Source organism: Nocardia sp. CY41 (assembly GCF_009829325.1).
Classification (GTDB): domain Bacteria; phylum Actinomycetota; class Actinomycetes; order Mycobacteriales; family Mycobacteriaceae; genus Nocardia.
The window spans coordinates 1-55802 of record NZ_VUOS01000012.1; the positions used below are offsets into that span (position 1 = coordinate 1).

Annotated in this window: 57 protein-coding genes (1 of these 57 running past the window's edge); 22 read left to right on the forward strand and 35 right to left on the reverse strand. The window is 69.1% G+C overall.

Translation table 11 applies throughout. From position 1 onward, the window contains the following. Nucleotides 1–156 precede the first annotated feature (156 nt). Nucleotides 157–1002: a bifunctional hydroxymethylpyrimidine kinase/phosphomethylpyrimidine kinase gene (gene thiD, locus GVY64_RS13655; RefSeq protein ID WP_159841277.1), complete on the reverse strand. Its 846-nt coding sequence runs from the start codon at nucleotides 1000–1002 to the stop codon at nucleotides 157–159. Nucleotides 1003–1091: 89 nt separating this feature from the next. Here thiD and GVY64_RS13660 point away from each other — a divergent pair, with 89 nt between their 5' ends. Next, entirely contained in the window at nucleotides 1092–2228 is a 1137-nt protein-coding gene (locus tag GVY64_RS13660) for a GTP-binding protein (RefSeq protein WP_159841279.1), read from the forward strand. Nucleotides 2229–2294: 66 nt separating this feature from the next. Here the strand turns inward: GVY64_RS13660 and GVY64_RS13665 are convergent, their stop codons facing one another. Beyond that, nucleotides 2295–2918, reverse strand: coding sequence for an NAD(P)-dependent oxidoreductase (locus GVY64_RS13665; RefSeq protein ID WP_159841281.1), 624 nt, complete (start codon nucleotides 2916–2918; stop codon nucleotides 2295–2297). A 106-nt stretch (nucleotides 2919–3024) separates the two neighbouring features. Next, a complete protein-coding gene (locus GVY64_RS13670) occupies nucleotides 3025–4107 on the reverse strand; it encodes an epoxide hydrolase family protein (RefSeq protein WP_159841283.1) in 1083 nt (360 codons plus the stop codon). An 85-nt stretch (nucleotides 4108–4192) separates the two neighbouring features. Here GVY64_RS13670 and GVY64_RS13675 point away from each other — a divergent pair, with 85 nt between their 5' ends. From GVY64_RS13675 to GVY64_RS13685, 3 genes are all read left to right on the forward strand, one after another. Next, nucleotides 4193–4837 (forward strand): TetR/AcrR family transcriptional regulator, encoded by a 645-nt coding sequence (locus GVY64_RS13675; RefSeq protein WP_159841285.1) that lies wholly within the window; start codon nucleotides 4193–4195, stop codon nucleotides 4835–4837. Nucleotides 4838–4910: 73 nt separating this feature from the next. Then, nucleotides 4911–5318, forward strand: a complete 408-nt coding sequence (locus GVY64_RS13680) for a VOC family protein (RefSeq protein WP_159841287.1) — start codon at nucleotides 4911–4913, stop codon at nucleotides 5316–5318. Between the two features lie 221 nt (nucleotides 5319–5539). Continuing rightward, the gene (locus tag GVY64_RS13685; RefSeq protein ID WP_159841289.1) at nucleotides 5540–5773 is read left to right on the forward strand and encodes a hypothetical protein; all 234 of its coding nucleotides are present in this window, start codon (nucleotides 5540–5542) and stop codon (nucleotides 5771–5773) included. Nucleotides 5774–5898: 125 nt separating this feature from the next. On the opposite strand, the gene GVY64_RS13690 is transcribed toward GVY64_RS13685, so the two are convergent. Next, nucleotides 5899–6714 carry an inositol monophosphatase family protein gene (locus GVY64_RS13690; protein WP_159841291.1) on the reverse strand — a complete coding sequence of 272 codons (816 nt, stop codon included), beginning with the start codon at nucleotides 6712–6714 and terminating at the stop codon, nucleotides 5899–5901. After that, complete coding sequence (locus GVY64_RS13695) at nucleotides 6711–7562, reverse strand: DUF5919 domain-containing protein (RefSeq protein WP_159841293.1); 852 nt, start codon at nucleotides 7560–7562, stop codon at nucleotides 6711–6713. The genes GVY64_RS13690 and GVY64_RS13695 overlap by 4 nt, the downstream gene beginning before the upstream one ends. Before the next feature lie 130 nt (nucleotides 7563–7692). Here GVY64_RS13695 and GVY64_RS13700 point away from each other — a divergent pair, with 130 nt between their 5' ends. Further along, on the forward strand, nucleotides 7693–7983 hold the full coding sequence (locus tag GVY64_RS13700; protein ID WP_159841295.1) for a hypothetical protein: 291 nt from the start codon (nucleotides 7693–7695) through the stop codon (nucleotides 7981–7983). A gap of 223 nt (nucleotides 7984–8206) precedes the next feature. Here GVY64_RS13700 and GVY64_RS13705 read toward each other — a convergent pair whose 3' ends face one another. Both GVY64_RS13705 and GVY64_RS13710 read right to left on the reverse strand, forming a co-directional pair. Continuing rightward, on the reverse strand, nucleotides 8207–9001 hold the full coding sequence (locus GVY64_RS13705; RefSeq protein ID WP_159841297.1) for a thioesterase family protein: 795 nt from the start codon (nucleotides 8999–9001) through the stop codon (nucleotides 8207–8209). A 137-nt stretch (nucleotides 9002–9138) separates the two neighbouring features. After that, a complete protein-coding gene (locus GVY64_RS13710; RefSeq protein WP_159841299.1) occupies nucleotides 9139–10383 on the reverse strand; it encodes a KasA/KasB family beta-ketoacyl-ACP synthase in 1245 nt (414 codons plus the stop codon). A gap of 39 nt (nucleotides 10384–10422) precedes the next feature. Here GVY64_RS13710 and GVY64_RS13715 point away from each other — a divergent pair, with 39 nt between their 5' ends. Further along, entirely contained in the window at nucleotides 10423–10980 is a 558-nt protein-coding gene (locus GVY64_RS13715; protein ID WP_159841301.1) for a TetR/AcrR family transcriptional regulator, read from the forward strand. A gap of 67 nt (nucleotides 10981–11047) precedes the next feature. Here GVY64_RS13715 and GVY64_RS13720 read toward each other — a convergent pair whose 3' ends face one another. The 4 genes from GVY64_RS13720 to GVY64_RS13735 form a co-directional block, all read right to left on the reverse strand. Beyond that, entirely contained in the window at nucleotides 11048–11458 is a 411-nt protein-coding gene (locus tag GVY64_RS13720; protein WP_159841303.1) for a hypothetical protein, read from the reverse strand. Between the two features lie 315 nt (nucleotides 11459–11773). Then, entirely contained in the window at nucleotides 11774–13414 is a 1641-nt protein-coding gene (thiC, locus tag GVY64_RS13725; RefSeq protein ID WP_159841305.1) for a phosphomethylpyrimidine synthase ThiC, read from the reverse strand. A gap of 196 nt (nucleotides 13415–13610) precedes the next feature. Then, nucleotides 13611–14996 (reverse strand): lipase family protein, encoded by a 1386-nt coding sequence (locus tag GVY64_RS13730; RefSeq protein WP_159841307.1) that lies wholly within the window; start codon nucleotides 14994–14996, stop codon nucleotides 13611–13613. A 118-nt stretch (nucleotides 14997–15114) separates the two neighbouring features. After that, entirely contained in the window at nucleotides 15115–15561 is a 447-nt protein-coding gene (locus GVY64_RS13735) for a hypothetical protein (RefSeq protein ID WP_159841309.1), read from the reverse strand. Between the two features lie 108 nt (nucleotides 15562–15669). Between GVY64_RS13735 and GVY64_RS13740 the strand changes: the two genes are divergently transcribed. Then, a complete protein-coding gene (locus GVY64_RS13740; RefSeq protein WP_159841311.1) occupies nucleotides 15670–16341 on the forward strand; it encodes a TetR/AcrR family transcriptional regulator in 672 nt (223 codons plus the stop codon). 189 nt (nucleotides 16342–16530) lie between these two features. Here the strand turns inward: GVY64_RS13740 and fahA are convergent, their stop codons facing one another. From fahA to GVY64_RS13765, 6 genes are all read right to left on the reverse strand, one after another. Then, nucleotides 16531–17709, reverse strand: coding sequence for a fumarylacetoacetase (fahA, locus tag GVY64_RS13745; protein WP_236566815.1), 1179 nt, complete (start codon nucleotides 17707–17709; stop codon nucleotides 16531–16533). Then, nucleotides 17706–18902 (reverse strand): homogentisate 1,2-dioxygenase, encoded by a 1197-nt coding sequence (locus tag GVY64_RS37830; protein WP_236566816.1) that lies wholly within the window; start codon nucleotides 18900–18902, stop codon nucleotides 17706–17708. Before GVY64_RS37830 ends, fahA begins: the two co-directional genes overlap by 4 nt. A 65-nt stretch (nucleotides 18903–18967) precedes the next feature. After that, nucleotides 18968–19522, reverse strand: a complete 555-nt coding sequence (locus GVY64_RS13750; RefSeq protein WP_159841746.1) for a TetR/AcrR family transcriptional regulator — start codon at nucleotides 19520–19522, stop codon at nucleotides 18968–18970. A gap of 137 nt (nucleotides 19523–19659) precedes the next feature. Beyond that, the gene (locus GVY64_RS13755) at nucleotides 19660–20490 is read right to left on the reverse strand and encodes an exodeoxyribonuclease III (RefSeq protein WP_159841315.1); all 831 of its coding nucleotides are present in this window, start codon (nucleotides 20488–20490) and stop codon (nucleotides 19660–19662) included. Nucleotides 20491–20524: 34 nt separating this feature from the next. Then, nucleotides 20525–21532 (reverse strand): N-acetylglutamate synthase, CG3035 family, encoded by a 1008-nt coding sequence (locus GVY64_RS13760; RefSeq protein WP_159841317.1) that lies wholly within the window; start codon nucleotides 21530–21532, stop codon nucleotides 20525–20527. Continuing rightward, the gene (locus tag GVY64_RS13765; RefSeq protein WP_159841319.1) at nucleotides 21522–22112 is read right to left on the reverse strand and encodes a peptide deformylase; all 591 of its coding nucleotides are present in this window, start codon (nucleotides 22110–22112) and stop codon (nucleotides 21522–21524) included. The genes GVY64_RS13760 and GVY64_RS13765 overlap by 11 nt, the downstream gene beginning before the upstream one ends. A gap of 171 nt (nucleotides 22113–22283) precedes the next feature. On the opposite strand from GVY64_RS13765, the gene GVY64_RS13770 reads away from it, so the two are divergent. From GVY64_RS13770 to GVY64_RS13790, 5 genes are all read left to right on the forward strand, one after another. Next, nucleotides 22284–22637: a DUF3263 domain-containing protein gene (locus GVY64_RS13770; protein WP_159841321.1), complete on the forward strand. Its 354-nt coding sequence runs from the start codon at nucleotides 22284–22286 to the stop codon at nucleotides 22635–22637. A gap of 48 nt (nucleotides 22638–22685) precedes the next feature. Then, entirely contained in the window at nucleotides 22686–23246 is a 561-nt protein-coding gene (locus GVY64_RS13775) for a LytR C-terminal domain-containing protein (RefSeq protein WP_159841323.1), read from the forward strand. A 161-nt stretch (nucleotides 23247–23407) separates the two neighbouring features. Next, a complete protein-coding gene (gene sodC / locus GVY64_RS13780; RefSeq protein WP_159841325.1) occupies nucleotides 23408–24091 on the forward strand; it encodes a superoxide dismutase[Cu-Zn] in 684 nt (227 codons plus the stop codon). Nucleotides 24092–24103: 12 nt separating this feature from the next. Continuing rightward, nucleotides 24104–25249: a glutamate--cysteine ligase gene (locus GVY64_RS13785; RefSeq protein ID WP_159841327.1), complete on the forward strand. Its 1146-nt coding sequence runs from the start codon at nucleotides 24104–24106 to the stop codon at nucleotides 25247–25249. A 76-nt stretch (nucleotides 25250–25325) separates the two neighbouring features. Further along, a complete protein-coding gene (locus tag GVY64_RS13790) occupies nucleotides 25326–26684 on the forward strand; it encodes a phosphatase PAP2 family protein (protein ID WP_159841329.1) in 1359 nt (452 codons plus the stop codon). A gap of 13 nt (nucleotides 26685–26697) precedes the next feature. Here the strand turns inward: GVY64_RS13790 and mnhG are convergent, their stop codons facing one another. The 13 genes from mnhG to GVY64_RS13855 all read right to left on the reverse strand — a co-directional run bounded on the left by mnhG (nucleotide 26698) and on the right by GVY64_RS13855 (nucleotide 40856). Next, nucleotides 26698–27033, reverse strand: a complete 336-nt coding sequence (mnhG, locus tag GVY64_RS13795) for a monovalent cation/H(+) antiporter subunit G (protein WP_159841331.1) — start codon at nucleotides 27031–27033, stop codon at nucleotides 26698–26700. Beyond that, complete coding sequence (locus GVY64_RS13800) at nucleotides 27030–27290, reverse strand: monovalent cation/H+ antiporter complex subunit F (protein WP_159841333.1); 261 nt, start codon at nucleotides 27288–27290, stop codon at nucleotides 27030–27032. The genes mnhG and GVY64_RS13800 overlap by 4 nt, the downstream gene beginning before the upstream one ends. Then, nucleotides 27287–27862 (reverse strand): Na+/H+ antiporter subunit E, encoded by a 576-nt coding sequence (locus GVY64_RS13805; RefSeq protein WP_159841335.1) that lies wholly within the window; start codon nucleotides 27860–27862, stop codon nucleotides 27287–27289. Before GVY64_RS13805 ends, GVY64_RS13800 begins: the two co-directional genes overlap by 4 nt. Next, the gene (locus GVY64_RS13810) at nucleotides 27859–29451 is read right to left on the reverse strand and encodes a Na+/H+ antiporter subunit D (protein ID WP_159841337.1); all 1593 of its coding nucleotides are present in this window, start codon (nucleotides 29449–29451) and stop codon (nucleotides 27859–27861) included. Before GVY64_RS13810 ends, GVY64_RS13805 begins: the two co-directional genes overlap by 4 nt. Then, nucleotides 29448–29825 carry a Na(+)/H(+) antiporter subunit C gene (locus GVY64_RS13815; RefSeq protein ID WP_159841339.1) on the reverse strand — a complete coding sequence of 126 codons (378 nt, stop codon included), beginning with the start codon at nucleotides 29823–29825 and terminating at the stop codon, nucleotides 29448–29450. The genes GVY64_RS13810 and GVY64_RS13815 overlap by 4 nt, the downstream gene beginning before the upstream one ends. Next, entirely contained in the window at nucleotides 29822–32728 is a 2907-nt protein-coding gene (locus tag GVY64_RS13820) for a Na+/H+ antiporter subunit A (protein ID WP_159841341.1), read from the reverse strand. Before GVY64_RS13820 ends, GVY64_RS13815 begins: the two co-directional genes overlap by 4 nt. A 110-nt stretch (nucleotides 32729–32838) precedes the next feature. After that, nucleotides 32839–34140 (reverse strand): hypothetical protein, encoded by a 1302-nt coding sequence (locus GVY64_RS13825; protein ID WP_159841343.1) that lies wholly within the window; start codon nucleotides 34138–34140, stop codon nucleotides 32839–32841. A 123-nt stretch (nucleotides 34141–34263) separates the two neighbouring features. Continuing rightward, nucleotides 34264–36489 (reverse strand): AAA family ATPase, encoded by a 2226-nt coding sequence (locus GVY64_RS13830; RefSeq protein ID WP_159841345.1) that lies wholly within the window; start codon nucleotides 36487–36489, stop codon nucleotides 34264–34266. Between the two features lie 78 nt (nucleotides 36490–36567). Beyond that, nucleotides 36568–37008, reverse strand: coding sequence for a hypothetical protein (locus GVY64_RS13835; protein ID WP_236566817.1), 441 nt, complete (start codon nucleotides 37006–37008; stop codon nucleotides 36568–36570). A gap of 71 nt (nucleotides 37009–37079) precedes the next feature. Further along, nucleotides 37080–37433: a UBP-type zinc finger domain-containing protein gene (locus GVY64_RS13840; RefSeq protein WP_159841347.1), complete on the reverse strand. Its 354-nt coding sequence runs from the start codon at nucleotides 37431–37433 to the stop codon at nucleotides 37080–37082. Further along, on the reverse strand, nucleotides 37430–38923 hold the full coding sequence (locus tag GVY64_RS13845) for an ATP-binding protein (protein WP_159841349.1): 1494 nt from the start codon (nucleotides 38921–38923) through the stop codon (nucleotides 37430–37432). The genes GVY64_RS13840 and GVY64_RS13845 overlap by 4 nt, the downstream gene beginning before the upstream one ends. 14 nt (nucleotides 38924–38937) lie before the next feature. Next, a complete protein-coding gene (locus tag GVY64_RS13850) occupies nucleotides 38938–40605 on the reverse strand; it encodes an FAD-dependent oxidoreductase (protein WP_159841351.1) in 1668 nt (555 codons plus the stop codon). 53 nt (nucleotides 40606–40658) lie between these two features. Next, a complete protein-coding gene (locus GVY64_RS13855) occupies nucleotides 40659–40856 on the reverse strand; it encodes a hypothetical protein (RefSeq protein ID WP_159841353.1) in 198 nt (65 codons plus the stop codon). Between the two features lie 209 nt (nucleotides 40857–41065). On the opposite strand from GVY64_RS13855, the gene GVY64_RS13860 reads away from it, so the two are divergent. Then, on the forward strand, nucleotides 41066–41521 hold the full coding sequence (locus GVY64_RS13860) for an SRPBCC family protein (protein WP_159841355.1): 456 nt from the start codon (nucleotides 41066–41068) through the stop codon (nucleotides 41519–41521). Nucleotides 41522–41620: 99 nt separating this feature from the next. On the opposite strand, the gene GVY64_RS13865 is transcribed toward GVY64_RS13860, so the two are convergent. Beyond that, on the reverse strand, nucleotides 41621–42649 hold the full coding sequence (locus tag GVY64_RS13865) for a beta-ketoacyl-ACP synthase III (protein WP_159841357.1): 1029 nt from the start codon (nucleotides 42647–42649) through the stop codon (nucleotides 41621–41623). 219 nt (nucleotides 42650–42868) lie between these two features. On the opposite strand from GVY64_RS13865, the gene GVY64_RS13870 reads away from it, so the two are divergent. The 6 genes from GVY64_RS13870 (at nucleotide 42869) to GVY64_RS13895 (ending at nucleotide 47939) form a co-directional block, all read left to right on the forward strand. Beyond that, on the forward strand, nucleotides 42869–43141 hold the full coding sequence (locus GVY64_RS13870; protein ID WP_159841359.1) for a GlsB/YeaQ/YmgE family stress response membrane protein: 273 nt from the start codon (nucleotides 42869–42871) through the stop codon (nucleotides 43139–43141). Between the two features lie 103 nt (nucleotides 43142–43244). After that, a complete protein-coding gene (locus GVY64_RS13875; RefSeq protein WP_159841361.1) occupies nucleotides 43245–43973 on the forward strand; it encodes a phosphatidylserine decarboxylase in 729 nt (242 codons plus the stop codon). Next, nucleotides 43973–44917 (forward strand): CDP-alcohol phosphatidyltransferase family protein, encoded by a 945-nt coding sequence (locus tag GVY64_RS13880; protein ID WP_159841363.1) that lies wholly within the window; start codon nucleotides 43973–43975, stop codon nucleotides 44915–44917. The genes GVY64_RS13875 and GVY64_RS13880 overlap by 1 nt, the downstream gene beginning before the upstream one ends. 145 nt (nucleotides 44918–45062) lie before the next feature. Then, the gene (locus GVY64_RS13885) at nucleotides 45063–45989 is read left to right on the forward strand and encodes an RNA polymerase sigma-70 factor (RefSeq protein ID WP_159841365.1); all 927 of its coding nucleotides are present in this window, start codon (nucleotides 45063–45065) and stop codon (nucleotides 45987–45989) included. Between the two features lie 81 nt (nucleotides 45990–46070). Further along, on the forward strand, nucleotides 46071–47159 hold the full coding sequence (locus GVY64_RS13890) for an NAD(P)/FAD-dependent oxidoreductase (RefSeq protein WP_159841367.1): 1089 nt from the start codon (nucleotides 46071–46073) through the stop codon (nucleotides 47157–47159). Between the two features lie 54 nt (nucleotides 47160–47213). Next, nucleotides 47214–47939: a Clp protease N-terminal domain-containing protein gene (locus GVY64_RS13895; protein WP_159841369.1), complete on the forward strand. Its 726-nt coding sequence runs from the start codon at nucleotides 47214–47216 to the stop codon at nucleotides 47937–47939. 225 nt (nucleotides 47940–48164) lie between these two features. Here the strand turns inward: GVY64_RS13895 and GVY64_RS13900 are convergent, their stop codons facing one another. Both GVY64_RS13900 and GVY64_RS13905 read right to left on the reverse strand, forming a co-directional pair. After that, nucleotides 48165–48839: a suppressor of fused domain protein gene (locus GVY64_RS13900; protein ID WP_159841371.1), complete on the reverse strand. Its 675-nt coding sequence runs from the start codon at nucleotides 48837–48839 to the stop codon at nucleotides 48165–48167. A gap of 58 nt (nucleotides 48840–48897) precedes the next feature. Then, entirely contained in the window at nucleotides 48898–50955 is a 2058-nt protein-coding gene (locus GVY64_RS13905; RefSeq protein ID WP_159841373.1) for an NAD(+) synthase, read from the reverse strand. A gap of 189 nt (nucleotides 50956–51144) precedes the next feature. Between GVY64_RS13905 and GVY64_RS13910 the strand changes: the two genes are divergently transcribed. Beyond that, nucleotides 51145–51438, forward strand: a complete 294-nt coding sequence (locus tag GVY64_RS13910) for a hypothetical protein (RefSeq protein WP_159841375.1) — start codon at nucleotides 51145–51147, stop codon at nucleotides 51436–51438. Nucleotides 51439–51651: 213 nt separating this feature from the next. After that, complete coding sequence (groL, locus tag GVY64_RS13915) at nucleotides 51652–53277, forward strand: chaperonin GroEL (RefSeq protein WP_159841377.1); 1626 nt, start codon at nucleotides 51652–51654, stop codon at nucleotides 53275–53277. A 76-nt stretch (nucleotides 53278–53353) separates the two neighbouring features. Here groL and GVY64_RS13920 read toward each other — a convergent pair whose 3' ends face one another. After that, a complete protein-coding gene (locus GVY64_RS13920; RefSeq protein WP_159841379.1) occupies nucleotides 53354–54352 on the reverse strand; it encodes an SMP-30/gluconolactonase/LRE family protein in 999 nt (332 codons plus the stop codon). A 117-nt stretch (nucleotides 54353–54469) separates the two neighbouring features. Here GVY64_RS13920 and GVY64_RS13925 point away from each other — a divergent pair, with 117 nt between their 5' ends. After that, nucleotides 54470–54922 carry a MarR family winged helix-turn-helix transcriptional regulator gene (locus GVY64_RS13925; protein WP_201298007.1) on the forward strand — a complete coding sequence of 151 codons (453 nt, stop codon included), beginning with the start codon at nucleotides 54470–54472 and terminating at the stop codon, nucleotides 54920–54922. A gap of 43 nt (nucleotides 54923–54965) precedes the next feature. Here the strand turns inward: GVY64_RS13925 and GVY64_RS13930 are convergent, their stop codons facing one another. Further along, a protein-coding gene (locus GVY64_RS13930) for an MFS transporter (protein WP_159841381.1) crosses the window boundary here: on the reverse strand, nucleotides 54966–55802 show its 3' portion. Its footprint extends 336 nt past the window's final position; only the last 837 of its 1173 coding nucleotides appear in the window; the start codon falls outside the window, past its right edge; it ends in the stop codon at nucleotides 54966–54968.

Sequence of the window (55802 nt, forward strand, 5' to 3'; positions counted from 1 at the left end):
ACCGCAATGGGCACCTACGTCACCAAAATCTGCCGCACCGAACTAGGCACCTACCCCGACTACGAACTCGCCCAACGCTATCGCGCATGGCTCGCCGCAGCATGACTTGACACAAATAGGAGCATCAAGAAATGGCGTGTGCCGGGCGGCTGCCGCTCAGCTCCCATGCAAGCGCCACAGCGGCGACACCGGCCCGTGGCCCGCGCCGAGATCGTAGGACGCGGCCAGGCAGCGATAGGTCCACTCCTTGGCGAACTCGACCGCTTCGGGCACCGAATAGCCGTGCGCCAACGCGCAGGCGATCGCGGCGGCCAGCGTGTCGCCGCCGCCGTGGTCGTTGCCGGTGGCGATGCGCGGTGCGGTGAACTCGAGGAACTGCTCGCCGTCGAACAACAGATCCGTGCTGTACTCGGAGGAACGCAGATGCCCGCCCTTGACGATCGCCCACCGAGGCCCCAGCTTGTGCAGCGCCTCGGCGGCGCGCCGCGCCGAATCGTCGTCCTCGACGTCGATCCCCGTGAGCAACCGGACCTCGTCCAGGTTCGGCGTCACCACCGTCGCGAGCGGAATCAGCGTCGAGCGCAGCGCGTCGAGCGCCTCGGCGTGCAGCAGCGGATCGCCGTGCATCGAGGCCGCGACCGGATCGACGACCAGCGGGACATCGCCGTCGCGGCCGATGCCGACCTCCCGGCACACCGCCGCCACCGCCTCGATGATCGCGGTGGAGGCCAGCATGCCGGTCTTCGCGGCGCCGACGCCGATGTCCCCGGCGACCGAGCGCACCTGATCGGCCACGACCTGCGGCGGAATCTCGTGAAATCCGCTGACGCCCACCGTGTTCTGCACGGTCACCGCCGCGACGGCCACCAGGGCGTGCACGCCGCACAGGGTCATGGTGCGGGTATCGGCTTGGATTCCGGCGCCTCCGCCGGAATCGGTACCGGCAATGGTGAGCGCCCGGACGGGGGTCTGCCCCTCGGCGGGCAATGGCAGCAATTTCACGACACAAACCCTACGGCGATCCGGTTCGCGCGATTCGGGCAACGGGCACCCGCCTGCATTAAGCAAATGAAAATCGTTATCATTAATGCATGGACTCCGATCTGCTTCCCGTCACCGTGCTGTCCGGCTTCCTCGGTGCGGGCAAGACGACGCTGCTCAACCACATCCTCGCCAACCGGGAGGGCCGCCGGGTGGCGGTCATCGTCAACGACATGAGCGAGGTCAACATCGACGCCGCGCTGGTCGCGGGACAGGGCCACCTGGATCGCACCCAGGAGAAGCTGGTCGAGCTGACCAACGGCTGCATCTGCTGCACGCTGCGCGAGGATCTGATCGAAGCCGTGGCGCGGCTGGCGCGCGAGGGGCGGTTCGATCAGCTGGTGATCGAATCGACCGGCATCTCCGAGCCGATGCCGGTGGCCGCGACGTTCGACTGGGAGTTCGAGGACGGCTTCCGGCTCGGCGATGTCGCCCGGCTGGACACCATGGTGACCGTGGTCGACGCCTCTACCTTCCTGGCCGAGGTGGCGCGGGGGCAGGCGCTGGCCGAGCGGAACCTGCAAGCGGGCGAGGGCGACGCGCGCACCATCGCCGACTTGCTGGTGGATCAGGTCGAGTTCGCCGACGTCGTGCTGGTCAACAAGACCGACTTGGTCGGCGCGGCCGCGGTAGGGGCGGTGGAGGCGACGGTGCGCAGGCTCAATCCACGCGCGCACGTGCTGCGCACCAGCAACGGTGTGGTCGACCTGCGCGAGGTGCTCGACACCGGCCGCTACAACCCGCTGGTCGCCGCCGAGGCCGAGGGCTGGGCGGAGGAACTCGCGGGCGGGCACACGCCGGAGACCGAGGAGTACGGCATTCGCAGTCTCACCTACACCGCCGATCGGCCGTTCCATCCGCTGCGTCTGTCCGCCGCGCTGGAACAGTTGCGGGGGCTGCTGCGCAGCAAGGGGTTCTGCTGGATCGCGAGTCGTTCGACGCTGGCCGCGGTGTGGTCGCAAGCGGGGCCGAACCTGGTTTTCGAACCGGCTGCCTGGTGGTCGTCGCTCGAGGTGCCGCCCGGGCAGGAGATCGTGTTCATCGGAGTAAAGCTGGATTGCGACAATGTGCGCGCGTTGCTGGACGGCGCGCTGCTTACCGACACGGAGTTCGCCGAGGGGCCGGGCGCGTGGGCGGCGTATTCCGATCCCTTCCCGGCCTGGGGCGAACTGCACGAGCACGCCTGAGACCACGACCGCCCACGCTCCGGGACTCCGGCGCGTGGGCCGCTTACGTGCCGCCGCATGACGCGCTCAGTTCGAGATGCCGGGCGCCTGGCGAAGGTAAGTGGTGTCGGTCAGTTGCTCGACCATGAAATCGGCGATGTCGGCGCGGGCGATCTTCAGGGTGAGGCCGCGCTCGCTCGCCGGGAACCCGCGCCGGTAACTGCCGGTGGCCGGTCCGTCGGTGAAGGCGCTCGGCCGCACGATCGTCCAGTCCAGATCGCAGGCCTGGACGTACTTCTCCTGCTGGACGTGGTCGGCGTAGGCCGGCCGCAGCAGCAGCCCGAACATCACGTACTTCCACAGGAAGTTCAGGTTGCCCCGGCTGTCGCCCACGCCGAGCGTCGTCTGGCAGATCAGCCGCTCGACACCCGTGCGCTGCATCGCGGCGATGATCGCCTTGGTGCCTTCCGCGCGGACCACGCCCTTGCGGCCGTTGCCGAGCGAGATCAGCACCGCGTCCTGCCCGTCCACCGCGCGCTGCACCGAATGCGTATCCAGCACATCGCCTTCCACGACGCGCAGCCGCTCGTGCCGCTGCGTGACGCCCGCGGCGCTGCGGGTGAAGGCCGTCACCTCGTGCCCCTCCCGCAGCGCCCGCTCGACGACGAGACGACCGACCGTACCGGTGGCTCCGAAGACCGCGATCTTCATGGTTTCTCCTCTGGTTCGAAAGCTGTTGTGCTCTTGGTGGATTAAGTACATCAGCGGAGAACGAGACGAACCATGGCCGTGAGTCTCGATGCCATAAGAGACTGTCTCAGCGCAGCGAGCCGAAGAACTTCGTGATCTCCTCCGCCATGAGCGCGGGCGCCACGTGGTGCAGGTAGTGGGTGAACACGTCGTGCGTGCGCCACGACACGATGTTGTGGTCGCGCTCGGCGAAGCGGCGGATGCCGTGGAAATCGCCGGTGGAGCCGCACAGCGCGAGCGGGACCGTGCTCGGCGCGGTGGGGTGCTCGGCCTTGTCCTTCTCGAAGTAGTGCCGGATCGCCGAGCCCGCGGTGCCGGTGAGCCAGTGGATCGCGATGTTGGTCAGCACGAAGTCGTCGTCCAGATCCGGGCCGAGCAGCTGGCCGTTCCAGCCGACCAGCCCGGTGGGCGAATCGGTGATCGCGTGCGCCAGCGTCTGCGGCTGCTGCGATTGCAGCACGTTGAAGCCCATCTTGTTCTTCACGAACCAGTCCAGGGTGGCCAGCGACTGCTGCTCGTCCTCGTCGAGGTCGGCCAGCTCCGCCGGATCGCCGGAGGGGAACGAATACACCTGCGAGACGTGCACTCCCACCACGTTCTCCGGAGCCACCCGCCCGAGTTCGGGGGAGATCTGCGCTCCGCCGTCGTTGCCCACCGCGCCGTAGCGGGTGTAGCCCAGCCGCCGCATCAGCTCCGCCCAGGCGCGGGCGATCCGCGTGTCGTTCCAGCCCGCCTCGGTGGTGGGGCCGGAGAACCCGTAACCGGGCACCGACGGGATCACCAGATCGAACCCGGCCGCGGTGAGCGGCTCGATGACGCCGACGAATTCGACGAAAGTGCCCGGCCAGCCGTGCGTGAGGATCAGCGGGAACGCGTCCTCCCGAGCGGACTTCACGTGCAGGAAGTGGATGTTCTGGCCGTCGATCTCGGTGGTGAACTGCGGGTACGCGTTCAGTGCCTGCTCGACCGCGCGCCAGTCGAACCCGTCGCGCCAGTACCCGACCAGGTGGCGCACCCGATCGACGCTCACCCCGTAGGTGTCGCCCGAGCCGGGGATCTGCTCCGCCCAGCGGGTGCGGGCGAGGCGATCACGCAGGTCGTCCAGGTCGGCCTGGTCGATGTCGATACGGAAGGGGGTGATGGCGGTCATGTGCTCGCTCCTTTGAAACGGAATGCTCTGTTCTGTTTGAACAGTAACAGAACGGATCATTCCGTTCAAGTGCTATCCTCGGAGTATGCCGAAGACATCCGATGCCCCAGCTCAGAAGGGCCTGCCCGGCCGCAAGGCGCAGGCCGCCCGCAACGACGGCTTGATCCTGGAGGCGGCCCGCGCGGTGTTCCTCGCCGACGCCACGGCCCCGATCTCCGCCGTCGCCGAACGCGCCGGCGTCGGGATCAGCGCGCTCTACCGGCGTTATCCGAGCAAGGAAGCGCTGCTACGCACGCTCTGCCACGACGGTCTGCGCCGGTACAACGCGGAAGCCGAAGCGGCGCTGGAAGAACCGGACGGCTGGCGCGCCTTGGTCGGCTTCCTGGAGCGGGTGGTCGACGCCGACGTGCACTCGCTCACCGTGCATCTCGCCGGCACCTTCACCCCTGACGAATCGATGCTGCCCGACGTCACCCGCTCCGGCGAAGCGACCGAGGAGATCGTGCGCCGCGCGCACGCCTCCGGCAAGCTGCGCCCGGACGTCACACCGCAGGACCTCGGCCTGATCTTGGAATCCTGCGCGGCCATCACGCTGCCCAGCCCGGAGCGCACCGCCCAGCTGCGCCGCCGGGTACTCGCCATGCTGCTGGCCGGAATGAGCGCGGACGGTGAGCTCCCGGGACCTCCGCCCGCGCCGGACGAGTTCGCCTGGCGCTGGGTGCGGCGCTAGCGCGCCGATGAATTTCCCCGGCGTAACCCGTCCGCATTGATACGAATACCGCAGTCTGCCGAAAGGAAGCACCGTGAACTGGACGCTCGAGGTCGTGATCGTGCCCGTGTCCGATATCGACCGCGCGAAGCAGTTCTACGCCGAAAAGCTGGGCTTCGCCGTAGACCATGACACCGAGATCGATGACAACGTCCGCATCGTGCAACTCACCCCGCCGGGCTCCGGCTGCTCGATCGTGATCGGCAAGGGCGCGGTACCCGACATGCCCCCCGGCTCCCAGCAGGGCCTGCAACTCGTGGTCAACGATCTGCGCAAGGCCCATGAGGAACTGACCTCACGTGGCGTCGAGGTCACCGAAATCCAGGTCCTCGGCGAAAACCCCACCCCCATGCCCGACCCCCTGGACAACGTCGGTTTCTTCTTCTTCACCGACCCCGACGGCAACGGCTGGGGCGTCCAGCAGATCTCGACCCGCCCTTGAGGCCCTGGGCTGATGTCACCGCGACCCGAGGATTCGCCGGCATGGGTGCAGGGGATCGCTCAGGCGTTGGAAACTATCTGCGGGAAGCAGCTGCGATGCCATCCCCAACGGCCGGTGCGGTTGAGGAAGCCTCTGCGGCGGGCTGGTATGCACCACCACCAGGCAGCCCCACCGGCGGGCGCACGCCGTGGATCCACTTGGCCGATGTGTCTGTCACGTGCATGCGAACAGCGGTAGTGATCGCGTTCCGGTGGAAGCCGGACGAGCCGACTACCGCACCGACCTACCTGCTACCCATGACAACGATGGAGGCGGATCCCACAACCGGATCCGATGCCCTCATCACCCGGCTCGACATCTTCCTCGACTCCGACCGTTGGCGTGAACGGCACACCTACCCCATTGGTAACGGGATCGCGGTCGCAATCATGCCCTCTCGCGCAGCCGGTATCTGATCAGGCCAGGGACGCGTGGGTAGGCACTGGGCTGTCCTGATATCAGCCGATATCCAGGGCAGCTCTCAAAGGCGAGTCGCAGGTGCTTTGAACTACGGGTCGCAACCAGTGGTTCGAATCCCGGCCTAGGTCGCCCTGGGGCAGCGGATGGATTCGTTGACCAAGCTCATCAGTTGGTCGGCGATGGAGGGGCAGGCGGCGATTGTGTCGGAAGAGTCGAGGCTGTGCCGGCGGGAGGCCGAGTCGAGGACGACAGCGCCCGCCTCGCGGGCGATGAGCACACCGGCAGCTGTATCCCACGGCTTGTTGGAAAGCATGACGCAGGCGTCGGTTCGACCCTCGGCAACCCACGCGAGATCGAGGGCGGCGGATCCGAACATTCGTACCCGCTCGACGGTTGCAGCCAGCGCGGCGGTGAGAGCGATGCGGCGCTCGTTCTTCAGCTCCGCCTCTTGCCCGACCGCATAGTCGCCTATGGAAACAATTGCCTGACCGAGCGTTTGGGTGTCACTGGTTCGGATCGGGATGTCATTTCTCCACGCGCCGCGCTCAGCAGCGGCGTAGTACTCCAGGCCCAGGAACGGTGCGCCGATGACCCCGATCACCGGTTCGTCATTATGCACCAGAGCCAGCGATACGGCGCAGAGCGGCAACCCGTGAATGAAGTTGGACGTTCCGTCGATCGGATCCAGAACCCACATGTACCGCGCGTTTTGATCGAGCGAACCGTCATCGAGTTCCTCACCGAGAAAGCCGCACTCGGGTGTCGCATCGGCCAGATACCGTCTGATGTCGTCTTGGATTCGCTGGTCCAGGCCGGTCACGTAGTCTCGATCGCCCTTGGTGCGGATCGTCCCTCGATCGGCGGTGTGGAGAAGTTCAGCACCCTGCTCAACAGCCGAACGGGCGATTTCCAGTAACTTATCCCGACTCGGTGTCATAACGGCGACACCTCCCGGGCACTGGACCACATCGTCTCGAAGACTTCGGAGAAGGTGTCGAATACCCCCGCTCGCTCCGACTTGCGGGCGACCAGCGTTGGCGATTCGACTCCACGGGCTCTCGGCAGATATGGCTGAATGACGCATACCGTGGAATCGACCAGGGTGATATTGAAGCGCACGGTCTCATCGTAGGTGCGGATCTGGATGATGTTCTTCCGCTGTTCGGCGTATTTCTTCTGCGCTCGAACCAAGCACTTCATATTGAGTTCGGTAAGGCTCGACAGCACGCCGGGTGCGTGACCCTCCTCGGTCTCCCGTGTCCGGATGTGGGTGCCGCTCGGGTCGAGGAAAAGGCACCGAAGAGTAGTGCCTGATTCGAGCAGCTTCACGAGATCGGTATCCGAGTACTGCTGGCACAGTAGATTCAACGACAGGCCCGCCATATCGATCCGCCGAGCACCTTCGAAAAGCTTCCGTGGTGGTACCGCCTGCAAAAAGTCGGTTCTGTTCGCGAAGACCGCCTCGACATCGGCCATCGTCTTATCGAAAGGCCCCCTCGGGGTCCGGATTTCATGTGTCGATCGGATATGGCTGGGATCCGCGCAGTACTCGAACAGCTCGTCGGCCGACCGGCCAGGGAACATGGCTTCCAGGATCCGGCGGTGGTGAGGGTACGGCAGGCCGGTGAGCTCTCCGGAGAGCCACCGGTAGAACTGCGCCTTCTTGGGTCCGGCACCGACAAGTTCGGGCTCGTATTCGCCGGCAATTCGGTCGTATTCGCGGTTGAAGGCGGAAACGGTTTGGAGATGGCGTTGTTGCAGTAGAGCTTTCAGTACGGTCCCCACGGATACACCACCTGTCGGGCGTTGACAAAGGGGAGATGAGACACAGAAGATACCCGAGCTGGCTCAGCTGATCAAGGTGATGCATCGGTGGCGGCGCGAACAGACTCGTGTGCTGCCGACACTTCACCGCATGGTTCAGATCGTCACCGCAGGAGTCGTTGCCGTCGCGCTGGCGCTGCTGGCCGTCGCCACCTTTTATGTGCTTCCGTATCTACTCGATCGAGAAGATGCACTACCGGAATGGGCAGTACCGGTTACCGACATCCTCGATCGTATCGACATCGAGCACGCGCATGCGACCATGCAGAGCCACGTCCGTTGCAGCATCGATTCCTGCCCGGACAAGGCATATGCGTACTGGACATTGGTTGATGCCGGGCACATCGTCCCCGACGAACGTGCACAGCGGAGGGGGCGATGACTCAGCCGGTCAGCGCGGATATTGTTCGAATCCGTCACCGTGTCTGCAGCGAACAGCCAGGTGAAGTCTCTCTCGATGTCGCGAGGATCATCCTGACGCAGCATGCCGGGCATGGTGGCGACTGTCTGCAGTTCCTCGGTGCGCTGAAACGAGCTTCGAGGGTGTGCGGATGACACCCGTCCGTGAGCGCGTCGGCGACGAACGCCGAGTGGGTCTGCCTCGGTTATCGGGTGCCGAGGAAGAGGGTTTGCGTGCTGCGGCCCAAGGGGCCCTTTTCGTCGTAGAGCGCCGATTCGGCCATACCTATGCCATGGGGTTGGGGGTAGGTGACGGCGTCGAGGCAGACCCATTCGCCCGCGGGTTGGCGGTGCAGGGTGACCGTCAGGTCGGTGTTGATGAACAGGAACTTTTGCCAGTCCAGGATCGCGCTGACGCCGTTTCCGGAATCCGCGGCCGCGAGAGTGCGCTCCAGCGGGCTCGGTTCGGTGCCCGCCACGATCGGGTGCTTGATCCGGATCCAGCAGATCGCCGGCCCGGGTTCGGCGAAGGACCCGCTGACGAAGCGGTAATCGATGGCGGTGTGGAAGCCGATCGGCTGGGTCGACGGGAACGGCTCGGGCGCCTCCGCCTGCTCCGGGCCGGGGCGGGTACCGGTCGGCAAGAAGCGTTCCGGCAGCGGCAATTCCGGTTCGGACAGCTTGAACCTCCAGGCATTCGCCCGCATCACCGGCCCGCGCTCGGTGGACAGCGTCGCCTCGATGAGTTCGACGCTGCGGCCGGGGCGGACGACGCGCGCCGCCGCCGTCAGCGGCGCCAGCGGCACCGGGCCGAGAATCTCGACCGCCACCCGGCCGACCTGGAACCCCGGACGCGGCTCGCACCGCTCGATCACGTGACCGAGCAGCGCCGAGGGCGGACCCGCGTGCTGGGCGTCCGGCGACCAGGGGCCGCGGGTCAGCTCGGTGGAAAGATAGCGGTCCGGCTGGTCGGGGTCGGGGAGATAGAAGGCGTCACTCACGACTGTTCTCCGCCCACGCTCGTGCGCGACCGCACGCGGTGTCCTCGCTCGCTCGCTCGCTCACGTCGATGTCCGTCCCTCGGGCCAAGTGGTCGGTTGTCCCACGACGTTAGCTCGGCCGGTGCGGTCCTCCGCCGTCAGACCCGGCCGAACGCCAGCGCGACGTTGTGCCCGCCGAAGCCGAACGAATTGTTCAGCGCGAAGTCGATGCGCTGAGTACGCGGCGCGCCCGCGACGATGTCGAGGTCGATCGAGGGATCGGGGTTGTCGAGATTCAGGGTGGGCGGGACGACCTGATCGCGCAGGGTGAGCATGGTGACCAGCGATTCCAGCGCGCCGACCGCGCCGATCGAATGCCCCAGCGCGGATTTCGGCGCGTAGACCGAGGCGTCGGGCACGACGGAGGCGATCGCGTTGGCCTCCGAGGCGTCGCCGATGGACGTCGACGTGGCGTGCGCGTTCACATGCTGGATATCGGAAGCCCGCAGACCCGCGGTCTCGACGGCCTTGCGCATCGCGCGGGCCGCGCCGATGCCCTCCGGTTCGGAGGCGACGATGTGGTAGGCGTCGGAGGTGATGCCCGCGCCGAGCACCCGCCCCTGCACGGTGGCGCCCCGTCCGCGCGCGTGCCGCTCGGATTCCAGCACCAGCAGCGCGCCCGCCTCGCCGAAGACGAACCCGTCACGGTCGCGGTCGAACGGGCGCGACGCGCGTTCCGGGTCGTCGTTGCGGGTGCTCATGGCTCGCATCATGGCGAAGCTCGCGATGGGTACGGCGTCGATGTGTCCCTCGACGCCACCGGCCACCACCACGTCCGCCTCGCCGGTGGTGATCAGCCGCCAGGCGTGCGCGATCGCCTCCGAACCCGAGGAGCACGCCGAGACCGGTGCGAAAACGCCTGCTCTCGCCCCGATTTCGAGTCCCACGGTGGCGGCGGGACCGTTCGGCATCACCATCGGCACCGACATCGGCGACACCTTGCGGTAGCCGCCGGCACGCATCGCGTCGACCGCGGCGATCAGCGCGTCACCGCCGCCGAGCCCGGTGCCGATGGCCACCGCCAGCCGGTCGCCGTCCACCTCGGGCGCGCCCGCCGAACGCCACACCCGGCGGCCGAGCACCAGCGCCATCTGCTCGACGTAGGAGTGCCTGCGCTGTTCGACCCGGGTCAGCTCGGCGCTCGGGTGTGACTTCAGTTTGCCGCCGATGCGGACCGGCAGGTCGTACTCGGCCACGAAATCGTCGGCGAGCGCGCCGATGCCGCTGTGCCCCGCCAGCAATCGGGACCAGGTGGTGTCCATGTCGTCGGCCAGCGACGTGGTCGCCGCGTATCCGGTGACCACGACCGAATCCCGAGTTTCTGAAGCGATTGTTACAGTCACGATGTCATGAATACCTGTACCAATCGCTACAGTCAACTCATGGCCCGCCCCCTCGACCACGCCAAACGCGCCGAACTGCTCGCCGCCGTCGTGCGCTACATCGCCGAGCACGGCCTCGCGGACCTGTCGCTGCGCCCGCTGGCCGCCGAGCTCGGCACCAGCTCGCGCATGCTGATCTACTACTTCACGACCAAAGAGGAGCTGCTGGTCCAAGCGCTGGCGACGCAGCGGCCCGACATCGCCGCCGTCTTCGCCGACATCGCTGACGCGTCCGAGCTGCGCGACCGGCTGTGGAGCTTCTGGACCGCCAACGCCTCGGGCGACGGCCGCACGAGCGTTCGGGTGATGCTCCAGGTCCTCGGCGCGGCCTGCGCCCCGCGGAGTCCGTACAGCGACTACGCCACCTCGGCCATCGCCGTCTTCGTGTCGGCGCTGGCCGACGGGCTGCGCAACCTCCGGACGATCGATGACCCCGAAGTCGTCGCGACTCTGCTCGTCTCGGGCCTACGCGGCATCTTGCAGGATCGGTTGATCACCGGCGAGGTCGAGCGCACCGATCGCGCGGCCCGCCGCCTGATCGAGCAGACGGTGCGCTGACCGTGTTTCCAAGTCCGGTGGGGAGCACCGCGGTGTGGTGTCCTGCGGTGGTGGCGCGTCTCCCATGTCAAGCGGCAGCGGGTGGGCATGCGCTTCGCTCGCCAGCGCGCTCATCCCGCAGGCACGCGACTCCGACGCCGAGTGCGACCAGTCCCACGATGTCGAATGCCGCGACGCGCATCAATCCCGGGCCGACCGGACCTCCGGCGATCACCAGGACGAGAAAGCCGCCGAAGCTGATCGCATTGGCGCACACCGCGATCGGACGCAGCGCGGGACGAAGGATTGTCAGCAGCAAACCGATGCCGACGACCGCGAACAGCACGGCCCGATGCCGCAGCACCACCTCGAGATCGCGGTCTGCCGCAGCTATGCCGTAGGCCGCGTACATTCCCTGCGGTGCGATCGCGCCGATCGCAGGCGCGGTATTGAGCAGCCCCGCGGCGGCCAACAAGGCCCGCCCCACATGTCGTCGCATGATTCTCCTCGGATCGATGTCCTGCGATCATCACGCTCGGCGTAACCCAGCGCTTCCGAAAACCCGCTACAGCGGTGTCCCCATCGCGCTGGCCACGCCCTGTACGACTGATCGGCGGGAGTGGGGCTCCGGCTCGCGCACCGCTCGTCGTAGCCGGGCACGTTGTGTCAGGGCCCTCGAACGTGCGCCGGAAGACCTCACCGAGGTAGCGGTGGAACCCATCAGCCGCGTCGCGGTTCTCCGGGAGTCCTACCGCCTGAACCACCGTCCCGCCGCCCGTCACATCCTCGGGATGCGGCGGGCGGCGGGTGGTCGTTACGAGACGACGGGCAGGTAGACGGCGTTGCCCTTGCTGGCGAACTCGGCGGACTTCTCCGCCATTCCGGCTTCCAGCGCCTCGACTTCGTTCAGACCCTGACGCTCGGCGTACTCGCGCACGTCCGCCGAGATCCGCATCGAGCAGAACTTGGGGCCGCACATGGAGCAGAAGTGCGCCGTCTTGGCGGGTTCGGCGGGCAGTGTCTCGTCGTGGTATTCGCGCGCGGTGTCCGGGTCCAGCGACAGCGCGAACTGGTCGCGCCAGCGGAACTCGAAACGGGCCTTCGACAGCGCGTCGTCCCGCTGTTGCGCGTGCGGATGGCCCTTGGCGAGGTCGGCGGCGTGCGCGGCGATCTTGTAGGTGATCACGCCGACTTTCACGTCGTCGCGGTTGGGCAGGCCGAGGTGTTCCTTCGGCGTGACGTAACACAGCATGGCGGTGCCCGCCTGCGCGATGATGGCGGCGCCGATCGCGGAGGTGATGTGGTCGTAGGCGGGCGCGATGTCGGTGGCGAGCGGGCCGAGGGTGTAGAACGGCGCCTCCTCGCACAGCTCCTCCTCGAGCCGCACGTTCTCCACGATCTTGTGCATCGGCACGTGGCCGGGACCCTCGATCATGACCTGCACGCCATGCGATTTGGCGATCTTGGTCAGCTCGCCCAGGGTGCGCAGCTCGGCGAACTGCGCCTCGTCGTTGGCGTCGGCGATGGAGCCGGGCCGCAGGCCGTCACCCAGAGAGAAGGTGACGTCGTAGCGCGCCAGGATCTCGCAGAGTTCTTCGAAGTGCGTGTAGAGGAACGATTCCCGGTGGTGCGCCAGGCACCAAGCGGCCATGATCGATCCGCCGCGCGAGACGATGCCCGTCACCCGCTTGGCGGTCAGCGGGACGTAGCGCAGCAGCACGCCCGCGTGCACGGTCATGTAATCCACGCCCTGCTCGCACTGCTCGATCACGGTGTCGCGGTAGATCTCCCAAGTGAGCGCGGTGGGGTCACCGTTCACCTTCTCCAGCGCCTGGTAGATCGGCACGGTGCCGACGGGGACGGGGGAGTTGCGCAGAATCCACTCACGGGTCTCGTGGATGTTCTTGCCGGTGGACAGGTCCATGATGGTGTCCGCGCCCCAGCGGGTCGCCCACACCATCTTCTCCACCTCTTCGGCGATCGAGGAGGAGACGGCCGAGTTCCCGATGTTCGCGTTGATCTTGACCAGGAACTTCTTGCCGATGATGGTCGGCTCGAGTTCTGGATGCTTGTGGTTGGCCGGGATGACCGCACGGCCCGCGGCCACCTCCTCGCGCACCGATTCCGGCGAGACGCCTTCGCGCGCGGCGATGAACCGCATCTCGGGCGTGACGATGCCTTCGCGGGCCCAGGCGAGCTGGGTGCGCGGGCCCTTTCCTTCCGGTCTGGTCCAGGTGTCGCGCAGCTTCGGTAGACCGCCTTCGAGATCGATCGTCGCCGTCTCGTCGGTATACGGGCCGGACGTGTCGTAGACGTCGAAATGCTCCCCGTTGGTCAGATTGATCCGGCGCACCGGAATGCGCAGGTCCTCGACCTCGAGATAGTGCTTGACGCTGCCCTCGATGGGGCCGGTGGTGACGCTGTCGACAGGTGCGGAGACGCCGTCGGGTGCCATTCTTTCCTCCCTACGCCGGCATTACCCGGTCAGGTTCATACGGTCGACGGCCCTGACGCCTTTCGGCTAGCCGTCCTCTCAGCCCGCTGGTGCGAGCCCCCGTTGGTCGTGGAATTTTCCCGCCCGACCATACCCGGACGGCCTGAACGCGTGCCCGGCGAATCGCGCACCTCGAGCGAAGCGCCAGGCAGCGGCGTCAACGCTCGTGCGGGCCGATGGGAAAGCCGAGTGCGCCGAAGGTCGCGTTCAGGTTGATCTCGAGCTGCGTCAGCAGTGCGTCCGGGGCGGCGAGCATGGACACCACGTCCTCGGTGCGGCAGCCGACCTGATCCGGTGCGTCCGGCGTCAGGCGTTGCTTCAGCCACTCGAAGGTGCGGGCCATGCCCAGCGAGGGCAGCGTCAGGTGCTCGCTGAGATGGTCGCGCTCGAACAGCACCGACGCGCCGCCCGCGCAATACTGCTGGACCAGCCGTTCATTGGTCCGGATCGGCACGGCCTCGTCGAAGACGCCGTGATAGAGGAAGATCGGCGCGGTGGGGATGTGGCGGCCCAGCACGGTCGCCTCGAACACCTCCGCGATCTCCGGGACGGCGAGGAAGTCGGCGATCGGGATCGTCAGCATGCGCTGGTAGTCGACGAACATCTGGGTGAGCGCGTTGCGCGGAAGACATTGCGCTGCCGTCCGATCCATCAGCGCCCTGCCTTCGGCCGTGAGGTAGCGATCCGACGCTGCCCGGAACTTCGGGTACGCCTTGCGCAGCGACGAGATGCCGATGCCGATCAGGCTCGCGAACATCGAGCCGTTGACGTGCAGCAGTGCGACGACGTCGGAGGTCGGCGCGCCGAGCGCGACACCCTTGACGTTCAGCTCGGGCGCGTAGGCGGGCTGCATCTCGGCCGCCCATCCCGAACCCATCCCGCCGCCGGAATAGCCCCACAACGCGACCGGCGTGTTCGTGCCGTCGAGGCCGAGCGGCCCGAAGCGCTCGGCGGCGCGGATGCCGTCCAACGTCAGGTAGCCGGGTTCTTCGGCCACCGCGAGATGCCCTTCCAGCCCCTCGTAGTCCGGGACGGATACCGCCCAACCCTGGCTGAGCAGGGCGGCGATCGCGATCAATTCGCTCTGCGAGGGGATGCCTTCGAGGCCGGGAAGGCCCGCCCCGTGGCGCAGCACGAACGACGGGGCGCAATCGGGACTCGCGCTGTCGTAGTAGAACTGCAGCGAGACCAGCGGCCGGGAACGGCTCGGATCGGCGCCGGCCGGCAACAGCACCGTGGTCACCGCAGCGGCGGGTTGCCCGAACAGATCGGTGGTCCGATACAGCAGCTGCCAGGACCGCACGTTCAGCGGAAGGGCGGTGAGCACCGCCAAGCGCACCTCCCTGGCGCGCAGAACGTCGCCCGGTGCGCTCGACGCGAATCCGTCCGGCGCCGCGTAGAACGAATCCGATTGCGGCGGTGGCACGGCCGCGGCGGGTGCTGCTCCCGCGAACAGGGCACAACCTGCCACCACCGTCACGACGACCGCCGCCAGCGCGCGCACGCCGCGACGGCCACGCTTCTCTCCAGTGATCCCCGACACGTCCCGGTCCTTCCCTCATCGACGTGACGACGATTACAGCACGGCGTCTTTTTATCAACAAGAGTTCTTGTTGAAATTGCCCGACGCGCGGCCGGGGCCCACCGGCGACCGCGTCCGGTCAGGGGTCTTCCGCTGTGTCCGGCGTGGCCGAATGACCCGGTGCGCCATGGGTGCGGCGGGCTTCTTTCATCTCGGCTTCGTAGATATGGCGGCGGCCGTCGAGCAGTTCGTCGCGCGCGGCCTGCTCGAGGTCGCGGAACAGGCCGTAGTAGCCGTCGTCGTATTCCTCGACGACCTGGAACGTCCAGCGCCCGGCCAGCACATTGCGGCCGATCAACTCCGTGGAGATCCGCTGGGCGATGTGCGCGTGCCCGGCCTCCCGGAACAGCTCCACGGCCTCGTCGAGCGCCAGATCGGCCCCGCCGGTCAGCTGGTGGAACGCGTACAGATGGCCGCGGGCGCGTTCGATGGTCTCCAGGGCTTCGGAGAGTTTGCCGGTGGCGGCCACGGTGGCATCGTCGACGCCGTCGGGGCGGCGGTGCGCTACATGCGGGCGATCGGTCATGACCTCGCTCCTTGTCAGGCGGATGGGGCCGTAGCGGCGGCGTACCCGGATGCCGGCGCGCTCAAGCGCCAGCGGGTTTGCCGGTGCGGCGCGGCTATCGTCGTTGCCATGACCCCCAGCACCTCCGCCGCGCGGCCTGCCGCGAGCCCGGCGCGGCGCCGGATCCGTGGACTCGACGCCGAACAGCGCAGCGCCCTGCGCCGCGGCGTGCTCCTGGACGCCGCGACCGAGCTGTTCGCCGAACAGGGTTATTCCGGGACGTCGATCGAACAGATCTGCCAGCGCGCCTATGTGGGGACCAAGGGCTTCTACGATCATTTCGAGAGCAAGGAAGCGTGCTACCTCGCGTTGCTCGAGCAGGTGACGGAGCAGATCCAGCACCGCGTCGCCGACGCCGCGGCCGCCACCGCGGATGCGTCGTGGCCGGAGCGGGTGGCGGCGGTCGTCGGCGCTTTCGTCCACGCCATCACCGATGACCCGCGGTTGGGGAAGGTGACCTTCGGCGAGGCGGGCGGTATCTCACCGGCGGTGGAGCGGCGACGTCGTGCCAACCGACGCTGGGCGGCGGCTTTCCTGGATCGACAGTGGCCGGAGAGCGCCGCGCGCGACGACGACGATCCCCGTCGCCGCCGGGCCTTGGCCCTCGCCACGGTCGGCGGCCTCTTCGAACTGGTCGCCGACTGGTTGCACACCGATCACCCCGAGGACGCGGTCCCCGCCCTGGTCGATGACCTCACCGCGTTCGTCACCGTCGTTCAGGCCGGGCGGCTATCTCGTTGATCTCCGGTGCGATCGACGCCTCGCATGGGCGTGCACCGCTGCGGAGTTCCTGTCGGCCCTGGCGTCAGCGGAGGTCTGCCCAGCCGGGGCGAGGTGGCGAAACAGGTAGGGCGGGTGCGTCCGCAGCCGATCGAGGACGAACCGGAGCCGACGGCCGTGCCGCACCCGGCAGTGGCGATCGACGGGGTGTCAGACCGAGTGTGCCGGAGCGATGCGACCGGTCACCTGGCCCAATCCGATCCGCGCCGTGCGCGGACCTGGCGCCGAGGCGGTGATCGTCACCTCGTCGCCGTCTTCGAGGAAAGTGGATTGCCGGTCGTTCACCAGGATGGGCTGGGTGCCGCCCCAGGACAACTCGATGAACGAGCCGCGCTGGTCCGGTTCGGGACCGGAGACGGTGCCGGAAGCGTACAGGTCGCCGGGTCGCGTGGCGGCGCCGTTGGACGTGAGATGGGCGAGCATCTGCGCCGGTGACCAGTACATCCGGCGGTAGGGCGGATACGCGACCGGCTGTCCGTTCCACGCCACCGTCAGCTCGATGTCCAGGCCCCAATGCTCCCTCGCGCGCAAGTAGGGCAGCGGCGCGGGCGACTGCTCGGGCAGCGGTACCCGCGCGGACTCGAGCGCGGCCAGCGGGGTGATCCACGGCGATATGGAGGTCGCGAACGACTTGCCGAGGAACGGGCCGAGCGGCTGATACTCCCAGGCCTGGATGTCGCGTGCGGACCAATCGTTCACCAACGCGACGCCGAACACCCGATCGGCGAACTCGTCGATGCCGACCGGCGCGCCGAGCCGGGAGCCGACGCCGATCACGAAGCCGAGTTCCGCCTCGATGTCCAGCCGCCGCGACGGGCCGAAATCCGGCGCGCCGGATTCCGATCGGCGCTGCCCGCACGGCCGCGCCACGTCGGTGCCGGACATCACCACGGTTCCCGCCCGCCCGTGATAGCCCACCGGCAGGTGCCGCCAGTTCGGCAGCAGCGGGTCACCGTCCGGCCGGAACAGGCGGCCGAGGTTCGTCGCATGATCGATGCTCGCGTAGAAGTCCACGTAGTCGCCGATCCGCATCGGCAGCCGCAGTGCCACTTCGGACAGGAGGTGTACCGCGGCGCTGTCCACCTCCCCCTCGACCTCCTCGCGGATTCGGTCGCGCACCGCGCGCCAGCGTGCGGGACCCTGCGCGAGGAAGGCGTTCAGGCTCGGTTGGGCGAACAGCGGATCGTCCAGGAGCGCAGCCACATCGATGACGTGTTCGCCGAGCCGCACGCCGACGCGGGGACTGCCGCCGGTCGGCGCGAACACGCCGTACGGCAGGTTGTCCGGACCGAACAGGGACTCCGGGGATACCTCGACCCTCGTCCTCACTCGGGGCCCCGCCCGGACCAGGTCCACGCGTAGGTGGTGTCTTCGCAGGCCCGCGCACCCTCGCCGAGTTCCAGCGGGCGGAAGGTGTCCACCATGACGGCCAGCTCGTCGAAGTACTCGATGCCGATGCTGTTCTCGTAGGCGCCCGGTTGCGGGCCGTGTGCGTAGCCGCCGGGGTGTACCGACACCGAACCCTGGGCGATCCCGGATCCCTTGCGCGCCTCGTAGTTCCCGCCGCAATAGAACATCACTTCGTCGGAGTCGACGTTGGAGTGGTAGTACGGCACGGGGATCGACAGCGGGTGATAGTCCACCTTGCGCGGCACGAAATTGCAGACGACGAAGTTGCCGCCTTCGAAGGCCTGATGGACGGGCGGCGGCTGATGGATGCGGCCGGTGATCGGCTCGAAGTCGGCGATATTGAAAGTCAACGGGTACAGGCAGCCATCCCATCCGACCACGTCGAACGGATGCGTGGCGTAGACCATCCGGGTGCCGACGACCTGTCCGCCGGGCCGGTGCTTGACCAGCACCTCCACGTCGGCGCCGGTCGCGGTGAGCGGCTCGGTCGGTCCGTGCAGGTCGCGCTCGCAATACGGGGCGTGCTCGAGCAGCTGGCCGAACTTCGACAGGTAGCGCTTCGGTGGCGTGATGTGCCCGGTCGCCTCGATCACGTACGCGCGCAGCGCGTCCGGACCGGTGGGCCGCCAGCGGTGCGTGGTGGCACGCGGGATGAGGACCTGGTCACCCTGACGCGCGGGCAGCGCGCCGAACACGGTTTCCACCACTGCCGCGCCGGACTCCACGTACACCAGCTCGTCACCGATCGCGTTGCGGTACAACGGCGATCCGCCCTTGGCGACAACGTAGGAGATGCGCACGTCGGCGTTGCCGAGCAGCAGGCGCCGCCCGGTGACCGGATCGGTCTCGGCCGGGGTGTCGCCGGGGAACAGGGCATGCAGCCGCAGATGACGATGGCGCAGGGGATGATTCGGCGTGGTCCGCTGGTCGGGCAGCTCCCAGACCGTCGAATCGACCAACGCCGGGGGCAGGCCGCGGTGATAGAGCAGCGAGGAATCCCCGGAGAAGCCCTCCTCGCCCATCAGCTCTTCGTAGTAGAGCCGGCACTGCTCGTCACGATGCTGGGTGTGCCGCTTCGGCGGTACCGCACCCACTTGCCGATAGAACGCCATGACCGTTCCTCCGCCAGCCCGTGGTCGGATAGTTGATCACCATCGTAGTGCGGCGGGATCGTCTATCAGGCGTTTCGCAGCGCGCGGTAGACCGCGGCCCCGACGAACGCGCCGAGATCCGCCGGTGTCCAGCCGTCCTGGTCGGCGAGCAGCGCGCGCACGGCGCCCTCGCCCGCGGACACCCACTGTTCCACCAGCACGGGCAGCTTGCGCTCGGCGTCCGCGGTGCCCCAGGCGCGCAGCGTCGGACGCAGGAGCTTGGCGCAGCGCTCGACGACGAGCGCGCGACCGCGCCCGAACGACTTCGCCACGGCGGGGTCGGGGTTCCCGTAGACCAACCGCCAGGCGTCGGGCCTGCTCGCGGCCTTCGTCAGCAGTGCGCGGAATCCCTCGACGAACACGGTCTCGTCGGCGTCCACATCCCGCGGCGTCACCACCTCCAGCACGCCGCTGACCAGGTAACCCTCCTCGCGCTGGATCAACGCCTCGATCAGCTCGACCCGATCGGCGAAGCAGGCGTAGACCACCGGCCTGGTCACCTTCATCCGCTCCGCGATCGCGGCCATGGTGACCGCGGCGATGCCGTGCTCCACGGCGATGGCGAGCGCGGCGTCGAGCACCTGCGGGCGGCGGCGCTCCGGGCCGAGATGCTGCGCCCGCTGCCGCTGTCCCGGGTCACCGTTCACACCGCCGAGCCGGCTGCCGGCCGGCCGATTCCCACTGCTGCGGCGCGGGAAAGGCGGCTGTGCCGGGCGCGTCACGAGCGCCCGGGTTCGTCGGCGAATTCGGCGATCACCGGAGCGTGGTCGCTGGCGCCCTTGCCTTTTCGCGCCTCACGATCGACCATCGCGTCCGTCGCGGTGGCGGCGAGCGCGGGGGAGGCGAGGATGAAATCGATGCGCATCCCCTCTTTACGCGGGAAGCGCAGCTGGGTGTAATCCCAATAGGTGTAAACGCCCGGTCCCGGCGCGAACGGACGCATGACGTCCGCGTACCCGGCGTCCACGACGGCCTGGAAGGCCGCGCGTTCCGGTTGCGACGTGTGCGTCTTGTCGGCGAAGTACTCCACGGACCACACATCGTCGTCGGTCGGGGCGATGTTCCAGTCGCCTACCAGCGCGATCTTGGCCTGCGGGTCCTCGGCCAGCCAGCGCGCGCCGTTGTCCCGCAGCGCGGCCAGCCATTCCAGCTTGTAGGCGTAGTGCGGATCGCCCAGGGTGCGGCCGTTGGGCACGTACAGGCTCCACACCCGCACGCCACCGCAGGTGGCGCCGATCGCGCGGGACTCGACGACCGGCGTGCTGATCAGCGACTCGCCCGCGTCCTTGTCGAAACCCGGCTGGTCCGGGAAGGCGAACTCGACATCGGCGAGACCGACCCGGGAGACGATCGCGACCCCGTTCCATTGGTTGATCCCCAGATGGACGACTTCATAGCCGATTTCGTCGAAGCGTTCGAACGGGAACTGGTCGTCGCGGCACTTGGTCTCCTGGATGGCCAGCACGTCGATGTCCTGGCGATCGAGCCAGTCCGCGACACGGTCGAGCCGGGAGCGGATCGAGTTGACATTCCAGGTGGCGAGACGCACTGCGGCCTTCCTTCGTGCGGGTGACAGGTCTGTTCTACCGCAGGCCGCCGGGCCCGGCGAGGGGTTCGGGCGCGGCGTAGCGGTAGGTGTGGTGATCGACGAAGCCCAGCTCGCGGTACATCGCGACGGCCGCCTCGTTGGCCGCCTCCACCTGGAGATAGGCGTGCGTCGCGCCGCGGTCGTGACCCCAGCGCATCAGTTCGGCGCAGACCAGCGAGCCGAGCCCGTGCCTGCGGTGCGCGGCGGCGACGGCCACGCAGGTGAGGCCGATCCAGCCTCGCCCGTCCGGGGCGGTGGTGAGCGCGCCGCGGCCGATCGCGATGGGTCGCGGCAGGCCGAGCGAAGCGAAGCCCAGTTCGCCGTCGAGGACCGCGGTCAGCACCTCGGGATCCGGCGCGGGAACCGAAATCGTGCGAGCGGCGGGATCTTCGCCGCCGTAGCGGTGCATCTCGAGCCAGTCGGCATCCGGCGCGGGCGCGATCCGCACCATCGAAGGGCCCTGCGGCAGGACGAAATTGTCGATATCGATGGCCAGCATCAGCGTCTCCCGCCTGCTGTGCCAGCCGGGCGGCACCGGGGCCAGCCGATCGGGCAGGGCGAGCTGTACGGGCAGGCCGTGCGCGGTGTACCACTCGCCGATCCGGCGCAGCGTCTCCGCGGAGACCGAGGCGGGCCCGTCCGAGCTACCGAGGGGCACAGCCGAATTCGCTCGCCCCGTGTATCCGTGACCCGCGCGTGCCAGCCAGCCGTCGATCCACGCGTGCTCGACGCCCGGCCAGCCGAAGGCGGCCGCGGCCTCCAGCGCGCGGATCTCCTTCGTTCGAATCGGCCTGGGGCCGAGCGCCTTCAGTGCGACCACGCGCTCCGGCGCCACCGAGACGACCGTGCCGTCGGCGCCGCGCACGGTCGGCGGGTCCAAGGAGACGAGCTCGCCGATCACATCGGTCAGCGGTTGGGGATAACCCGCGGGCAGCTGATAGCGCAGCACCACGCGGCGGCCGAGCGGGATATCGGGCAGGCCGGCGGCGGGGTCAGTCGTCATGCCCGAATGGATCGGGATCGGTGCCCGGCAGCCAGCTCAGGCCCGGTGTGCCCCAGCCGTTGCGTTTGATCGCCTTCTTTGCGGCCCGCGCGTTGCGGCCGACCAGTACGTCCACGTAGAGGAACCCGTCCAGGTGCCCGACCTCGTGCTGCAGCATGCGGGCGAAGAAGCCCTTGCCCTCCACCTCGATCGGCTCGCCGTGCTCGTCGGTGCCGGTCACCTTCGCCCACTCGGCACGGCCGGTGGGGAACTGCTCGCCGGGAACCGACAGACAGCCCTCCTCGTCGTCGTCCGGGTCGGGCATGGTTTCGGGGATCTCCGAGGTCTCCAGCACCGGGTTGACCACCACCCCGCGGCGGCGGGTGGCGGCGCCGTCCGCGCCCAGGTCGGGGCAGTCGTAGACGAACAGGCGCAGCGGAACGCCGACTTGGTTGGCCGCGAGGCCGACGCCGTGCGCCGCATCGAGCGTCTCGTACATGTCCGCGATGAGCGGAGCCAATTCCTCCGGCGATTGCGTGACCCGCTCGGTCGGGTTGTGCAGAACCGGGTCGCCGACGATCACGATCGGGAGGATTGCCATGAGCCAATTATTGCCGTGCGCGCCACGTCACCCTGCCCCGGGTGCCGCGAACTACCGGCAGGTAGGGAACACGCCGCGCCGCGGCCCGGGCGATTCCCGGCGCGCGTGGTTGAATGTTCCGCGACGTACAAGCACCATTTTCGTCTGGTGGTCACTCGGCGAGGGAGCGAGATGGACGGCGCAGCGGCACGGAATCTTTCCGAGAGCCAGGACGGCCTTTCCGCGAGCGAAGATGTCAGGACGGGGCACGCCGCGGCCGAGCAGGCCGACGACGCCGGACTGAGCCGTCGCGAACTCGACATCCTGGCCTTCGAGCGACAGTGGTGGAAGTACGCGGGGGCGAAGGAAGAGGCGATCCGCGAGCTGTTCGCCATGTCACCGACCCGGTACTACCAGGTGCTGAACGCGGTGGTCGACCGGCCGGAGGCGCTGGCCGCCGACCCGATGCTGGTGAAGCGGCTGCGCAGGCTGCGCGCGAGCAGGCAGAAGGCGCGTGCGGCGCGCCGGCTGGGATTCCAGGTCTGACCCGGCGATGCGGACCCGGACCCGCTCGGTGCGACTAGGCTCGCGAGGGTGAGCTACCCGAATCCCACCTCCGGTGGGCCACCGTTGCGCGCCCTGGCGATGGTGCTGATCGCGTTGGCCATCGTCTTCGCCGGCCTCGGCGCGATGTCGCTGTCGAATTCCGACGCCGACACCGACGCCTCGGGAACCAGCGATTCGCCGACCTCCAGCGCGACCGCCGCGCCGCAGGTCCCGGCGAGCACCACCGCGCCCAAGGCGCCGACCTCGGCCGCGTCCTCGTCCACGGCCGTGACGCCGACCACCACCGCCGCGCCGACCACCACCGCGGCGGCCCGTTCGGTGCCGGTTCGCGTGCTCAACAACAGTATGGTGGCCGGGCTCGCCGCCAAGACGGCCGGTCAGCTCGCGGCGGACGGGTGGACCATCGCGGAAACGGGCAACTACCCCGGCACGAATATCGCGAAAACGACGGTGTACTACGGCAATTCGGCCGGCGACAAGGAAGCGGCGCAGGCCATCGCGGACGACCTCGGCGCGGCCGTGGCGCCGAAATCGGACGCAATCGGGGACACCGGGCCGGGTGTAACGGTGATCGTCACGGGTAACTGACCCGTGTGGCCGCTGTTCGCACGCGCGGACCGGCGAACGTGAGGTGAGGGCACGCCGCCCTGTCGGGGGCGCGGCAGCACGGCGTGGCATCATCTTGTCCGGTAACGAACGTGTCCACCCAGCTTTACTCGTAAACTCGGTACTCGTAAAGGAGTTCCCCGATGGCCCCGTCCACAACTCGACGCCCGTCCTGGCGGACTGTGACCCCGGTGCTCGCGGTCGCGGTGTTCGGCCTCGCCGCCTGCTCGAACAGCCAGGAGTCGAGTGACGTCCAGGGAACAACCCCGCCGGTGTGGACCGGGTCCCCCGCCCCGGCCGGTCGGTCGAGCACCGAGCACGGCACCCCGCACACCGAGGAGGGGGTGAACGTGCAGTTGAAGGACCCCTCGGGCGCGTCGGTCGGCACCGCGAACTTCGCCAAGGACGGCAACCACCTGCAGGTCACCGTCGAGGCGCACGGGCTGCGTCCCGGCTTCCACGGCCTGCACGTGCACCAGGTCGGCAAGTGCGAGCCGAACTCTGTCGCGCCGACCGGCGGCCCGGCGGGCGACTTCCTGTCCGCCGGTGGCCATCTGCAGGTCGGCAGCGCCAACGCGCATCCGGCCAGCGGCGATCTGACCTCGCTGGAGGTGCGCGGCGACGGCGTCGCCAAGCTGGTCACCACCACCGACACGGTGACGCTGGACGACGTGAAGGGCAAGGCCCTGATCATCCACGCCGACGCCGACAACTTCGGCAACATCCCCAACCGTTATTCCCGCGCCGACGGCGTCGCGGGTCCCGATGAGTCGACCCTAGCGACGGGCGACGCGGGTGGCCGTGTCGCCTGTGGCGTGATCCAGTAGCGCGGGTGGCATATGGCCGGGGCAGGAATCGAGCACGTTCCCTTCGAAGGTTCGCCCCGGCCCACCATCGGGGTCGAATGGGAGATCGCCTTGGTGGACAAGGTGACCCGCGACCTGTCGAATACCGCTGCGGCGGTGTTCGATTCCCTCGGTGAGCTGCGCGCCCACGACGGCACACCGCAGGTCACCAAGGAGTTGCTGCGCAACACCGTCGAACTCGTCACCGGTGTGCACGACACCGTCGGCGCGGCGGTGGAGGACCTGACCGGCACCATGAATACGGTGCGGCGCGCGGCCGACCCCTTGGGCGTCGACTTGTTCTGCGCGGGAACCCATCCGTTCGCGCAGTGGTCGGCACAGCAACTGACCCGGTCGGAGCATTACGACGAGTTGATCGAGCGCACGCAGTGGTGGGGCCGCCAGATGATGATCTGGGGTGTGCACGTGCACGTCGGAGTCTCCCACCGCGACAAGGTGTTTCCGATCCTCAACTCCTTGTTGCTGTCGTATCCGCATCTGCTCGCGCTGTCGGCGGGATCGCCGATGTGGTCCGGATCGGATACCGGCTACGCCAGCAACCGGACGCTGATGTTCCAGCAGCTGCCGACCGCGGGCCTGCCGTTCCAGTTCGAGAACTGGACCCAGTTCGAGCATTTCGTGCACGACGAGGTCAAGACGGGCGTGTTCACGCAGCTGGGCGGCATGCACTGGGACATCCGCCCGGCGCCCAAGTGGGGCACCATCGAGGTGCGGGTCTGCGACGGCATCTCCACCCGCACCGAACTGGCGGCGCTGGCCGCCCTCATCCATTGCCTGATCGTCGACCTCGATCACCGCGTCGAGAACGGCGAGGACCTGCCCACCCTGCCGCCGTGGCATGTGCAGGAGAACAAGTGGCGCGCCGCTCGTTACGGGCTGGACGCGATCATCATCACCGACGCCGACAGCAACGAGCGCTTGGTCACCGATGACCTGGACGATCTGCTGAACCGGTTGGAGCCGACGGCGGCGCGCCTGGGCTGCGCGGACGAACTCGCGCTGGTCGCCGAGATCCCCAAGCGCGGGGCCTCCTATCAGCGGCAGCGCCGCGTCGCCGCGGCGTCGCAGGGCGATCTGGTCGCGGTGGTGGACGCGCTGGTCGAGGAGTTGAAGCAGTAGCGTCCGGCCGGGTAGCGGTCGGCTGCTGTTCAGCTGGTCAGGGGGACGGCGTTCACCCCCCGTTTACTATGGTCGGATGCTTGTCGAATACCCGGGTTCCGAAGTAGGAAGTGCGGTATCGCGCCGTCGCGCGCCGCGAACTCGGGTAGCGGTCGTCGCGGCGGTGGCCGCGGTGCCGGTTCTGCTGATCGTGTTGCAGGGCGTCGCCATCTGGCAGGGGTTCGAAGGTCCTCTGGAGAGCTTGGGGCGGGACTACATCGGCACACCCAAATCCATGTCGGTGCCCTGGGCCGGGCTCGTCCTCGCGCTGGTGGGCATCTCGACCCGCCGCAGGCTGATCGCGGTGGGTGTCGCGGCGGCCATCGATGTGGTGTGGGCGGGCGTCCGCTTAGTGGCGGGTGCGCCGTTCGCGATCGGGAACGGCCCGGTGATCGTGCTGACCGGGCTGGCGCTGGTTGCCTGGCTGCGCTGGTCCGGCGCCGAACGGCGCGATGCGCTACACGCGGCCGCGCTCGGCGCGCTGCTCGTGCTGGCCACCAAGGTCGGCGACGTCTGGCTGCACGTCACCGTGATCGGCAGGCCGACCGTGCTCGATGAGTACGTGATCCTGGCCGACCACGCGCTGGGTGACCCGTCGTGGGTGCTCGGCCGCGCGGTCGATGCGATGGGACCGGTGGTCTACGCGGTGCTGCACTGGGTATACATCGAGCTGCCCGTGGCGGCGATCGTCGTGGCGGTGTGGCAGCTGCGCCGGGTGGCGTCGTCGGGCCGGTGGCCGTCGCATTATCTGGTCCGGACCTTCCTGGTGCTCGGTTTGGTCGGCCCCCTGGTGTACGTGCTCTTCCCGGTGGTGGGGCCGATGTTCGCGTTCGGGCCGGACGGCAACGGGCTGCAATTGGGCAACTACTGGCCCGGGGTGGTGCCGCCGATCGACCGGAACCCGATGCCGCTGCCGTTCGACGCGGCGGTTCCGCGCAACTGCATGCCCTCGATGCACACCGCCTGGGCGCTGTCGGTGTTCCTGCACACCCGCCGCGACAGCGATGGCGAACCCGCCCCGGCCTGGCTGCGCTGGGGCGGCGCGTTCTGGCTGCTGGCCACCCTTGCCGCCACCCTGGGCTTCGGCTACCACTACGGCGTCGACTTGGTGGCGGGCGCGGTGCTGTGCCTCACCGTCGAATCGGCGTTGCGCGAACCGGAGCGCGGCTGGGGATGGTTCCGGATCCGGTTGGTCGGCTCCGGGGCGGTCGTGCTCGCGGCGTTGCTGCTGTCCTACCGCTACCTCGCCGTGCCGATGGCCGAGTACCCGGTACTCGCGGGCACCGTCGTGCTCGGGCTGCTGGCCGGACTGGCGGCGGCGTTCCACGCGACCTGGTTCGCGGCCGCGCGGCAGCCGCTGCGGGCCGAACGGGAGGTCGAGCCCGCCGCGCGCTGAGTTCGGCACGCGGCTAGTCGACGTCGTCGTCGCGCATCTCGTTGACGCGCAACAGCCCGTCCCGGTGGCGCTGCTCGCGGTAGGCGGTGCGGCCGATGAGGTGGGCGATCACCGGGGCGGTGAGCAGGGTGAACAGCCCCACCAGCACCAGCGCCCAGACGTCGCCGTGCCCGCGCAGCTGGATCGCGGCGCCCGCTAGTACCAGGATCAGCCCGATGACCTGCGGTTTGGTGGCCGCGTGCATCCGGGTCAGTGTGTCGGGGAAGCGGACGATCCCGAGCGCGGCGGTCAGCGCCAGCGCCGAGCCGAACAGGATCAGGGTGCCCGCGAGCACGTGCCAGAGGTTCATTTGTCGTCCCGCACCCGGAATCTGGACACGGCGGCCGAACCGAGGAACCCGACCAGCGCCAGCGCGACGATCGCGGGCACCACGGTGGTGTCGGCGCTGTAGGCCGCCCACACGGCCAGTCCCGAAGCGGCGATGGCCATCAGCGAGTCGACGGCGACCACCCGGTCCAACGTGCTCGGCCCCATGACGACGCGATAGGTGGTCAGCAGCGCGGCGGCCGTCAGAATGACGGCGGCGAGAACGGCGACGACGGTCACTGTGCCACCTCCGGGGGTGCGGGCGGCCGGGAGTACGGCCATCCGGTCGGGCGTTCGAAAGCTTCCATCAGCAGGCGTTCCAGCCGCCGGGTGATCCGGAAGAACTTGTCCACGGCCGCGTCGCTGCCCACGTCGAGGACGTGGACGTAGACGACGCAGCGCCTGCGATCGATCTCCAGCACCATCGTGCCGGGGATCAGGTTGAGCACATCGGTCCACAGCACCAGCACCAGATCCGACCGCGTGCGGGCGTACACCCGCAGCACTCCGGACACCGGTGTGGGAGCCGGTCGGATCGCGAACCAGGCGACCTGGAGACTCGACTCCAGCGCGTAATAGGCGCTCACCAGCACGAGTTCGAGCAGCGGCAGCGGGTTCAGCCGACCCGATACCGGCACGCGCGGCAGCGGCAACGCCACCATGATCAGGGCGGCGACCACGAGCCCGCCCAGCAGGTTGGCGACGCTCAGATCGCCCCACAGGACGAGCCAGACCAGGGTGAGCCACACGAGGACGCCGACCCGGACGACCGTCTCGCGTCCGCGGTCGCGCCCGGTCTGCTCGACGCTCATCGCGAACCGCCCAGCACCGCACCGATGTACACAGCGGGGTCTCGCAGGTCGGCCGCGGCCCGGTCGGCGATCGTCAGGATGGGACCGGCCAGCACCGTCAGACACAGCCCGACCGCCACGAGCGCAGCGGTGGACAACACCATCAGCGGCGGCATCCGGCCGGGATCGGTGCGTTCGTCGTAGTGCACGTCGGTCGCGTCCTCGATCAGCGTCGGCGGCTTCGCCGCGGTGAGATGACCCTCCGGCGCGTCCGCACGGGGCCGCCAGAACGCTTTGCTCCATACCCGGGCGACGGCGTAGAGGGTGAGCAGGCTGGTGAGCACCGCGCCACCGACCAGCACCCAGGCCAGCACGCTGCCGCGTTCGGCGCCCGCTTGCAAGAGCGCGACCTTGCCGATGAACCCGGAGAACGGGGGTATTCCGCCGAGATTCAGCGCGGGGACGAGGAACAGCACCGCCAGCAGCGGACTGGCCGCGGCGAGCCCGCCCAGTCGGCGCAGCGAGGTGGAGCCGGCCTGCCGCTCGATCAGGCCCGCCACCAGGAACAGCGCGGTCTGCACCAGGATGTGGTGCGCCACGTAGAAGACCGCGCCCGCCAGCCCGGACGCGGTGGCCGTGCCGACCCCGAACACCATGTATCCGATGTGGCTGACCAGGGTGAACGACAGCAGGCGGCGGATGTCGCTCTGCGCGATGGCGCCGAGGATGCCCACGAGCATGGTCAGCAGGCCGCATGCCAGCAGGATCGAATCGAAGCCGCCGGTGGGGAACAGCAGCGAGTGCGTGCGGATGATCGCGTACACACCGACTTTGGTGAGCAGGCCCGCGAACACGGCGGTGACCGGGGCCGGGGCGGTCGGATAGGAGTCGGGCAGCCAGTTCGACAGCGGGAAGACGGCGGCCTTGATGCCGAACGCCACCAGCAGCACGCCGAAGATCGCCGTGCGGGTGCCCTCCGGCACCGCGCCGAACCGTACCGCGAGCTGAGCGAGATTCAGTGTTCCGGTGGCCGCGTAGGTCAGCCCGATGCCGGTGAGGAAGATCAGCGAGGACACCATCGACACCATCACGTAGGCCACGCCCGCGCGGATGCGTTCGGTGGTCGCGCCCACCGTGAGGAGCACGAACGACGCGGCGAGCAGGATCTCGAAACCCACGAACAGGTTGAACAGGTCACCGGCCAGGAAAGCGGCCGAAACACCCGCGGTGAGTACCAGGTACGTCGGCCGGTAGATGGAGGTGGGCTGCCGCTCGTCGCCGTCGCGGATGTTCTGGCCCGCGCCGTAGAGGGCGACCGACAGCAGCACGATGGACGAGACGAGCAGCATCGCCGCCGAGAGCCGGTCCACCACCAGCGTGATGCCGATCGGCGCCGCCCAATCGCCGACCTGCAACGCGGTGGTGCCGTCGCGGTCGGCCAGGAACAGCAGCAGCCCGCAGATCACCACCACACCGGTGAGCGCCCCGACGATGACCACGCTCTGTATGCGGGGCCTGCGGCCGAAGACGAGCGTGGCGGCGGCGCCGAGCAGCGGAACGAGCACGGGCAGCGGCGCGAGGACCGGCAGCAGGCCGGGGGACAGGCTCACGTCTCCGGGTCCTCTCCGGCCCGCCGCCGGGCGACCTCCGCGTCCTCCTCGTCGTTGGCGACGTCGTCGCTGGTGGTGAGCATGTAGGCGCGGTAGGCCAGCGCGAGGACGAAGGCCGCGAGGCCCATGGTGATCACGATGGCGGTGAGCACCATGGCCTGAGCGAGCGGGTCGGCCATCTCCTCGGTGGCGGCCGCGCCGCGAATGGGCGGTTCGCCGTCGCCACCGCCCGCGGTGAGGATCAGCAGGTTCACCGCGTTGCCGAACAGGATCAGGCCGAGCAGCATCTTCGACACGGCGCGTTCCAGGATCAGATACACCCCGCACGCGACCAGGACGCCGATCACGATCAGCAGGGTCAGATTCGCGGTCATGTGCGGGAACCGCCTTTCCTCGCCGGGGGCTCGGCGTCGGCCAGTTCGCTGTCCAGCCGCGCGCCGAGGCTGCGCAGCACGTCCAGCACCAGGCCGACCACGATGAGATAGACGCCGAGATCGAACAGCAGCGCGGTGACCACTTTGACGTGGCCGACCACCGGCAGCGAAACCTCGACGATCGCCGAGGACAGCGGCGGCGCGCCCAACAGCAAGGAGGAGACCGCGGTCCCCGCGGCCAAGGTGAGGCCGGCGCCGAGGACATGACCCGCGTCGACGGGCAACGCCTCGCCCAATTCGTAGCGGCCGCCGGCGAGATACCGCAGGGTCAGCGCGAGCCCCGCGGTGAGCCCACCCGCGAAACCGCCGCCCGGCGCGTTGTGGCCGGAGAAGAAGAAGTAGACCGACAGCAGCATGATGGTCGGGAACACCAGCCGGGTGGTGATCTGGAGGACCATCGACCGTTCGGCCCGGGCGACCAACCGGCCCGCGGGCAGCCAGCTCACCAGTTCCGGGTCGTAGTCGGGCGAGTCCGCCGCGCGCGGCGCGCTGCCGAAACGCCTGCTGCGGAACACCAAGGACGCGACGCCGGTAGCGGCGACGACGAGCACCGAGATCTCACCGAGGGTGTCCCAGGCCCGTAGGTCGACCAGCAGGACGTTGACGGCGTTCTTCCCGCCGCCGAATTCGTAAGCGGCATCGGGAATCCGGGGCCAGATGGGTTCGGCGGTGCGGGCGGCGACGGCGAAACCGGCCAGGATCGCGACCACCGCTCCCGTCCCCGCGGCCAGCATCGCCCTGCGGAACTTGAACGCGACCGCGCGGCGGGCCTCGATCCGCGCGGGAAAGGCGCGCAGGACGAGGACGAAGATCACCAGCGTCAGCGTCTCCACCAGGAATTGGGTCAGCGCGAGGTCGGGCGCGCCGTGCAGCGCGAAGATCACGCCGCTGCCGTATCCGGTCACGCCGACGACCAGCACGCTCGCCAATCGGTTGCGCAGCACCGTCGCGGCGAGCGCGGTCACCACCATGATCGCGCCGATGGCCGCTTGCAGCGGCGAATCCCACCACCGCAGCGTCACGCCGGTGCGGGTGCCGACGGCGAGCAGGGCGGTCGGCAGGACGATCAGCGTGACCAGGATCGCGGCCTGGCTCAGCGGCAACGACCCGCGCTGCACGGCGCCGGTCATCCGCAGCGAGAGGGTGTCCATCGCGCGCAGCGTCGCGTCGTAGGCGCGGTCGGCGTTGCCCAGGCGCGGGTGCGCCGATTCGACGAAGCGGGTGCGCAGCCGGTACAGCGCGACACCTGCGGCGACGATCAGCAGCGTGGTCGCCAATGCGGGGGTGAATCCGTGCCACAGCGCCAGATGGGTCGGCGCGGGATCGCCCAACGTTTCGGCATAGGGACGTATCCGTGCGTCCACCCATGACGGCGCGAGACCGGCGACAAGGCTCGCGACGGCGAGGAGCGCCGGTGGCGCCAGGAACAGCGCACCCGGCGGGTGCCAGCGGCAATGGTCCGCGCCTTCCGGCTGGTGCTCGGCGACGGGCACTTCGCTCGGGTGGTGGGCGACCGCAGTGGTGCCGGGGACGGGTTCCGGCGCGCCGCGCTTGTCCGCGAAGGCGCCCCAGACGAAGCGGATGCTGTAGCCGACGGTCAGCATCGAACCGAGCACCACGCCGGCGAACACCGCACTCCGTGCGGGATCGGTGAGCACGTCCGCGTCGAGCACGGCGCTCAGCGCGCTCTCCTTGCCGACGAAGCCGAGCAGCGGCGGGATGCCCGCCATGCTGAGCGCGGCGAGGACCGCGGTGGCGCACAGCACGGGAGCCCGGCGGCCGAGACCGGACAACCGGCGTAGATCGCGCGTGCCCGCACCGTGATCGATGATGCCGACCACCAGGAACAGGCACGCCTTGAACAGCGCGTGCGCGACGATCAGCGTCACCCCGGCCAGCGCGGCGCCGGGCGTGCCGATGCCGACCAGCACGATCAGGAACCCCAGCTGACTCACCGTGCCGAAGGCCAGCACCAGCTTCAGGTCCACGACCTGCAGCGCCCGCAGCCCCGCCAGCAGCATCGAGGCCAGGCCGAGGGTGAGCACGAGCGGATGCCACACCGGATTCTGCGCGAACACCGGCGCCAGGCGAGCGACCAGGTACACACCGGCTTTCACCATCGCCGCCGCGTGCAGGTACGCGCTCACCGGCGTCGGGGCGGCCATCGCGCCGGGCAGCCAGAAATGCAGGGGCACCACAGCGGACTTGGTGAGTGCGCCGACCAGCAACAGCGCCACCGCGACGTCGATCGCGGGCCCGTTCGGCGGATGCGCCCCGGACAGCAGATCCGAGAGCAGATAGCTGCCGCTCGCGGTGCCGAGCACGACGATGCCTGCCAGCATCGCCAATCCGCCCGCCCCGGTCACCAGCAGGGCTTGAATCGCGGCCCTTCGACTGGCCGCCTGCTCGGCGTTGTGCCCGATGAGCAGGAACGACAGCACGGTGGTCGCTTCCCAGAACACATAGAGCAGCACCATGTTGTCGCTGGTGACCAGCCCGAACATGGCCCCGGCGAAGGCGACCAACTCGGCGGCGAACACCCCGAGCCGTGGCTCGTCGTTCTCGAAATATCTGCCGCAGTAGACCAGAACCAGCGCTCCGATGCCGAGCACGAGCGCGCACAGCACCGCCGCGAGCGTGTCGAAACGCAGTTCGATGTTCAGCCCGATGCTCGGCGCCCAGGCCAGCCGGACGCGCTGCGACTCGGACCAATTCGCGATCACCCAACCCAGACCGCCGAGAGGGACCGTGGCCAGCAGGTAGAAAGCATTGCGCCCCAGTGCCCGCACACACAGCGGAGCCAGCAAGGCGGCCGCGGCATGGACGAGCAGGATTACGAGCAAACTTCACTCCGTCGAGTAGGGGCGGCGGGGTGTCCGGGACAAGCCTACGGAAAGGGCGCTTTTCTCGCGGTAGGAGTGCGTATGGCGTACGCCATCCGCCCGGTTCTCGGCTATATGTCCGCTAATGATTCGCTTTCCGGCTGCCCGTTCGGTTGCCGCTTGCTGCGCGGCCGCAATTTCCGCAGCATGAAGATCCCGAGAGCGCTCCCGATGACGATGGCGAGCGCGGTCCGGCCGGGCGTCGCGTCATGCACCGCCACATCGTCGCGCCAGTCCTTGACCCGGTCCGGCATCACCGACACCGCCGAAGGAAGATAGAGCGCGGTGAGCGCGAGCACACCGCTGGGCGCGTAGTGCGGTCGCACCGTGCCGCAGCAGTACCCGGCGGTCAATGCGATGACCCCACTGATCACGGCGAAGGCGACGGTGCTCGCCGCCGTCGAGGTGACCAGGGCGAAGACCGAGATGCCTGCCAGAAGCAGGATGGCCAGCGCGGTCGAAGGCATGCGGGCGCCCACGGCCAGTCCGGCCGCGGTCAGCGCGATGAGCACCGCGGAGGTCCAGCCGGGCCGGACCGCGTAACCCACGGCGTCGACCGCCGCGGTGAGGCTGACGGCCAGGTACACGCCGGTGCCGTCGCGGCCGGGCAGCAGCATGGCCGCCGCGGTCGCGCTGACGATCGTCGCGGCGACGACGATCGCGATCTCGACCCCGTGACTCTCCGCGGGCAGTTTGCTGTATTGGCGGCCCAGCCATTCGGTGCCGGCCAGCACCACCAGCGCGAGCACCATGGCGGCGAGGATCGGCGTGACCGGCAGCTCGATCGCCATCCGTGGCGTCTTCGGCTCCTCGGTGCGTCGCCAGTTGTGCAAGGTGCTGAGCACCAGCAGCGCCAGGGCCGCGCCGATCATCCAGCGCGTCGGCGTCTCCAGGACCGCGTACGGATCCGCGTTGATGTTCAGTAGGGCCGCGAGATCGCCGAAGCCGAAGAATCCGACGCCACCTACGGCGAACGCCGCGCCGGGCAGCGGCCGCCGTAGCGCCACCGCGCCCAGCCCGCCCAGCAGTATCGCGGCGCAGATCGAGTCGATGTAGTTCTGCGTGGTCAGCATCTCGGCCGTGGGGCCATGGCGGCCGGCGAAATGATTGAGCAACTGCGCGAGAGCGGCGGCCGTCGCCGTCGCCCACCCGGTCAACGGCCGCTTGGTGGTGGCGACCAGAACGGCGATCGCCACGGCGACGATCACGCCCAGCGCGGCGCTGCGCGGCACGCTGTTGAGCAGACCGGCGATCCGATAGGAGGTGGACTGGCCTTTGGTGCTGACGGTGACCGGCAGGAACAGCGTGACGCCCGCGACCGCGGCTCCCGTGAAGGCCGTGATCGCGTCGACAATGTCGCCGACCCTGCGCACGGTTGTCGAACATACCCGGGGCGCGGGCGTGATCTTGTGATTGCCGACGATTCGCCCGAAAATGTCTCAGGCGGGAAAATGCGGCATAAGCCGATTTACCAGATATTGGCTGAGAGAGACCGCCTATCCGCGACTTTCCGCGTACCGGCGCAGCGTGTCGATCTGGGCCGGGTCCAGCGAAGGCCGTACCACCGTTTGGGCGGCGAGCACGTCGGCCCCGGTGACATCGGCGGCGTGCACGTCCCGGCGCATCGCCGTGAGGGCGGACTCGCGCAGCAGCGCCGCGCAGTCGGCGGCGGAATAGCCCTCCAGTTCCTCCGCGAGCGCGTCGAGGTCGACGTCGTCGGCCAACGGCACCGCGCGGCCCGCGGTGCGCAGGATCTCCCGCCGGGCGGCGGCGTCCGGCGGCGGCACGAAGACGAGCCGTTCGAGCCTGCCCGGGCGCAGCAGCGCCGGATCGATCAACTCGGGCCGGTTGGTCGCGCCAAGCACCACCACGTCGCGCAGCGGCTCCACGCCGTCGAGTTCGGTGAGCAGCGCCGCGACCACCCGGTCGCCGACACCCGCGTCGGCGCTCTGCCCGCGACGCGGCGCCAAGGCGTCCACCTCGTCCAGGAAGATCAGCGACGGCGCCGAATCACGGGCGCGCTGGAACAATTCGCGCACCGCGCGCTCCGACGAGCCGACCCATCGGTCCAGCAACTCCGCGCCCTTGACCGCGTGCACGCTGAGCTGACCGCTGCCCGCCAGCGCCCGCACCAGGAAGGTCTTGCCGCAGCCGGGCGGGCCGTAGAGCAGCACCCCGCGCGGCGGCTCGATACCGAGGCGGGCGAAGGAGTCGGGGTGACGCAACGGCCACAGCACCGCCTCGGTCAGTGCCTGTTTGGTTTCGGCCATATCGCCGACGTCGTCGAGACCCAGGCTGCCGATGGCGAGTTCCTCCATACCCGAGCGCGACAGCGGCCGGATGACCTCGAGCGCGCCGAGCAGGTCGGGCTGGGTGAGCTGTGGCTCACCGTTCTCCCTGGCCCGCGACGCCGCGCGCAGCGCAGCCTCCCGGCACAGCGCCGCCAGGTCGGAAACCACGAATCCAGGGGTGCGCGCCGCGATCTCGTCGAGTTTCAGCTCTGCGGTCGGCACCCGGCGCAGCAACTGTTCCAGCAGGGCCTTGCGGACGGCGGCGGTGGGCAGCGGCAACGCGAGTTCGCGGTCGCACAGGTCCGGCGCCCGCAGGCGCTGGTCGATCCCGGCGGGGTGCGCCGTGGTCGCCAGGAACGCGACGCAGGGTTCGGCGATCGCGGCGCGCAACTGGTCCAGGATGAGGGTGGCGACCGGCTCGGCGTCGGCGGGCAGCAGCGCGTCGATGTCGGTGATCAGCAGGACGCCGCCCTTGCCGCAGCCGATGTCGGCCACCGCCTCGGCGACCTCGCGCAGCCGCGCCCCGCTCTCGGCCGCCCCGATGGTGGGGCCGTCCAGTTCCACCACGCGCCGCGGCGCCGCGACCGCGCGGGCCAGCGCGGCCTTGCCGACACCGGCCGGGCCGGTGATCAGCACACCGAGGTGGGGCCGTGCACCCAGCGTGCGCAGCAATTCGGGCTCGTCGAGCGCGAGACTGAGCCATTCGGTGAGCTTCGCGGCCTGGCTGCGCGCGCCCGCCAGATCTTCGACCGAGATGCTCGGTGTCTCGCCCGGCGGCGTTGTGCGGGTCGCCGCGCCGCCCCCGTTCGAGCCCACGGGCGCCTCGCCCGCCGCGAGCGACGCCACGGCCGCCGCCGGTGCGTCTCGCGCGGCCACCGCGCCCGCGCCCCACGCCACGGCGGTGTTCGGCTGCACGCTCACCGGGCCGCGCGGATCGGTGGCGGTGACGGTGAGCAACTCCGTGGTCCAGGCGATGCCGAAGGTGCGCGACAGCGCCTGGGTTGCGGCCGTGGAGCTGATGTCGGGCCCGAGGTCGCGCGGCAGCAGGGAGACCGCGTCGCCGACGGTGACGACCTTCCCGAGCAGCGCCTGCCGCAGCGTCGCGGCCGGAATCGTGCGGGTGGCGTGCACCGAGCCGCTCACCGTGATCTGCTTCGCGCCGTAGACGACGGCGGGGGAGATCACCACCGTCGCATCCTCGCGCAGTCCGGCGTTGGACAGCGTGACGTCGTCGAGTAGGGCGACTCCGGCGGGCGTGTCCGGACGGGCGACACCGACGACCGCGGCCGTGCGCCGGGATCCGACCAGCATGATCCCGTCCCATTCGCGCAACCCGAGGGCGGTCAGCGCTTCCGGATGCAGCCGGACCACCCCGCGCCGGGCGTCGGCGGCCGAAGGATTCAGGCGGGCGGTGAGTGCCAGTTCTGCCACTGTGCCATTCTGCCGCGCGGGGCCGCCCTCGGTCACGGTTCCTCGTCCCGGAAGAAGCCGCGGACGACGAATCGCCCGTTATTTCTTCGCGATCCCGGTCGCGACCGCGACCGAGGTGTCGGCGACGCTCGGCGACAGGCACACCAGCTTGGCCGTGCCCAGCGCGACGTTAGGACTGCCGTCGAACCGGCCACCTGGGTTCTCCACCAGGATCTGCTCGATCAGCGCCTTCTCCTGGTCGCTGTCGAGCTTCCGGAACTCGCCGCAGGTGGTGCTGGACGCGGGACCGAGTGCGGAGTCGCGCTGTTTCGTCGTGGCCGGGGTATCGGGGTCCGACGGGGTGCTCGGCGCCGCGGTGCCGGGAGCGGTCGTTGTTCGCGGGGCCGAGGCGGACGTGGTCACGCCGGTCGAGCCCTTGCGCAATCCGTTCGCGTCGGTGGACTCGTCCCCTCCGCCGCAGCCTGCCAGCAGGAAACCCACCGTCCCGGCGATCAGGACGATGGCGGATGTTCGTTTCATACCGTGCTTTCCCCGGGTGGATCGTGGTGCCGGAGGCCCGGCGTCCGCAGCAGCGTACCGGTTCTCCCGGTTCAGTGGATGTGTGCCTGCCAATCCGCGGGCACCCGTTCACGCGGGCCGGGCACGCCCTGGTCCGCGGGGTGACTGCGCGGTGGCGCCAATTCCGGTCCGCCGCTGTACATCTCCCCGGTCTCGAAGTTGTAGAACCAGTCCTCGCCCGGTTCGAAACTCTGGATGAACGGATGACCGGTGCTCTCGGCATGCGCGGTGGCGTGCTGTGCGGGCGAGGTGTCGCAGCAGCCGACGTGCCCGCACTGGGCGCAGCGGCGCAGATGCACCCACCAGCCGGAGTTCTGCTCGCACTCCAGGCAGCCCGGGCCGCTGGGTGGTACCGCGGGGTCGATGCCCGCGACTTGCTCGGTCATGACAGCCCTTCCGTTTCTGTGGCGGCGACAGGCTCCTGGTCGGGGCGGTGCAGCGGCAGCCAGACGGTGAACTTGGTGTCGCCCGGCTCGGAGTCCACCCGGATGTCGCCGTTGTGCTTGTTGACCACGATGCGGAACGAGATATCCAGCCCGAGGCCGGTGCCCTCGCCCATCGGCTTGGTGGTGAAGAACGGTTCGAAGATCCGGTTACGGGCCTCCGGTGCGATGCCCGGCCCGGTGTCGCCGATCTCCACGACCGCGCAATCGTTCTCGTGCCTGGTGCGGATGGTCAGCGTACCCTCGCCGTTCATCGCGTACACCGCGTTGTCGATCAGGTTGGTCCACACCTGGTTGAGTTCGGCCGCGAAGCACGGCACCTGCGGCAGCGTCCGGTCGTACTCCTTGACCACGTGCACGCCGTCGCCGATCTTGCGGCTGAGCATCACCAGCGTGCTGTCCAGCAGTTCGTGGATGTCGACCACCTGGAACGGCGCACGGTCCATCTGCGAGTACTGCTTCGCCGCCCCGACCAGCGACGAGATCCGGGTCGTCGAGTCGGCGATCTCGTTCATCAGCAGCTCGGTCTCGATGGTGTAGTTCAGCCAGCGGATCGCCCCTTGGAACACCTGCTCCGGCGAGCCCTCCAGGGTGGCGGCCACCCGTTCCAGCCAGTCGGTGTCGAATCCGGCCTGCACGAAGTTCGGCGCGAGGTTCCAGCCGTCGCCGATTCCGTGCTCCTCGAGCCATTCCCCGAGCAGATCCTCGCGGTCGGCAGCTTCCAGAGGCGTGAGTTCCGGCGCCTTCGCGACCTGGGCGGCCGCCTCCTCCTGCAGGCGCACCAGCGCGCCCAACGACGACGGATCGAACTTGCCTTCCGCCATCATGGCGAGCTTGTGCCGCATGCCGGCGACCCGCTCGCGCAGGCCCGAGGTGGCGCGCACCGCGGCGGCGGCCGGGTTGTTCAGCTCATGGGTCAGGCCCGCCGACAGCGAACCGAGCGCCAGCAGCCGTTCCCGTTCGCCGATGCGCGCGTTGGTGTTGCGATTGCCGAAGAACACGCCCTCCAGCAGGTGCACGGCCATCGGGAACCACTCGTGCATCATCCGGGCGAAGACGCCGGCGTCGAGCACGTAGAACCGCGACGGGCGCGTCACCTGCATCGTGCCGTTGTAGGTCTGCTCGACCTTGTCGCCGATGTAGGACATCCAGGCGCCGGCGTAGGCGCCGCGGTGCTCGGTGCGCACCAGCTCGATCTCCGTGCCGCCGGACTGTTTGGTGAGCACCACCTCACCGTCCATCAGCACGTAGAAGCAGGTGGCCGGATCGCCCTCGCGGAAGACCACGCCCGGTTCGATGGTCTCGATCCGTCCGTCGGCGCACAGCCAGTCCAGCTGCTCGTCGTTCAGCTTCTCGAACAGGAACAGGCTGCGCAGTTCGGCGGGATCGCACACCGACCGGCTGCTGCGGTCGGCGGTCTGGTTGGAAGTCATCTGCGGTCTCCTGGTCACGCGAGGTAGCGGTGCACGAGCATGACGGCCATGGCGCCCTCACCCACGGCGGAGGCGACGCGCTTGGCCGATTCGGCGTGCACGTCGCCCGCCACGAACACGCCAGGGACGCTCGTCTCGAGATGATGCGGTGGCCGGGACAGTTCCCAGCCGGTGGGGCGCGCCCCGTCGACCATCAGGTCCGGTCCGGCGAGCACGTATCCGGCGCTGTCCCGGGTGACCACGCCGTCGAGCCAATCGGTCTGCGGCGCCGCGCCGATGAACAGGAACAGCCGCTCCGCGTCGGCCTTCTCCTCGGCGCCCGTCCGGTTGTCGCGCAGCACGATCTGCCGCAGGTGGTCGTCACCGTCGACGGCGACCACCTCGGTGTTGGTGTGCACCTCGATGTTCGGGATCTGCGCGATCTGCTGGATGAGGTAGTGCGACATCGACTGTTCCAGCGAATCCGCCCGGACCACCAAGTGCACGGTGCGCGCGTTGCGGGACAGGAACACCGCGGCCTGGCCCGCGGAGTTCGCTCCGCCCACGATGTAGACCTCGTGATCGGCGCACTCCGACGCCTCGGTCATGGCCGAACCGTAGTAGACGCCGCGCCCGGTGAAGTCGTCGACGCCCGGGGCCGGATGGCGGCGATAGTCGACGCCGGTCGCGATGATCACGGTGTGCGCGCACAGGCGGCCGCCGTCGGCGAACCGCACGGTGCGCGCGGACCCGTTGACCTCCAGCCCCACCACCTCGCGCGTGGTGATCACCTCGGCGCCGAACTTCGCTGCCTGCCGCCGGGCTCGGTCGGCCAGCTGCGCGCCCGACAGGCCGTCGGGGAAGCCGAGATAGTTCTCGATGCGCGAACTCTGCCCCGCCTGTCCGCCGGTGGCCGTCCGCTCGACCAGCACGGTGCGCAGCCCCTCGGACGCGCCGTAGACCGCCGCGCCGAGACCGGCGGGACCGCCGCCGACCACGATCAGGTCGTAGAACTCGCCCGCCGGATCGACGGTCAGGCCCACGTTGTGCGCCAGTTCGCTGTCGGAGGGCTGCACGAGCGCCTCGCCCGCGGAGGTGATCACCACCGGGCAGCGGTCGGGGTCGGCCCCCGCCGCCTCCAGCAACCGCGCGCCCTCCGGCTCGTCGGCCAGGTACCACCGGTAGGGCAGCTGATTGCGCGCGAGAAATTCCCGCACCTGCGAGGACCGCGGCGACCAGCGGTTGCCGATCACCTTGGTTTCGGTGACGGGCCGATGTTCGCTGCTGCGCCAGGCGTCCAGCAACCCGTCCAGCACCGGGTAGAGCTTCTCCTCCGGCGGGTCCCACGGCTTGAGCAGGTAATGGTCCAGGTCGACGACGTTGATCGCGTCGATCGCGGCGTTGGTGTCGGCGTAGGCGGTCAGCAGCACACGGCGCGCGTAGGGATGCAGGTCCATCGCCTGCTCCAGGAATTCGATGCCGTCCATGCCCGGCATCCGGTAGTCGGCGATCAAGACCGCGACGGGCTGCCCGCGCAGCTTCATCTCGCGCAGCGCGTCGAGCGCTTGGGCTCCCGATTCCGCGCGCAGAATCCGGTAGTCGGCTCCGTAACGGCGCCGCAGGTCGCGCACCACCGCCCGGGAGACTCCCGGGTCGTCGTCGACGCTCAGGATGGCCGGTTTCGTAGCAGCGGGTGAAGTCACCTGACGAGTATGGAGCCTCACGGGGCCGTCTGTCGTGGGCGTTCGCGCAGGGCTCAGAACCGATGATGCAAGACGAGATCCAGCTCACTCGGCGTGAGCAGACGCTCCAGGCGTTCTTCTTGCGCGGCCGAACGGGCGTACCGCGGGAATACCGACGTGCCCCGCGCTATTCGCCCGTCCGCGGGCTCGATGGCGGGCAGTAGCGGAACCCGGTCCGCCGGTCGCCGATGTAGCAGGGAGCGCAGTTTCACGGCCGATCACCTCACGTTGTACGCCGAAATGTTGGAGGCAGTGTCTGTGCTTGATCTATCTGTTATTGTCCGCCGATCATTACAGCGGCCGGTGTACGAGTAGCGGAAATGTGACGCAACTGTCTTCCCGTCTAAGATGTGCGCGACTCGTTCCACCGCGCGGTCGGACGGATGACCGTCGGTCCGTCGCTCGATCTCCGGAGGCAGCGTTGCCGAAAAATCTCGAAGCCAGCATCGACATCTCCGCACCTCCGGAGCGGGTCTGGGCGGTGGTCTCCGATCTGCGGCGGATGCCGGAGTTCAGCCCGCAGTGCGTGCGCATGGTGGCGCTCGGCTCGCTGAAGGCGGGTACCTGGACGATCAATCTCAATCGCGACGGCAAGAAGTTCTGGCCGACCACCGCCCGTATCGTGCGGTTCGAGCCGAACCAGGCCTTCGCCTTCCGGGTCAACGAGAACCGGACGGTGTGGAGCTACACCTTGGAGCCCACCGAGTCCGGCACCCGGCTGATCGAGCGGCGGGACGTGCCCAACGGCACCACCTGGTTCTCCCGCAGGGCGATCGATGCCGCGCTCGGCGGCGAGCAGCCGTTCGAAGAAGCGCTGGTGCGGGGCATGAACGAGACGCTCGGCAACATCAAGACGGCGGTCGAAGCCGGCGCTTGAGCCCGGTACGCGGCACGCGCGCTCGACGCGGTGGTGGCACGGGAAGTCGTGCTCGGCACCGCGGCGAGCGACCGCGAGCGACGGCGTTCGCCGGTCGGGTTACTTCCAGTTCGGCAGGGTCACGACCTGAGCCGCGTAGGACAGGCCCGCGCCGAACGCGATGAGCAATGCCGTGTCGCCCGGCTTCGACTCACCCTTGCGCAGCAGCGCCTCCATGGCCAGCGGGATCGAGGCGGCCGAGGTATTGCCCGCCTCCTCGATGTCGTTGGCGAGCGCGCAGTGCTCGGGCAGCTTCAGCACCCGGGCCATGATCTCGATGATCCGGCCGTTGGCCTGGTGCGGGATCATCGCGTCCAGGTCTTCGGGGGACAGGCCGGCGCGGTCGATGGCGTCGCGGCACACCTTCTCCAGCGAGTGCGCGGCCCACCGGAACACGGCGGTGCCCTCCATGGCCAGGTAGGGCCGCACCGCGTCCAGGCCCTTCTCATCGATCTCGTGGAAGTACTCCATCCAGTCCTTGTCCTGGCGGATGGCGTGGTGCTGGGTGCCGTCGGAGCCCCAGACGGTGGGTCCGATGCCCGGCTCGTCGGAGGGGCCGACGATCACCGCGCCCGCGCCGTCGGCGAAGAGGAAGGCGGTGGAGCGGTCGGTCGGGTTGACCGTGTTGGTCAGTTTCTCCACGCCGATCACGAGGACATGGTGGGCGGTGCCGGCCCGGATCAGGTCCGACGCCAGCGCGATCGAGTGGCAGAAGCCGGCGCAGCCTGCCGAGACGTCGAAGGCAGCGGAGCCGTTCATGCCCAGTTCGGTGGCGATGCGCGGCGCGGCGGCCGGCGTCAGCAACAGATGGGTGGACGTAGCAACGATCACGCAATCGACTTGGTCGACCGCGATGCCGGACGATTCCAGCGCGCCGCGCGCGGCGGCGACGCTCATGCTCTGAATCGTTTCCGAATCGTCGGCGAACCGCCGGGTCTTGATGCCCGACCTGGTCCTGATCCACTCGTCGCTCGAGTTGATCGGACCCGCCACCTCGTCGTTGGTGACCACGCGGGCAGGGCGGTAAACGCCGAGCCCGAGGATCGCCGTGTGCTCAGCTCCGGTGGTCTGGGCGATTCGAGCAGCCATCTGCGTCTCCTATGTACCTGCGGCGGCGCCGCCGGGTTTCCCCGAAGCATCGAAATCGGTCCCTCATCAGCCACTGCCCATTAGCGGATAGACATGAGGCTTCCTCATATTAGCTTGAAAGTCGCTCATCTGCCGCGCGTATTCCGACAATCGGTGGGTATCACGTCCTCGCACGCCACTGCTGTACGAGGCGTGGCCCAACTAGGATGCGAGGACACAATGCTCGGTCTCGGGATTATCGGATGGATCATCATCGGCGGTCTTGCCGGATGGATCGCCAGCAAGGTCATGAAGACGGACGCCCAACAGGGCATCCTGCTCAATATCGTCGTCGGCATAGTCGGCGGTCTGCTCGGTGGGTTCCTGCTGAAGCTGCTCGGCGTCGACGTCGAGGGCGGCGGCCTCTGGTTCAGCTTCTTCACCTGCCTCGGCGGGGCGGTGATCCTGCTGTTCCTGGTTCGACTGGTCACGGGGGCCCGAGTCAGGTCGTGACCTCGCGTGCCACGGGCTCCTTTCCCGTAAGGTGTGAACGCTTGCGCCGGTCCTATCGTTGAAGTGGCGCGAACCGTTTGCATCGAGCACGAAAGAGGAGCCTGTGGCCCGCCGTCCCACCCCGCCCGGCACGCCTGAACGCACCGGAGTCGGCCACGTCGTCGACCTGGTCCGCAACGCGATCCCTCCGTTGCATCCCGCCGGGCTCCCGTTCGTCGCCGCACCCTTGGCGGTCGCCGTCGTAGGCGGCAAGCGCAAATGGGTGCGGCGCACGGGATTGTTCGCCGCGGCGGCCTGCGCGACCTTCTTCCGCCACCCGCATCGCGTGCCGCCCAACCGGCCAGGCGTCGTCGTCGCCCCCGCCGACGGCGAGATCGCCTTGGTCGATACCGCCGCTCCTCCCGCCGAACTGGGTCTCGGTGACGCGCCGCTGCCGCGGGTCAGCATCTTCCTGTCCGTCCTGGACGTCCACGTGCAGCGCACGCCGGTCTCCGGCATCGTGCGCGCGGTGCAGCACCAGCCCGGCCAATTCCGTTCCGCTGACCTGCCGGAGGCGAGTTCGGTCAACGAGCGCAACAGCATGCTGCTGGAGACCCCGGACGGCAGCCAGGTCGTGGTGGTGCAGATCGCCGGGCTGCTCGCGCGCCGGATCGTCTGCGACGCCCAGGTCGGCGACGTGCTGACCATCGCCGACACCTACGGCCTGATCCGCTTCGGCTCGCGGGTCGACACCTATTTCCCGGCGGGCACCGAACTGCTCGTACAGCCCGGCCAGCGCACCATCGGCGGCGAGACCGTGCTCGCCGTGCTCGGCTCACCCGCTGACGCCTGATGGAAGCGGCGGCACCCACCCAGCGGCGCAGGCGGCGCAGTGTCCGGCTGCTGCCCAGCATCGTCACCATCCTGGCGCTGTGCTCGGGACTGTCGGCGGTGAAATTCGGCCTCGACGGCCAACTCGGCATCGCGCTGGCCATGATCGGCGCTGCGGCCGTGCTGGACACCCTCGACGGCAGACTGGCCAGGATGCTCGACGCCACCACGAAGATGGGCGCCGAACTGGACTCGCTGTCGGATGCCATCTCTTTCGGCGTCGCCCCGGCGCTGGTCCTGTACGTGACCCTGCTCAGCAGCAACAGCGTGGGCTGGATCGTCGCCCTGCTGTTCGCGGTCAGCCTCGTGCTGCGGCTGGCGCGGTTCAACACCCTGATGGACGACGACACCCGGCCGGACTGGGCGCGGGAGTACTTCGTGGGAGTGCCCGCCCCGGCCGCCGCGCTCATCGCGATGGTGCCGGTGGCGTTGTTCGTGCAGTTCGGCGACGGCTGGTGGGTCGGCTTCTACGAGGTGGCGGCGTGGACGGTGTTCGCGGCCGCGCTGGCAGTCAGCACCATTCCGACGCTGGCGATGAAATCGGTGTCGGTCGCGCCGCAGGCCGCGGCCGGGCTGCTGGTGCTGGTCGCGCTCGCCGCGGCCGCCCTGGTCACCTATCCGATCGTGCTGCTGCTGGTGCTGGTCGCGCTGTATCTGGGCCACATTCCGTTCGCCTGGCATTCCCAGCGCTGGGTGGCCGCGCGTCCGGAGACTTGGACACACAAACCGGCCGAGCGGCGTGCGCAGCGACGTGCGGACCGGCGGCTGCCCGCGATCCGGCGCCCGGCCATCCGCCGTCCGGCCCTCCCGCGTCCGGCGATTCGTGGCTCCGCACGTCTGCGGCTGCGCCGACCTGGGGCGAAACAACGCCAGAACGGTGGTCGGCCGCCGAGTGCGGAACTCTAGCGCGTAGCTCTGGCGGCGGCTTCCGGACCGGCGGCTGCCGCGCCCTGTCGTCGGATCGGGTCGTCGGATCGGCGCACCGGCGCCCCCGCACCCTCCGCTGTGAGCGGTACGGTCATATCCGTCGGGCGGGTGGAGGAAGGTGCGTATGGAGCCGGACGCATTGCGGGAATTCGAGGGGCATCGACCGCGGTTGTTCGCGCTCGCCTATCGAATGCTCGGCTCGGCTGGTGAGGCCGAGGACGCGGTGCAGGAGACGTATTTGCGGTGGGACGGGGCCGACCGCGGCAGTATCCGTTCCGCCGAGGCGTGGTTGACCACGGCGCTGGTGAATATCTGCCGCACCTGGCTGGTTTCGGCGCGGGCCAGGCGGGAGAGCTACGTCGGACCGTGGCTGCCCGAGCCGGTGCCGACCGCGCGCGGCGAGCTCGGCCCGCTGGAGACCGTCGAAGAGCGCGAACAGGTCTCCCTCGCGCTGCTGACCGCGCTGGAACGGCTGACCCCGGTCGAGCGCGCGGTCTTCGTGCTGCGCGAGGCATTCGGCTACGCCCACCGCGAGATCGCCGACATGCTCGAGGTCACCGAGTCGAACTCGCAGCAGATCTTCCGCCGGGCGAGCAGGCACGTGCGAGAAGGCCGTCCCCGCTTCGGCATTCCGCCCGACCATGCCCGCGAACTGATCGAACGCTTCCTGAAGGCGGCGCGCGACGGTGACATCGCGGCGCTGGAACGGATGCTCGCCGCCGACGTGACCGCGACGGCCGACGGCGACGGCAAGATCAACGCCGCGCGGCGGCCGGTACACGGCGCGAAGCAGGTGGCGCGGTACCTGGCGGGCCTGATGCGCTGGGCGGTGCCGGGGATGCGGCTGCTCGTGGAAGAGGTCAACGGTGCGCCCGCCGCGGTCGCGCGGGTGGACGGAGCGCCGCTGCTCGTGGTGGGGATCGATGTGGCCGACGGCGTGGTAACCGCGCTGCGGCTGATCGTCAACCCGGACAAGCTGACCTATCTCGCAGCTACGGGTGGGTCGGATGGCGTGGTGAGCGCAGCGGCGGACCGTCGCCGTCCCCTGTGACTCGCTTCACGGACCAGGTCTGTCAGGAATCGGGGGCCTGTCCGGTCTGAAGGGTGATGGCCGATCGAAAGGAGCCACATCATGACCGGACAGCATCGGATCGTCGTTCTCGGCGCCGGGTACGCGGGGCTGGCGGCGGCCCGCCGACTGGTTCGCACGGCGCGGGACGCGCAGGTCACTGTGGTGGACGCCCACGCGACGTTCGTCGAACGCGTGCGACTGCACCAGCGGGCGGCCGGGCAGGATACTCCCAGCTGGGATCTGCGGGACGCTCTGGAAAGCAAAGGGATTCGCTTCGTCCGCGGCCTGGCGACGGAGATCGACGCGGTCGCGAAGCGTGTGGTGCTCGACGCGGCGCCCGCCCTCGACTACGACACGCTGATCTATGCCCTCGGCAGCGTCGCCGACGTCGAGAGCGTGCCCGGCGTCGCCGAACACGCCTACCGCGTTGCGACGCAGGAAGATCTGGCCGACCTGTCCGCGCCTGCCGGGCCGGTGGCGATCGTCGGCGCGGGGGCGACCGGCATCGAACTCGCGGCGGAACTCGCCGAATCGCAGCCGGGGACCCGGGTGCTGCTGCTCGGGTCGGAGGAGCCCGGCGCCTGGCTGTCGTCGCGGGCGCAGGCGCACATCGAGCGGAAGCTGGAGCGTCTCGGGGTCGAGATCCGGTCCGGGGCAAAGGTGATCGAGGTGACGCCCGAAGGTCCGCGCTTGGCCGACGGTTCCCTGGTCGAGGCCGCGGCGACGGTGTGGACCACCGGTTTCCGGGTGCCGGACCTCGCCGCGCGCTCCGGTCTGGCGGTGGATTCCGACGGGAGGGTCCTGACCGACGCCACGCTGCAATCGGCCTCGCATCCGGACATCTTCGCCGCGGGTGACGCCGCCGTCGTGGCCGGGCCGGGCGGACGCGATCTGCGCATGGCGTGCGCCACGGCGTTACCCACCGGCAAGCACGCGGCCGATGCCGCCGTCGCCCGGATGCGCGGTCGCGCGCCGGGGGATCTCCGCTTCCGGTATGTCCTGCAGTGCCTGAGCCTCGGCCGCCGGGACGGCGTCGTGCAGGTCGTGCACGCCGACGATGCACCGGCCCGCACGGTGCTGACCGGACGGACGGCGGCGTGGGTCAAGGAGCGCATCGTGCGCGGAGCGGCCTGGTCGGCGCGCCTGTGAAAGAAACGTCAACCAATGGTTGACGATGCGTCATCGTCAACCTATGGTTGACGCATGACTTCACAATTCCGCCTCGACGACCTGATCGACGGCATCAAGAAAGCCCGTCCCGACAACGTGCTCGACCAGCTGTCCGACGCCGTCGTCGTGGCCAATCACCTCGGCGAAGTGGCCGATCACCTGATCGGCCACTTCGTGGACCAAGCCCGCCGCTCCGGCGCCTCCTGGACCGACATCGGCGCCAGCATGGGCGTCACCAAGCAGGCCGCGCAGAAGCGGTTCGTGCCCAAAGTGCCCGAACCGGGCGCCGCGGCGGCCATGGACCCGAACGCGGGCTTCGCCCGTTTCACCCCGCGGGCGCGCGCGGTGGTGATGGCGGCACAGGAGGCGGCGCGCAGCGCGGGCAACCGCGAGATCTCGATCGGGCACGTGGTGCTCGGCCTGCTCACCGAACCGGAGGGGCTCGCCGTGCACGAACTCGTCCACCACGGCGTGGCCGTCGACGTCCTCTCCGCCGCGGCCGCCGCGTCTCTGCCGCCGAGCGAGGGGGACGTCCCGGCGCTCGTTCCCTTCGGCGCCGAGGCCAAGAAGGTCTTGGAACTCACCTTCCGTGAGGCGCTTCGGCTGGGACACAACTACATCGGCACTGAGCACATCCTGCTCGCCCTGCTGGAGCAGGAGAACGGCGCCGGTCTGCTCAGCGATCTCGGCGTCGACAAGGCCGGCGTCGAAACGCATCTGGGCGAGCTGCTCGCGTCCATCACGGCGGAGAAATCCTGATTCGACATGGGCGGCGGGAAGTTTCGTGCGCGGATCGCACTCGCGGTGCCCTTGCTCCTGATCGGCGCGGTCCGGCGAACGAGCGCCGGTCACCGGCTCCGCAACGTCGTCAAGGGGATTCGTGGGGCGCACGCCGCGCGAGCGCGTCACCGCCGGGCGCTGCGCACTCGGGGAGCCGGTGTCCGCGGGCCGCGCCGGATCGCGCCGCTCTATCGAGCGGCCTGATCACCCTCGCCCGGCCAGGCCGCCGCCCCACCGGGGCCAGCGGGCCTGTGGCTTCGGCTCGGAGACCAGCGGTTCGCGCCGGATGTCGGTGAAGTACAAGGGTAGTCGCGGTTCCAGCTCGGCGAGCAGCGCGAGCGCCCGTCCGCCCTGCGCCGCGCGATATTCCGGCATGGTCAGTCCGACGATCTGCAGGAACCGCACGCGGCCGTGCCTGCTGTCGATGGCGCCCAGTTCCGGGTCGGTCGTGAAGCAGACGGCGTGAATGGTGCAGTCCGCGTGGTCGGCCGCGATCGGTCCGTTCGTCTTGATGGTGTGTCCCGGTTCGAACCACTTGCCGGATTGGAAGACGTAGCGGCCGAGGTTCTGCATGAAATTCGCAGGCCAAGCGGGTGGTTCGGTGTCCGCGAGCCCGCGCGCCAGCCGGAAGGTGAATTCGAAGCCCCAGCCGGACTCGGCCGGGTTGTCCCACTCCTTCTCGTACAGCTCGGTCATCCCGTAGCTGACGTAATGCCAGTGCGGCACCGGATCGGTGCGGGAGTAGGCGCTGATTCCGTCGAGCGGGTCGGAACCGCCCAGCGACCACGGGTGGTCGGACGCCCAATGGAAGGGCTCGATATCGCCGTACAGCGGCCGCAACGCCCCGTCGATCGCATCCCAGCCGGGTTTCTCACTCACGCAGCCACCATAAGCAGCGCGCGTCCGGCCGTTTCACGGGCGTCGGACGCTGCGACGGTCAGGCATCCGGCACGTTGGCGGCGAGCTCCTCCAGCCAGGCTGTCGCGGACGCGTCGCTGGGCGCGCGCCAGTCGCCGCGCGGGGAGAGCGAACCGCCGGAGCCGACCTTGGGCGCGTTCGGCAGCGTCGAGCGCTTGAACTGGCTGGTCTGCACGAAGCGGAGCAGGAACTCGCCCAGCCAATGTTTGATCGTGGCGAGGTCGTAGGCGTTGCGCTGGTCGGCGGGGACGAGGTCGGGCCAGCGGCCGGTCGCGGCATCCGACCAGGCATGCCGAGCCAGATAGGCGACGCGGCTGGGCCGATAGCCGAAGCGCAACAGGTAATAGAGGTGGAAGTCCTGCAGTTCGTACGGGCCGACCGTGGCCTCCGAACTCTGGGCGGGCGCGGAGGAGTCCTCGTGCGGGATCAGCTCGGGTGAGATCTCGGTGCGCAGAATCGACGACAGCACCTCGTTCGCCTCGGGGCCGAACTGCTCGGTGTCCACCGCCCAGGCGATCAGGTACTTGATCAGCGTCTTGGGCACCGACGCGTTCACGCTGTAGTGCGCCATATGGTCGCCGACGCCGAACGTGCACCAGCCCAGCGCGAGTTCGCTGAGGTCGCCGGTGCCCACCACGAGCGCGCGATGCATGTTGGCCAGCCGGAAAAGATGCGAGGTGCGCTCACCCGCCTGGACGTTCTCGTAGGTGATGTCGTAGACCGGCGCCCCGTCGGCGGCCGGGTGGCCGAGGTCGCGCAGCATCTGCGTCGCCGAGGCGCTGATGTCGATCTCGCGCGCGGTGACGCCGAGGGCGGCCATCAGGCGATGCGCGTCGGTCCTGGTCCTGGTGCTGGTCGCGAAGCCGGGCATGGTGTAGGCCAGCACGTTCGAGCGCGGCAGGCCGAGCCGGTCCATCGTCTTGGCGGCCACGATCAGCGCCTGGGTGGAGTCCAAGCCGCCGGACACCCCGATCACCACGTGCTGCGTGCCGGTGGCGCGCAAGCGCGTGCTCAGGCCCTCCACCTGGATGTGGTGCACCTCGGCGCAGCGCTCGTTGCGCACGGCCGGGTCGGCCGGGACGTAGGGGAAGCGCTCGATTTCGCGCTCCAGCGCGACCGGCTCCTCCGGAACCGGCAATCGCACGTCGATGTGCCGCATCGCGGTCAGCCGGTCCCGGTGGTCGTGCACGTTGTCGGCGAAGCTGGTGGTGCGCAGCCGGTCGGCGACGAGGCGGCGCAGATCCAGGTCGGCGGTGATCAGCTGGGGATCGTCGCGGAACCGCTCGCCCTCCGCGAGCAGGTCGCCGTTCTCGCAGATCAGCGCCTGGCCGTCCCAGGCGAGGTCGGTGGTCGACTCGCCGGTTCCCGCGGCGGAGTACAGGTAGGCCGCGAGATAGCGCGCCGAATGCGACGTGCACAGCGACCGCCGATAGTCCGCCTTACCGATCACGATGTTGCTGGCCGACAGGTTGACCAGCACGGTCGCCCCCGCCAGCGCGGCGAAACCGCTGGGCGGCAGCGGCACCCACCCGTCCTCGCAGATCTCCAGATGGAAGACGAAGTCGTCCAGGTTGCTCGCGCGGAACAGCAGGTCGGATCCGAACGGTGCCCGGTGCCCGGCGATGGTGACGTGGTCCTCCAGCGCCTCCCGCGCCGCCGCGAACTGGCGCTTCTCGTAGAACTCCCGGTAGTTCGGCAGATAGCTCTTCGGCGCCACGCCGAGCACGAGGCCACGGCAGATCGCGATCGCGCAGTTGAACAACCGGTGCTGGGCTCGCACGGGGGCGCCCACCACGAGCACCGTGTCGATGTCCGTGCTCGCCGCGACGAGCCGGGCCAGCGCCGCTTCGACCGCGGCGTCCAACGCGTCTTGGTGGAACAGGTCGTCGGCGGTGTAAGCGGACAGTCCCAGCTCCGGGAACACCGTCAGCACGGCGCCCGCGGCCGCGGCCTGCGCGGCCAGTTCCACGGTTTGCTCGACGTTGTAGGCGGGGTCGGCCACCCGTACCCGGGGAACCGCGACCGCCACCCGCGCGAAGCCGTGCCGGTAGAGCGAATCGAACGGCAGGTCGGCCACCCGCGTCCCCTTCCGGGAGGAGGTTGATCATGGTCCACTCGGAATCTACGCCGCCGCGGGCGGGCGGGCGCGGCGGCGAGGTACGGGCGGGCAGTGCGGCGGCGTCGTGACCTCTGCTTTTGCTGTTCGAAGCGGGTGGCGCGGATCGTCTGGCCGGAGATGTGAACCGCTGGCGGCTAAGCTATAGCAATGGCGGATGAAATGGATTCCGACCTAATAGCGGGGGAACGGCGCGCAGATCTGCTGCGCGCGCTTTCGTATGTGTCCACCGAGTCCCAACCGGACGGCAGCTACGTGGTGAACGGCGACCTGCCGCCGGACGTCGCCCCGCCGTTCATTCGCGCCATCATGCGGGTGGAGGCGGAGCTGCTGCTGCACGACGCCGAACTCGTCACCGTGGAGGACGGCGAGCCGCGCACGCCGGAGGAACGCCGCACCGACGCGTTCGTCGCGCTGGTGCTTCGCGTCGACGACCGGCCCTGACCCGGTGCGGACCTTGCACTCGCCACCCTTGAGTGCTAAAAATGCTTTTGGCACTCTCGACCTGTGAGTGCCAGGTCGGGACGGTGAGACCGGGTTCCGTAGACACCCTCGGTCGTCCGTCGCGGGCACCGAACCTGGCCAGCGTAACTGGGACGACCCAACCGGCGGTCGTCCTGTGTGTCAGCCATCCACATGGAGGATCTCAACAACGCCATGGCCAAGACAATTGCGTATGACGAAGAGGCCCGCCGCGGCCTCGAGCGGGGTCTGAACAGCCTCGCCGACGCGGTCAAGGTGACGCTGGGCCCCAAGGGTCGCAACGTTGTCCTGGAGAAGAAGTGGGGCGCTCCCACGATCACCAACGATGGTGTGTCCATCGCCAAGGAGATCGAGCTGGAGGACCCGTACGAGAAGATCGGCGCCGAGCTGGTCAAGGAAGTCGCCAAGAAGACCGACGACGTCGCGGGCGACGGCACCACCACCGCGACCGTGCTCGCCCAGGCGCTGGTGCGCGAGGGCCTGCGTAACGTCGCGGCCGGTGCGAACCCGCTGGGCCTGAAGCGCGGCATCGAGAAGGCCGTCGAGGCCGTCACCGCCAAGCTGCTCGACACCGCCAAGGAGGTCGAGACCAAGGAGCAGATCGCCGCCACCGCCGGTATCTCGGCCGGCGACGCGTCCATCGGTGAGCTGATCGCCGAGGCCATGGACAAGGTCGGCAAGGAAGGCGTCATCACCGTCGAGGAGAGCAACACCTTCGGTCTCCAGCTGGAGCTCACCGAGGGCATGCGCTTCGACAAGGGCTACATCTCGGGTTACTTCGTGACCGACCCGGAGCGTCAGGAAGCGGTCCTGGAGGACCCGTACATCCTGCTGGTCGGCTCGAAGGTCTCGACCGTCAAGGACCTGCTGCCGCTGCTGGAGAAGGTCATCCAGGCGGGCAAGCCGCTGCTGATCATCGCCGAGGACGTCGAGGGCGAGGCCCTCTCCACCCTGGTGGTCAACAAGATCCGCGGCACCTTCAAGTCCGTCGCCGTCAAGGCGCCCGGCTTCGGTGACCGTCGCAAGGCGCAGCTCGCCGACATCGGCATCCTGACCGGTGGCGAGGTCATCACCGAAGAGGTCGGCCTCTCGCTGGAGAGCGCGGGCATCGAGCTGCTCGGCCAGGCGCGCAAGGTCGTCGTCACCAAGGACGAGACCACGATCGTCGAGGGCGCGGGCGACCCGGAGGCCATCAAGGGCCGGGTGCAGCAGATCCGCTCCGAGATCGAGAACTCCGACTCGGACTACGACCGGGAGAAGCTGCAGGAGCGGCTGGCCAAGCTGGCCGGTGGCGTCGCGGTGATCAAGGCGGGCGCGGCCACCGAGGTGGAGCTCAAGGAGCGCAAGCACCGCATCGAGGACGCCGTGCGCAACGCGAAGGCGGCTGTCGAGGAGGGCATCGTCGCCGGTGGTGGCGTGGCCCTGCTGCAGTCGGCGCCTGCGCTGGAGGAGCTGAAGCTCGCCGGTGACGAGGCCACCGGCGCGAACATCGTGAAGGTCGCGCTGTCGGCTCCGTTGAAGCAGATCGCGTTCAACGCGGGCCTCGAGCCCGGCGTGGTCGCCGAGAAGGTCGCCAACCTGCCCGCGGGTCACGGCCTGAACGCCGACTCGGGCGAGTACGAGGACCTGCTGGCCGCCGGCGTCGCCGACCCGGTCAAGGTCACCCGCTCGGCGCTGCAGAACGCGGCCTCGATCGCGGCCCTGTTCCTGACCACGGAGGCCGTTGTCGCCGACAAGCCGGAGAAGGCCGCCGCTCCCGCCGGCGACCCGACCGGTGGCATGGGCGGCATGGACTTCTGAGTCCGGCCACCCGGCACCATAGTTCGACCCGGAAGCCGGTCCACCGCGAGGTGGGCCGGCTTCCGGCGTTCCGGCGTCAGATGCCGTCGAGGGTGACGACGGCGAACGGCGTCTTCGGGCTGCCGGGGCCCATCGGACCGCCCTTGTCGAACTGCGAGGAGACGATCAGGGTCCGGTCACCGGCGCGGGCCAGGGTCGTCGGGATGGCGAGCGCGTCGTCGCTGCGCTGCCGGTCCAGCGTCGCGGTGGTTCCGTCGCCGGAGACGGTCCAGCGGCTGATCGTGTTCGTGGTGTTGTGCGCGGCCCACAGTGTGCCGTCGCGCAGGTCGAGTCCGTCGCCTTGGCGGAGATCGCCGCCACGCAGGGTGACCTTGCCGATCGGGCTCGCTTCCGGCGACAGCGCGATCCGGTACAGGTCGCCGCGCGGCATGTCGACGGTGAGCAGATAGCGGCCGGCCGGATCGGCGACGATGCCGTTGAGGCTGAAGCCGCCCGGCTCGATCGGCGGCAGCGCGGAGCGTAGGTCGAACTGCGGGCTCAGTTCTGCGCGCCCGCCCTGCGCTCTGGCGGCGGCCAGTTGGTCCTGGGTGACGCGATAGACGACCGCCCGCGTGCTGTCGGTCAGATACGCCGTGCCGTCCGGGGTGAAGGCGAGATCGTTCACGAAGCGGGGATCGCTTCCGGGCACGGTGAAGTCGGCGAGCAGGGCACGGGTCGCGACGTCGTATACCGCGACGCCGGTGGTCGAGTCGGTCACCCACAGCCGCCCCACGGCGTCGACTTTCAAGCCGTTGGCGGTCTTGTGGTTGCCTGCGCCTTCGGGCAGGAAGACTTCGGCGCGCCGGGCGTCCGGGGTCGCTCGGTAGACGGCGCCGGTGGTGTACGAGCCGACGTAGAGGTCGCCGGTGCGCGCGTCGACCGCGATGCCTTCCGGGTATACGCGGTCGCCGGGGAGTTCGTACGCGGTGTGGACGGCGGCGCTGGGCGTGTCACCGGCGCCGCACGCGGCGAGCGTGACGCAGGCGCTCGCCGCTGCCAGGGTCGACAGCAGGCGGTGGGGAAGTGCGTGGGGCATCGAGATACGAGTCCGTTCTATTTAATACATTCACATTGAAAAACGTCTATGAATCTAAGTTAGAACTCTAATAACCGTCAAGGTTCATACGATAAGACGCACGGATACCATGCGGTTATGACGTCGTTGCCCGCCGCCCAACGGATCGGCTCGTATCTCAAACGTGCCGAGCAGTCCCTCAACACGGCCAAGAACGCCGCGTTGAAACCGGCGGGTGTCACCGTGCCGCAGTACGCCGCACTGCTGTTCCTCGCGGAGAATCCCGGCATCTCGGCCGCCGCCCTGGCCCGGCTCTGCGGCGTCACCCCGCCGTCGATGAACACCGTGCTGGGCAATCTGCAGGATCGGGGGCTCATCGAGCGCACGCCGCACCCGTGGCACAAGAACGTCCTGGAGACCACGCTGACCGACAAGGGCGCGGCGGTGATGCGCGACGCGGACGTCCGTGCGGTCCGGGTCGAACGGGCCCTCGCCGAGGAGTTCACCGACGCCGAACGGGCTACGTTGCAGGACTTGCTGACTCGATGCGCGGACCGGCTGGACTCGATCCGCCCCGGTCCCGCCGCGTAGCGAAGAGTGGCGCGACCTGGGGTCGCGCCCCTCTCGGGTCGGGTCAGGCTGGAACCGGAATGGCGGTCGGAGACTTGATCTTCGCGAGCGCGAGCGCGAGCGCCAGGCAGGCGATGAGCGTGGAGGTCCACGGCAGCCACTCGGCGCCGTGGGATTCCAGCACGGTCGCACCGATGATCGACCCGAGACCCGCGCCGAGGTAGATGGCCGATCCGTTCAGGCCGAGGGCGACGGTGGGCGCGTCGTGGGCGATGCCGAAGAGGCGGTGCTGCTGCGGGACCAGGATCGCCGAACCGAACAGCCCGGTGACGGCGAGTACGACGAACACCGCCCATGCGGCATGGACGGCCACGCCGAGCAGCGCCAGGCCGGCCAGCGCGCCCGCGAGCCCGACGATCAGCGTGCGCCGCGGGCCGTAGCGGTCGACCGCCCGACCGGCCTGCGCGTTGCCGATGACCTGGCCGATGCCCATGGCCAGCAGCAGCCAGGCGAGCATGGTCTGCGGCACGGAGGCCGCGACCACGACCGGCAGGTAGACCACGGTGGTGTAGACGGCGGTGATCTGCGTTGTCGTCACGATCAGCACGCGCAGCACCGGCGGCCGGGTCAGCACACCGATCCGGTCGCGCAGGCTCGTGCTCGGCAGCGTCACCCGCGGCAGGAGCAGCACGAGTACCGCTGCTACCGCCCCGCCCAGCGCGATCCCCCACAGCACGCCGCGCCAGCCGACCCAGCGTTCGGCGAAGATGCCGATCGGCACGCCCGCGACGCTGGACAGCGTGATGCCCGCGGTCACGATCGACAGCGCCCGTCCCCGGTGGGCGTCATCGGCTACGACGCCCGCGACGGCGAACGCGTTGGCCTGAAAAGCCGCCGCCCC

Excerpts from the sequence above, each read along its gene's own strand:
- thiC (WP_159841305.1), bottom strand. The coding sequence starts at position 13,414 with ATGGCACCCGACGGCGTCTCCGCACCTGTCGACAGCGTCACCACCGGC.
- GVY64_RS13815 (WP_159841339.1), bottom strand. The coding sequence starts at position 29,825 with ATGACCGCGAATCTGACCCTGCTGATCGTGATCGGCGTCCTGGTCGCG.
- GVY64_RS13865 (WP_159841357.1), bottom strand. The coding sequence starts at position 42,649 with ATGGCTGCTCGAATCGCCCAGACCACCGGAGCTGAGCACACGGCGATC.
- GVY64_RS13885 (WP_159841365.1), top strand. The coding sequence starts at position 45,063 with ATGGAGCCGGACGCATTGCGGGAATTCGAGGGGCATCGACCGCGGTTG.
- GVY64_RS13715 (WP_159841301.1), top strand. The coding sequence starts at position 10,423 with ATGGCCCGCCCCCTCGACCACGCCAAACGCGCCGAACTGCTCGCCGCC.
- GVY64_RS13665 (WP_159841281.1), bottom strand. The coding sequence starts at position 2,918 with ATGAAGATCGCGGTCTTCGGAGCCACCGGTACGGTCGGTCGTCTCGTC.
- GVY64_RS13685 (WP_159841289.1), top strand. The coding sequence starts at position 5,540 with ATGCGAACAGCGGTAGTGATCGCGTTCCGGTGGAAGCCGGACGAGCCG.
- GVY64_RS13845 (WP_159841349.1), bottom strand. The coding sequence starts at position 38,923 with ATGACTTCCAACCAGACCGCCGACCGCAGCAGCCGGTCGGTGTGCGAT.
- GVY64_RS13760 (WP_159841317.1), bottom strand. The coding sequence starts at position 21,532 with ATGACGACTGACCCCGCCGCCGGCCTGCCCGATATCCCGCTCGGCCGC.
- GVY64_RS13690 (WP_159841291.1), bottom strand. The coding sequence starts at position 6,714 with ATGACACCGAGTCGGGATAAGTTACTGGAAATCGCCCGTTCGGCTGTT.
- GVY64_RS13920 (WP_159841379.1), bottom strand. The coding sequence starts at position 54,352 with ATGCCCCACGCACTTCCCCACCGCCTGCTGTCGACCCTGGCAGCGGCG.
- groL (WP_159841377.1), top strand. The coding sequence starts at position 51,652 with ATGGCCAAGACAATTGCGTATGACGAAGAGGCCCGCCGCGGCCTCGAG.
- GVY64_RS13880 (WP_159841363.1), top strand. The coding sequence starts at position 43,973 with ATGGAAGCGGCGGCACCCACCCAGCGGCGCAGGCGGCGCAGTGTCCGG.
- GVY64_RS13785 (WP_159841327.1), top strand. The coding sequence starts at position 24,104 with ATGGCCGGGGCAGGAATCGAGCACGTTCCCTTCGAAGGTTCGCCCCGG.
- GVY64_RS13670 (WP_159841283.1), bottom strand. The coding sequence starts at position 4,107 with ATGACCGCCATCACCCCCTTCCGTATCGACATCGACCAGGCCGACCTG.
- sodC (WP_159841325.1), top strand. The coding sequence starts at position 23,408 with ATGGCCCCGTCCACAACTCGACGCCCGTCCTGGCGGACTGTGACCCCG.
- GVY64_RS13840 (WP_159841347.1), bottom strand. The coding sequence starts at position 37,433 with ATGACCGAGCAAGTCGCGGGCATCGACCCCGCGGTACCACCCAGCGGC.
- GVY64_RS13660 (WP_159841279.1), top strand. The coding sequence starts at position 1,092 with ATGGACTCCGATCTGCTTCCCGTCACCGTGCTGTCCGGCTTCCTCGGT.
- GVY64_RS13870 (WP_159841359.1), top strand. The coding sequence starts at position 42,869 with ATGCTCGGTCTCGGGATTATCGGATGGATCATCATCGGCGGTCTTGCC.
- GVY64_RS13895 (WP_159841369.1), top strand. The coding sequence starts at position 47,214 with ATGACTTCACAATTCCGCCTCGACGACCTGATCGACGGCATCAAGAAA.
- GVY64_RS13720 (WP_159841303.1), bottom strand. The coding sequence starts at position 11,458 with ATGCGACGACATGTGGGGCGGGCCTTGTTGGCCGCCGCGGGGCTGCTC.
- GVY64_RS13890 (WP_159841367.1), top strand. The coding sequence starts at position 46,071 with ATGACCGGACAGCATCGGATCGTCGTTCTCGGCGCCGGGTACGCGGGG.
- GVY64_RS13700 (WP_159841295.1), top strand. The coding sequence starts at position 7,693 with ATGGTTCAGATCGTCACCGCAGGAGTCGTTGCCGTCGCGCTGGCGCTG.
- GVY64_RS13675 (WP_159841285.1), top strand. The coding sequence starts at position 4,193 with ATGCCGAAGACATCCGATGCCCCAGCTCAGAAGGGCCTGCCCGGCCGC.
- GVY64_RS37830 (WP_236566816.1), bottom strand. The coding sequence starts at position 18,902 with ATGGCGTTCTATCGGCAAGTGGGTGCGGTACCGCCGAAGCGGCACACC.
- GVY64_RS13770 (WP_159841321.1), top strand. The coding sequence starts at position 22,284 with ATGGACGGCGCAGCGGCACGGAATCTTTCCGAGAGCCAGGACGGCCTT.
- GVY64_RS13735 (WP_159841309.1), bottom strand. The coding sequence starts at position 15,561 with ATGACCGATCGCCCGCATGTAGCGCACCGCCGCCCCGACGGCGTCGAC.
- GVY64_RS13910 (WP_159841375.1), top strand. The coding sequence starts at position 51,145 with ATGGCGGATGAAATGGATTCCGACCTAATAGCGGGGGAACGGCGCGCA.
- mnhG (WP_159841331.1), bottom strand. The coding sequence starts at position 27,033 with ATGAACCTCTGGCACGTGCTCGCGGGCACCCTGATCCTGTTCGGCTCG.
- GVY64_RS13805 (WP_159841335.1), bottom strand. The coding sequence starts at position 27,862 with ATGAGCGTCGAGCAGACCGGGCGCGACCGCGGACGCGAGACGGTCGTC.
- GVY64_RS13790 (WP_159841329.1), top strand. The coding sequence starts at position 25,326 with ATGCTTGTCGAATACCCGGGTTCCGAAGTAGGAAGTGCGGTATCGCGC.
- GVY64_RS13925 (WP_201298007.1), top strand. The coding sequence starts at position 54,470 with ATGACGTCGTTGCCCGCCGCCCAACGGATCGGCTCGTATCTCAAACGT.
- GVY64_RS13765 (WP_159841319.1), bottom strand. The coding sequence starts at position 22,112 with ATGGCAATCCTCCCGATCGTGATCGTCGGCGACCCGGTTCTGCACAAC.
- GVY64_RS13740 (WP_159841311.1), top strand. The coding sequence starts at position 15,670 with ATGACCCCCAGCACCTCCGCCGCGCGGCCTGCCGCGAGCCCGGCGCGG.
- GVY64_RS13835 (WP_236566817.1), bottom strand. The coding sequence starts at position 37,008 with ATGAAACGAACATCCGCCATCGTCCTGATCGCCGGGACGGTGGGTTTC.